Source organism: Deltaproteobacteria bacterium (assembly GCA_016875395.1).
In the GTDB taxonomy this organism is placed as follows: domain Bacteria; phylum Myxococcota_A; class UBA9160; order UBA9160; family UBA6930; genus VGRF01.
Genome location: VGRF01000034.1, coordinates 1 through 42,406, shown reverse-complemented (window position 1 = coordinate 42,406; position 42,406 = coordinate 1). Strand labels below are relative to the sequence as shown.

The window sequence follows — 42,406 nt, the reverse complement described above, 5'->3', positions numbered from 1 at the left end:
AAGCCGCCCGCGGTCGGAGTCGTCTGACAGCCTGCCGGATTGCCAGCCGGTGCCGCCCCGCCAATCGTGGTGTAGGCCGCCACGATCTGCCCGGCGCTCTCGGTCTGGAACGGGTCCTTGAAGTTGAAGCGCCAGTAGTCGATCGACGCGTACAGACCCTCCCACTCGAACACCGCGCCGACGTTCGAGGTGAGCGCGGACTCGGGCTTGAGGTTCGGGTTGCCCACCACGTCCACCGCCTTGAACGCATTGGTCGGCGGGATGAACTGCAGCGTCGTGGTGCGGTTCGCGAGGAAGCTCTGCGGCGGGCCGCGGAACGTCGTCGAGACGGAGCCGCGCAGCGTGATCCACTCGAACGGCTGGAAGCGCAGCGACAGCTTCGGATCGACCGTCGAGCCCACCTCCCCGCCGTAGTCCTCGTAGCGCAGCGCGAACTGTGCATCGAACATCTCGTGGACGGGCAGGCTGATCTCGGTGAACAAGCCCCACACCACGCGCTTGAAGGCCTGCTCGCGCGTGCCCGAGAGGAACGAGAACGGTCCCGTGACGTTGGCTTGCCCGGTCTGGCACAGGTTGAAGTTCGCCGCGCTGATGTTCCCGAGGCGTGTGACCGAGGCCGCGAAGTTCGAGAACGGGCAGGGCTCGACGTCGAGGTTCACGCTGTCGGCGAGCTGCAGGTCGAAGACCTCGCGGCGCACCTGAGTGCCGACCGCCCAGCCGATCTCGCCACCCGGCAGCTCGAACCACGGGAGCTGACCGGACATTACGCCGTCGAACACGAACACCTTGTTCGTGACCACAGACGCGGTGTCCGTGATCAGCCACTTGAACAACTCGGGGCTGTTCGCAACCGCGGGATCGTATTGCGGGTTGATCACGCCGTTGATCGCCGAGCGACGGATCGCGTTCGAGAACGGGTTGAAGTATCGGCAGGGTCCGACGCCCGGTGTGCCCGTGACCGGATCGCAGCCCTCGCCGCCGAGGCCGTCGAGGGCGAACGCCATGCGCTCGGTGCGCGTGTCCTCACCGTCCAGCAGACGCTCGCGCTCCGCGTAAGTGAACGCCGTCTCCCACGAGATGCCGTCGAAGACTTCGCCGGTGAGCTGCGCGACGAAGCGGAACTGCTCCGTGCGGCGCTTTGCGGCCAACGGCGTCCCGTCGGGCAGGCGACCCTGAACACCAATCGCGCGCGCGAGGGCGTAGGCGCCCAGGTTTGCGGGAGGGACGCCGGCCGTCGTGGTGAAGAAGGTCGGGTTCTGCGCCTTGAAGTTGATGAGGCCTGGATGGCTCGCGGCGATGAAGCGATCAGGGCCGAAGAGCGACTGCGGCGGATAGGACGGCGACGACTTCCAGTTCGGCATGTCCATCAGCCCGTAGAGCCCTTCGACATGCAGCTTCATCGTGTCGGAGAGGTCGAAGTTGGCTTCGACGTACGCCTTGTACGTGTCTTGCTCCTCGGTGAGGTTGTCGAAGGCCGTGTACTGGAAGCGGCAGGCCGTCCCTGACACGGCGCCGCCCAGAAACGCGCATTGCGGGTCGGCGGCGCCTGCGCCCAGCACCGTGCCGTCGGAGAGCCCGTTCGCGGTGAAGTCGAAGGCCGGCAGAATGCGCGCCGGATTCGCGATGCTCGACCACCCACCCTGCGGATTCTCGGTCTCCGGGATGAGGCCCCAGTCGCGATCTCTGAAGCGCAGCTCACTGCGATGCGACCACTCGAATGCGGCCATGAGGTGAAGGCGGTCATTGCCCCAGCCTGCGATCACCGCGACCTCGTGGTCGCCGTCCGACTTGCGAATGAACTGCTCGGACGCGCTGATCTCGAAGCCCTCGAAGTTCTCGCGCGTGATGAAGTTCGCGACGCCGCCGACCGCATCCGAGCCGTAAAGCGCGGCCGCGCCATCCTTCAACACTTCGAGGCGACCGATCGTGCTCTTCGGAAGGATCGAGAGATCGCTGCCGACAACCTCGTTCGGGGCGAGCCGGCGGCCGTTGATGAGCACGAGCGTGCGCGCGGAACCGAGGCCGCGCAGGTTCATCGTGAGCACGCCCTCCTGCGCCTGGCCGCCGCCGCCGGCACCGAACTGATTCGTTTCGGCGAGGTTGCCCGAGGTGTACGCGAGGTTGCGGACGAGCTCGGCGATGCTCGGCGCGCCTTGCTCCTGGAGATCCTCGAAGCTCGTGACGTCGACCGGCAGCGCCGCATCTTCGGGCGTGCCTTTGATGAACGAGCCCGTGACGACGATTTCCTCGGTGTCACTCGGCGGGCTCGCGGGCGTGGGATCCGCCGCCGGCGCGGCGTCTTGCGCGAACGCGGGCGTGGAGAGCGCGGCCGCAAGCGCGAGTGCACGGATGCGATGGAACGCGCGCGAAGTCATCGACGTCACTCCTCGAATAGGGTTTGAACGACCAACCCGACCACTCTGAACCAGCTCGAGGGCATTCTGCACCTAAAAACGCCTGCTGGATCAAAAATCTCCCGCTGTTGCAGGGCTCGCCTCGCGACGGCCGAAGCCGTCGGCAATACTGCGCGGCATTTCTTCGCAGCGGCCTCGTCCCCATCGTCTAGAGGCCTAGGACTCGGCCCTTTCAAGGCCGTAACACGGGTTCGAATCCCGTTGGGGACGCCACCTCCGCGATTCCTCCGCGACGCAGAAACGTGTTGACTCGCAAGCACGATCGCGGGAAGAATGCGAGTTCTGGGGGGGGGGTTCGGCATACGGGTTGCGCCTCCCCCACCCCGAAGGAGGCCCGCATGTCTCATTCGTTCGTGAGGTCGAGCCTCGCCTTCGGTGCGGCGTTCGCTCTCTCGCTGCCCGCGTTCGCGCAAGACGCGGCGCCCGCAGCGGATCCCGCACAACGCGATGTCGAAGAGATCATCGTCACTGCGACCAAGCGCGAGGCGAACATTCAGGACGTGCCGATCGCGGTCAGCGCGTTCCAAGGCGCGGAGCTCGCAGCGCGGCGCATCGACGAAATCGAGGACCTCGCGCAGATCTCGCCGAGCATCAACGTCAACACCAGCAACACCTCGTCGGCCGGCGGCACGCTGCGCATCCGCGGCGTCGGCACGACGGGCAACAACATCGGCCTGGAAGCCGCCGTCGGAACCTTCATCGACGGCATCTATCGCTCGCGCTCCGGGCAGGGCTTCAGCGATCTGCTCGACATCGAGCGCATCGAGGTTCTCCGCGGCCCGCAAGGAACGCTGTTCGGCAAGAACACCTCGGCGGGCGCAGTGAGCGTGATCACGAAGAGGCCCGTGCTGAGCGAGAGCGAGGGCTTCGCGCTCGTCGAGATCGGCGACTTCAACAGCAAGCGCGTCGCCCTGAGCTACTCGGCGCCGATCGTCGAAGAGCTGCTCGGCTTCCGGGTCTCCGGCCAGTGGACGGACCGCGACGGCTACTACGAGGACTTCCACAGCAACGGGTCGTGGGGCCATCGCGACCGATACATCCTGCGCGGCCAGCTGCTCTGGGCGCCGAGCGAGGATCTCGACTTCCGCCTGATCGGCGATTACGGCCAGCGCGACGAGTCGTGCTGCCCCGCGGTGTGGGTGCGCGGCGGCGCTTCGGCCGCACGCGTGCTGACCGCGGCCAAGGCGCGCGGACTCGGCCAGGATGTGCCCACGGTGCGCGGATTGGACGTATCGGGCAGGGAGAGCAACAAGTGGCGCGTGGGTCTCAACTACGAGCCGTTCGAGAAGGTCAGCGACTGGGGCGTGTCGCTCGAAGCGAACTGGGATCTCGACGCGGTCAAGCTCACGTCGATCACCGCCTACCGAAAGTTCCGCGCGCGCTACGCGGAGGATGTCGACTTCACCAGCGCGGACGTTCTGCGCCCGCAGAACCCGAGCGGCGGCGGCGCGAGCGACGCGTTCGAGAACTTCAGCCAGGAGATTCGCGCGGCCGGCACGCTGTTCGATCAGTTCGACTACCTGGTTGGCTTCTACGGCTACACCGAAGACGTCGATACCAGCACGCGCATCGAGTGGGGCGCGGATGCCCCGTTCGTGGTTCTCGGCGCCGCAGTTCCGACGCTGTTGCCCCAGGGCGAGGGTTACTCGCGCAGCGCGTTCATCGACACCACGGGCTGGGCGATCTTCACCAACAACACGTGGAGCCCGTGGCAGGATCGTCTCGATCTGACCGTCGGGGCGCGCTTCGGGCGCGAGACGAAGGAAGCCGCGAGCTCCGTGAACGGCGCTCCGGTCGGCACGTTCGTCAACGATCCGCACTGCACGAGTGGCTTCTTCCTCAACGGCTTCTGCAACAACCTCTCGTGGGAGGACTCCGGCGCGACGGAGAAGGAATGGACGTACACGTTCAGCGGCACGTTCCACGTGACCGAGGACATCAACGTCTACTACTCGTACTCGCGCGGCTACAAGGCCGGCGGTTTCAACACCGATCAAGACTCGTTCGACTGCGCGATCCTCGATGGGCCCGACGCTGACGCGGTCGCGACGGCACGGACACCCCGCCCGCGCAGCGGCGCTTGCGTGGGCCTGGGCGCTGGGCCGGACCCGCTGAATCCGGATCGCACGGTGCCGATCAACAACACGCGCTTCGATCCGGAGTTCGCGAAGTCGCACGAGCTCGGCATCAAGGGCACCTACATGGACGGGCGCGCGCGCATCAACCTCGTGCTGTTCACGACAGACTTCACAGACTTCCAGCTCAACACGTTCACGGGCCTCGGCTTCATCGTGTCGAACGTGGAGTCGGTGCGATCGCGCGGGGTGGAGCTCGAGTCCTTCTTCGAGATCGCGGAAGGCCTCGATGCAACGCTCGGCATCACGTACGCGGACGCGCGCTACGGGAGGGACGTGAGCACCACGTTCAACCTCAACAACCCGTTCGCCGCGCCCCGGGACGGCTTGCCGAATCCGGCGTTCGCCATCGCGCACCACCGCATCACGAACGCGCCGGCCTGGACGGGCAGCGCGAGCGTGAACTACGAGCGGAAACTCCCGCTGACGGAGTGGGTCGGCTTCGTGTCGGCGAACACCGCGTACCGCGGCCGGCGCAACACGGGCTCGAACCTGCATCCCTACAAGTTCGAGAACGCGAAGTGGTATCTGAACCTGACGGTCGGGACGAAGTCGCCCGATGGTCACTGGGAGGCGAGCCTCTGGTCGACCAACCTGACCAACACGTATGACCGTTCGATCATCTTCGACACGCCGACCCAGGGCGGTACGTATCACGCGTACGTGAACCCGCCGCGCATGTGGGGCGGCACGCTGAAGTACAACTTCTAGCGCGCAGATCGCAGGAAACGGCGCGTCTCGGGGCAACCCGGGGCGCGCCGTCGCCTTTTCGAGCGCACAGGGCACCCACACGAAAGCCGCGAAGGCTCGCACCCGGCCGGCCGATACTGCGCACGCACTGCATGGAAACGAACCCCTACGCCATCTCCGTGGTCGTGCCGGTCTACAACGAGTCGGCCGGCATCCGCGCGTTCCACGAGCGCGCGACGAAGGTGCTGGAGTCGCTGCCCGGCGCACGCTGGGAGCTGATCTACGTCGACGACGGCAGCGCGGACGACTCCTTCGCCCACCTCGCGCGCTTCGCCGAGGCGGACGCGCGCGTTCGCGTGGTGAAGCTGTCGCGCAACTTCGGCCACCAGATCGCGATCACCGCGGGCCTCGGCCGCGCGCGGGGCGACTGCGTCGCGGTGATCGACTCGGACCTGCAGGACCCGCCTGAGGTGATCGCGCGCATGGTGGAGAAGTGGCGCGCGGGCTTCGACGTCGTATACGGCGTGCGCAGCAAGCGCCGCGGCGAGAGCGCGCTGAAGCTGTTCACCGCGTCGGCGTTCTATCGCCTGCTCGACAAGATCACCGGCATCGAGATTCCGGTGGACGTGGGCGACTTCCGCCTGATGAGCCGCCGCGCGCTCGATCAGCTGAACCAGCTGCGCGAGAAGGACCGCTTCGTGCGCGGGCTCGTGAGCTGGATCGGCTTCCGCCAGACGGGCGTCGAGTACGAGCGCGACGAGCGCGTCGCCGGCGAGACGAAGTACCCGTACCGCAAGATGCTGAAGTTCGCGTTCGACGGGATCACGTCGTTCTCGACCGTGCCGCTGAAGCTCGCCACCTGGCTCGGCTACGCGACCTCGTTCCTCGCGTTCCTCTACCTCGCGTCGGTGTTCGTGCAGCGCTGGAACGGCACCACGGTGCAGGGCTGGGCGACGATCATGGTCGCGCTGCTCTTCCTCGGCGGCGTGCAGTTGATCTGCCTCGGCATCATGGGCGAGTACCTCGCGCACTCGGCGCGCAGCACCGCGTCCGAGTCTGCGGGGGGCGCCGGCACGGCGAGCGCTTCGGGCGAGAGGATCGAGCGCGTCGATGGATGCGCTGCGGCGAAGGCGTTCGGCGCGGGTACGCCGTCGTTCGCGAACGTCGCGAGCTGCCCGGCCGTCAAGGGGAGCACGGGGCGCAGCGCAGGCTCGAGCGCCGCGAGCACGGCGCGGATCGGCGCGAGCGGGAGATGCAGCAGCTTCACCTCGCCCTTGCCGCGCGCGCGGCGGATGCCGGTGAGCAGCGCGTCGAGCGTGAGCGTCTCGGGCCCGCCCAGCTCGACGGCCTCGCGCTGCGGCTCGCCCGCTGCGAGCGCGACGAGCTGCTCCGCGAGATCGTGCACGTGGATCGGTGCGACGCGCTTCTGCCCGTCGCCGAACACGGGGGTGACCGGCGCGAGCGCGAGCGTCGCGAGGCCGCCGATGACGGGCGAGCCGGGGCCGGCCACGATCGCGGGGCGCGCGATCGTCGCGCCGAGGCCGCTCGCGCGAACGAGCGCCTCCGCAGCAGCTTTCTTGTTCGCGTACGGGTAGTACGTCTGGTCGGTGAAGCGCACCGCGATCGAGCTCGCGTAGACGAAGTGGCGCACGCCGGCGCGGCGCGCGGCGGCGAGAATCTTCGCGGTCGCCTCGACGACGCCGCGCTCGTACTCGCGTGGCGCGGCTTTGCCCGTGGTCGCGGCGAGGTGGAGCACCGCGTCGCAGCCCGCGAGCGCGCTCTCCCAGCTCGCGTCGCCCAACAAGTCGCCGCGCACGCACTCGACGCCCGCCGGCGCGTCCACGAGCTCGCCGCGCGAGAGCGCGACGACGCGCGAGAACTCGCGTGCCGCGACGGCGAGCACGCGCCGCCCGACGAAGCCGCTCGCCCCCGTGACGAACAGCGCGCCGCGCATCTACTCGACGTAGCCGAGCGCGCGCAGCTGCTCGCGCTCGGCGTCGCTCAGCGTGCGCGTTTCACCCGTGCGCCAGCCGCTCGGGACGAGGCGCTGGAACTTCGTCACGAGCTCGGGGTAGTCGGCGCTGCGGTCGACGAGCTCCTTTGGATCGCGCAGCACGTGGAAGAGATCGAGCTCGCTCTTCGCAGCGTCCGCGAACGACTCCTGCGCGATCAGCTTCCACCCGTTCAGCCGGATCGCGACGCCGCGGCCTGCAGCCTCATCCTCGCCCGGCTCGAGGATTCCGAGCGCGAGGCGCGGTGGCTGGGCGTCGCGCGAGGCCATGAGCGGCACGAGGCTCGCGCCGTCGCTGCGCGGGAGCGCGGGGAGCTTCAGGATGTCGAGCAGCGTCGGCGCGAGGTCGACGAGGCGCACGTCCGCCTCGACGACGGGGTTCAGCGCCTCTTTGCCCGGCGGCACGAAGACGAGGGGCACGCGGAGCGTCTCGTCGTGGAGATCGCGCACCCAATAATTGCCGTGCTCGCCCATCGGCTCGCCGTGATCGCTCGTGACCACGATCAGCACGCCGCCGCGCGGCGAGTGCGCGCGCGCCGCCTCGACGAGGCGCCCGAGCTCGCGGTCGGCGTAGGCGATCTCGGCGTCGTAGAGCCCGAGCATCGCGTTCATGCGCGCGGGGTCGCGGATGATCTCGCGCTGCTTCGCGGCGGAGAGGTCATACCACTCGCCGCTCACGAGCTTCGCGTCGTCGCGGCGCAGCTCCGCGGGCGGCCGATACGGGACGTGCGGGTCGAAGTAGTGCACCCACGTGAAAGTCGGCGCGCCTGCGTGTGCCTCGAGGAACTGCCGCGCGCGGTCCGTCGTCGGGGCCGCCGGCCGGTAGTAGGACCACGTCGCGGGTCCCTTCAGCCACTTCGCGATCACGCGAATCGCGACGCAGCGGTAGGCGGACTCGGGGTAGTAGGAGAACTCGCGCGTGTCCTCGTCGACGAACTGGAAGCGCCCCGGAAGCGCCGTTGCGGACTCGAGCGTGGTGAACGCGCTCGGGAACGCGGCGGTGACGTAGCCCGCGCGCGCGAAGCTCTCGGCGAGCGTGGGAACGCCTGGAGCGAGGGGCTGCATGTTCACGACGCTGCCGCTCGTGGTGGGCAAGAGGCCCGTGAGGATGGAGATGTGCGAGGGCCCCGTGAAGCGCGAGTGCGCGAAGGCGTGCTTGAAGAGCACGCCCTCCTTCGCGAGCGCATCGAACACGGGGGTGCGCGCGGGGGCGTAGCCGTAGGCGCCGATGCGGTCGGCGCGCAGCGTGTCGATCGTGACGAGCAGGACGCTCGGCGCGTCTGCGTTCGGCCGCGCGCTGGGCGCGAGGCGCTGTACGTGGTTCGCGCCTTGCCACACCAGCGCGAGCGCGCCGGCCCCTAACAACAACGCCGATCCGCGCACGCGCGGCGTCCACACCAGCACCGCCGCACCGCTCGCCGCGACCGCCGCGCCGAGCGCCCAGCGCGGCCCGTAGGCGGGCAGGGCGCGCGCTGCGAGCGCGCATACGCCCGCGATGCCGAGCAGCGCCGCGCTCGAGGCGAGGCGCGCGCGCGGCAGCGTGGGGAAGCGCTCCAGCACGAGCGCGCCGAGGCGTAACGACACGAGCGCCAGCGCGATGGCGGCGACGCGCACGATCGGGCGGCCGTCCGCGCCAGCGGCGGCGACCGCAGCGATCACCGCGATCGCCGCGGCCGGGGCGTAGCGAATGCGGCGGAGAACCCAGCACGCGAGACCCGCGGCGCTGCCGATGGCGCCGTACACCGCGCACACGAGCAAGAGGCCGCGCTGCAAGTCGAGGGGCGTTGCGTTCGCGGTGAGCCCCGCGCGCGCCCACTCCGCGAGGCCGATCGCGACTGCGACGCCGGCGCCCGCGAACACCGCCGAGATGCCGGGCACGTCAGACTCGCGCAGATCGACGCGCATCATGCGGAGGATTCCCCTGGAAAGAAAAGGACTTCTAGAGAGAGCCCGTATCGGTCGGCAGACCCATGAACATGCGGCCAGCGAGCTCGAGGGTCGGGGGGGCGACCATCAGGTGCTGCGTCGCGACGTGAGCGTCGCGGAAGATGCGCTGGAGCGGCGAGCGTTTGTAGATCGAGCTGGCGCCGCCGAGCTCGTACATGCGCAGCGCGACGCGCGCGGAGGTGCGCGCGGCGTGCGTCGTCGCGAGCCGCAGGTCGCGGCGCAGCTCGGTGGGCACGGGCTCGCCCGCGCTCGCGCGCGACCAGGCGGCCTCTACCGCATCGCGCAGGAACGAGCGCGCGCCGCGCAGCTCCGCCTCGCTCTCGGCGACGCTGCTCTGCGCTGACGGCCGCTCCGCGACCGTGCGCGTGCTGCCCGCGGGCTTCTTCGCGCCCGCGAGCGCGATCAGCTCGTCGATCGCGGCGCGACCGAGCCCGAGGCCGACCATGCCGATGCCGAGCGCGAGCAGCGTGAAGTTGGGGAAGCGGAAGAGCGGGCGATTCGGGCCGCGCTCGCGCACGTAGCCCACGACGCGCTCGGCGGGCACGCGCACGTCGCGCAGCGCGAAGTCGGTGCTGCCCGTGCCGCACAAGCCCGAGACGTGCCAGGTGTCGAGGAACTCCACCTCGCGCGCGGGCACCAGCACCATGTGCGTGCGCGGCGCGCCGGAAGGAGCCGTGATGGGCTCGCCGTTCCGTAACAACCTGCAGCCCGCGAGCACCCAGTCCGCGTTCTGCGTGCCGGAGCCGAACGCCCAGCGCCCGTTGACGCGGAACGAGTCGCCCTCGATCTCCGCGCTGCCCGAGGGCGCGAACACGCCCGAGATCAGCGTCGTCTCCAGCGGCGCGAACACCGCGCGCGAAGTCTCCTCGGGGAGGGTCGCGAGCGCGGTCGCGGAGGTGCATGCGATGAACACGCACCACGCCACCGAGCCGTCCGCGCGCGCGAGCGCTTCGAAGGTCTCGGCCACGGGCCATACCGGCAGCTCGAGCCCGCCGCACTCGCGCGGCGCCCAGCAGCGGTAGAAGCCCGCACTCGCCAGCTCGCGGTGCAGATCCGCGGGCAGCCTGCGCGCGGCCTCGATCTCGTCCGCGCGCGCGTGGATGCGCGGGGCGAGCTCGCGCGCACGCGCCAGCGGGTCGGTCTCGGGCGCCTCGAACGCGCTCATTCCGGCAGGCCCCAGCGGCGCGCGAGGTTGTTCTTCTGCATGTGCGAGGAGCCCCCGACGATCGGCATCCCTAACAGATCGCGAACGTGGCGCTCCATGTCATGGCCCTCGGAGAGGCCGTATGCGCCCATCACGCGCTGGCAGGCGAGGGCGATCGCGACGCTCGTGTCCGCGACGAACAGCTTCGCCATCGAAGTCTCGACGCTGCACGGCCGCCCCTGCTGCGCGAGCCAAGCCGCGTGGTAGAGCATGTGCCGGCACGCCTCGAGCTGCGTGCGCGCCTCGACCAGCGCGTGCTTGATCACCTGATGCGCGGCGATCGGCTTGCCGAACTGGACGCGCTGCTGCGCATACGCCCACGCCTCTTCGACCGCGGCCTGCGCGATGCCGAAGGTGACGCCCGTGATCTCGAGCTTCTCCACGTCGAGCGCGCGCCCGACCAGCATCTTCCAGCCGCGCCCGAGCGCAGCGGCGCCGCCCACCACGTTCTCGATCGGCACGCGCGCGCCGTCGAAGCTCACGTCCGACGAGAGCGTGTAGCGCAGGTTTGCGTGCTCGATCGGCGAGATCGCGACGCCGGGGGTCTTCGGGTCGACGAGCACGAACGAGAGGTTCTGGTAGCGCGCGTCCTCGGGGCCCGTGCGCACGAGGCAGTAGATGTAGTCCGCGAGCTCGGCGCCCGTGCACCAGCGCTTCGAGCCGTGCAGCACGAGCTGCGTGCCGTCGTCCGAGATGCGCGCGCTGGTGCGCACGCTCGCGAGATCGCCGCCGACGTCCGGCTCGCTGAGCCCATACGCGAACAGCAGCTCGCCCCTCGCGAGGCGCGGCAGCAGCGCGCGCTTCTGCTCCTCGCTGCCGTTCTCGCTGATGTTCATCCCGCCGTAGAACGCGCAGTGGATGAACGGTCCCGCCGCGAAGGCGCCGCCGCGGCACAGCTCCTCGATCACCGCGACCGCGGCGACCAGATCCGCGCCCGCGCCGCCGTACTCCTCCGCGATCGTGAGGCCGCACACGCCGAGCGCGGCGAGCTTCGCGAACAGCTCGCGCGGGAAGCGGTGCTCGCGGTCCCACTGCTGGCGCTTCTCGGGCGGCATCTCGGCCGCGACGAAGCGCCGCATCTGCTCGCGCAAGAGCGCGATGTGCTCCGGCTCGTCGGCGAAGTGAACGGGCACCGCGAGACCCTAATCACTCGCCCGGAACGCCGTGCCCCAGCGATCCGTGAAGGCGAGCTTCTCGACGGGTCGGCGCGAGATCGGGCCGTGACCGACGCCGACCGGGTAGCCGACCGGAATCGCGCACGCCGTCGCCCAGGGCTGCGGGATCGCGAGCAGCTCGCGCACCTCGGGCTCGACCTCGCACAGCAGCGTCGTCAGCACGCAGCCGAGGCCCTCGGCGCGGCAGGCGAGCAGGAAGTTCTCGACCGCGGTGTAGACCGACGCGCCGCCCACGACCGAGACGCGCGGCTGCTTCGCGTCGGTGATCGCCATGTTCTCGGGGTTGAAGCAGAAGATCGCGACCAGCGGCGTCTCGCCGAAATGCGCGCCGAGGTAGTCGCCGGCGGCGAGCATGCGCGCCGTCTTCTCGCGCGCCTCGGCCGGCGCGTTCGCGACGAGCTTCTGGTGCCCCGCCGAGTAAGCCTTCCAGCGCGCGTCGTAGAGCGCGCCGAGCTTCTGCTTCAGCGCCGGCTCACGCACCACCACGACCCGCCACGGCTGCACGTTCCCGCCCGTCGGCGCCCACGCGGCGGCTTGCAGAACGCGCTGCTGCACATCCGCGGGAATCGCGTCCGGGCGCAGCCGGCGCACCGCGCGCAGCGTCGACATCGCGTCGTAAAGGTCCATCTCGCTCCTCTCGCGCTGCGGCCGGCCCCAGCTGTCCCGTGCGGTCGCTCAGCGCCCGCGGAAGTGCGGCGCGCGCTTCTCCCGGATCGCCGCGAGCGCCTCGCGGTGGTCTTCGCTGCGGAACGTGAGCATTTCGAGCGCCATCGAGGTGTCGAAAGCGGTGTTGAGCGCGTCCTTCACGAGCTTGTTCACCGACTGCTTCGTGAACTGCACCGCGAGCGGCGCGCCGGCGGCGAGGCGCTGCGCGAACTTCATCGCCTCGGCCTCGAGCTCGGCTGCGGGCACGACGCGGTTCACGAGGCCGATGCGCTCCGCCTCGGGCGCCTTCACCGCGTCGCCCGTCATCAGGTACTGCTTCGCGCGCGCGGGGCCGAGCAGCAGCGGCCAGATCGCGGCGCCGCCGTCGCCCGCGACCACGCCCACGCGCACGTGCGGGTCCGCGATCTGTGCGCTGTCGGCCATGAAGATCACGTCACACAAGAGCGCGATCGAGGCGCCGAGGCCGACGGCCGCGCCGTTCACGGCGGCGACGATCGGCAGCTCGACGTCGAGCAGATCCCACACGAGCTGCTTCCCGTCGCGGCGCGTGAGCTCGAGGTTCGCGGGATCCTGCAGGGTGGGGAACCAGTTGAAGTCGCCTCCTGCGCTGAAGAACTTGCCGCGCCCGGTGATCAGCACCGCGCGCGCCGTGCGTTCGCGCTTCAGCTCGCGAAAGAGGCGCGCGAGATCGTCGTGCATCTCGCCGTCGACGACGTTCATCGGGTTCGTCGGGTGCGCGATCTCGACGCGCAGCACGTCGCCCACGCGCGCGAAGGCGAGGTTCGTCCACTTCGAGTCTTCGATGCGCAGCTCGCTCACGCGCGTGGTGCCTCCAATCGAGAAGGAGCGCAGCGTACCCCGAGCCTCTCGCCGTAACTGTGCGTTTCGTGAAGAAAATCGCGGCTCGCCGCGAGGCGTCCGGGCTAGCGTGGTCGTGCACGGAGGCCGCATGCCGCATCCGCCCGAGGAGATACGGGAGGCGTATCGCCGCTACGTCGCGACGCGCGATCGCATCGAGGCCGGCGAGCTCGCCTGGGACGCTCTGGCCGAGTTCTTCACCGCGGACGCGGTCTTCATCGATCCCGCCTGGGGCCGCGTCGACGGCTTGCCCGCGATCACGATACTCCTCAGCGAGTCGATGGCAGGCCTCGAGGATTGGACCTTCCCCGAGGCGTGGACGATGGTCGAAGACGACCGCCTGGTCTCGTTCTGGTGGAACCGCCTCGGCGGAGCGCGCGCCGACGGCACGCCGTATCAGGCCCCCGGCATCTCGATCCTCGAGTACGCGAGCGGCGGCAAGTTCAAGAGCGAGCAAGACATCTTGAACATGGCGCACGTGGGAGAGCTGATTCGCGAGAGCGGCTGGCGTCCGCCCGCGCGCTTCAACATGCCCCCGAAGAATCCGCGGCGGGAATGACGAGGTGACCGCACCCGCAGCGCCCGCGACCGAACGCTTCACGAGCTACCACTACCTGCTGCTCGTCCTGCTCGGCATCGCGACGCTGTACGAGGGCTTCGACGCGTCGATGCTCACGCTCGCGTCGCCGGACGTGCGCGCGACGCTCGGAATCGAGACGAGCGAGTGGGGAACGCTATACGGCTGGACACGGGTCGGGCTGATCGCGTCGTTCTTCTTGCTGATGTGTGCAGATCGCTTCGGGCGGCGCGCGATGCTGCTGTTCACGGTGGCGGGCTTCGCGATCACGAGCGGCGCCACGGCGTTCGCGCAGACGAAGTACGACTTCATCGCTTGGCAGACCCTCGCCCGGCTGTTCCTCACCGCGCAGTACGGCCTCGCGATCATCATCGCGGGGGAGGAGCTGCCCGCGCGGCTGCGCGCCCGCGGGATCACGGCGCTCACGAGCCTCGCCGCCGTCGGAACCGTGCTGACCGCGCAGGTGCTGCCGTACTTCCTGCAAGAGGCGAAGGGCGGCGAGCCCGCGCTTCTCGACAACTGGGCGCACGATGGGGCGCTGGCGCTCGTCGCGAGCATCTGCGCTTGGCTCGATCTCCCGTTCGACGGCGCGCACTGGCGCGGGCTCTACCTCGTGGGCGCAACGCCGCTGCTGCTGCTGCCGTTTCTCGCCGCCAGCGTGCGCGAGACCGAGCGCTACCGGCAGGTGGCGGCGCAGCGCAGCGAGGGCTCACTCGCGAGCGTCTTCCGCGACCAGTTCCGCGGGGCGGCTCAGCTGTTCGCGCCGCGCTATCGGCGCCGCTTCCTGATCGTCGCGCTGCTGTGGAACTGCGTGTACCTCGTGATCGCGCCGTCCGTCGCCTACTGGTCGATCTACGCCCGCGAGGAAGTGGGAATGAGCGTTCAGCAGGTCGGCAACGTCATCACCGTCGCGTACATCTTCGGCGCGCTCGGACACCTCGTGTCGGGTCAGCTCGTCGATCGTGTGGGCCGCAAGATCACATGCGCCGGGTTCTTCGCGCTCGGCGCGGTGGCGATCGTGATGCTCTTCCACACGCGCACGATCGTCGGCCAGTACGGTTGGCACATCTCGACCGTGTTCCTGCTGAACGCCGCGATCGGCGCCACGCACGTCTACGCATCGGAGCTCTTCCCCACGGAGCTGCGGGCGACGGGTTACGGCTGGTCGACGAACTTCTTCGGCCGCGCGACTGAATTCATTCCCGTGCTGATCGGTTTCTTGATCGGGCAGGGCCTCTCGATCACCTCGGCGATCACGATCGTGGGAATCGGCCCCATTCTCGGCGCGCTGCTGATCGCGAAGTACGCGCTCGAGACGCGCGGCCTCACGCTCGAGCAAATCCAAGAGAAGCTCGACCACGAAAGTGCAGCGGGGGCCGCAAGGGCCCCCGCTTAGCTCCGAGCTGTTCCGGGACGAGGCTCAATCGCCGACGCCGGTGTACGCGGCCTCGCTGTGCTCCGCGAGATCGAGCCCGTTGAACTCGGCCTCGTCGTCGACGCGCAGGCCGCCCGTCACGAGGCCGGTGATCTTCAGCAGCACGTACGTCAGGACCGGCGCAGCCACGGCCACGATCACGGCACCCTCGACCTGCACGAGCAGCTGCTTCATCGCGTCGCCCGCCGGGTAGCTCGTGGTGAAGAGACCCACTCCGATCGCGCCGACCGTTCCGCCGACGCCGTGCACGCCGAACGCGTCGAGCGAGTCGTCGTAGCCGATCCGCGGCTTCAGGAAAGTGACCGCGCCATAACAAATCACCGCGACGAGGAATCCCATCGCGATCGCGCCGCCGGGCGAGACGTTGCCGCACGCGGGCGTGATCGCGACCAGGCCCGCGACGGCGGCAGTCGCCGCGCCGAGCGCGGTGGGCTTGCCGCGGTGCAGCCACTCGATGCCGGCCCAGGTGAGCGTCGCCATCGAGGCGGCGGTGCTGGTGTTGAGGAACGCGAGCGCCGCGAGCGGGCTCGCGGACAGCGCGCTGCCGGCGTTGAAGCCGAACCAGCCCACCCACAACAACGCGGCGCCCATCAGACAGAGCGGCAGGCTGTGGGGAGCGATCGGCTGCTTGCCGAAGCCGCTGCGCTTGCCGACCACGATCGCGGCGACGAGCGCGGAGAAGCCGCTGGTCATGTGCACGACGAGCCCGCCCGCGAAGTCGATCGCGCCCTTGCCGAACAGGTAGCCGCCGCCCGACCACACCATGTGCGCCGCGGGGCAGTACACGAACAGCACCCACAGCGTCATGAACACCACGAAGGCGGAGAACTTCATGCGTTCGACCACGGCCCCGATGATCAGCGCGGGCGTGATGATCGCGAACATGCCCTGGAACATGACGAAGCTCATCTCGGGGATGTTGCGCGGCGGCGTGGCGAAGTTCGCGAGGACGGAGTCGACCGAGATGCCGCTCAGCATCACGCGCGAGAAGTCGCCGATGAAGGCGTTGCCTGCGCCGAACGCGAGGCTGTAGCCGACCACGATCCACAGCACGCCGATCACCGCCGCGGCGGCAAAGCACTGCATGAGCACGTTCAGGATGTTCTTCGCGCGCACGAGGCCGCCGTAGAAGAGCGCGAGGCCCGGCAGCGTCATCAAGAGCACGAGCGCGGTGGCGGCGAGCACCCACGCGGTGTCGCCCGTGTCGATCGCGGGCGGCGCGTCCTCTGCGAGCGCAGGCGCGGCGAGCGCGAGCGAGGTGAGCGCGGCGCCGACGTGGCGTGCGCGGGGGTGAGCGAACAGGGACATGGGAGCCTCCATCGGGGGGAGTCGGAGGCGCACATCGCAATCGCCGTGCCAGACGTGCTGCGCAGCGAGCGCGCGATTTGGGCCAGCTCGCGCACACTTCGCGAGCACGAGCTGCCTGCGACGTGAGCACGGCTGCGCGCCCGCATATGCTGCGCGGCTTCGCGCCCCGTCGATGTGCGCAGCCTCCGGCACATGCGGCGCGCGACTGGAGACCCCGTGTGAGCTGGCAAGCCGACGACTTCGCGCGCCGCTACCCCGGCGCGCGCATCCTGCCGTATCAGGGCCGCTGGCCGCGCATCGACGTGAGCGCGTGGATCGCGCCGGGCGCGATCGTGGTCGGCGACGTCGAGATCGGGCGCGACTCGAGCGTCTGGTACGGCTGCGTGCTGCGCGGCGACGTGCACGCGATCCGCGTCGGCGCGCGCACGAACATTCAGGACAACTCGGTGCTGCACGTGACGAAGGACCGCTTCCCGTGCGAGGTCGGCGACGAGGTCACGGTCGGGCACCGCGCGGTGGTGCACGGCTGCCGCGTCGGCCACGGCGCGCTCGTCGGCATCGGCGCGACCGCGCTCGACGGCGCGCAGCTCGGCGAGCTCGCCTGGCTCGGCGCCGGCGGAGTGCTCGCCCCGGGCGCGAGCGTCGCGCCGCGCATGCTCGCCCTCGGCACGCCCGCGAAGCCCGCGCGCGAGCTGCGCCCCGAAGAGCTCGCCGAGCAGCGCGAGCGCACGCTCGAGTACGTGCGCACCGCGGGCAGGCATCGCGCGAGCCAGAGCGGCGCGTAGATGCGACCACCGCGCAGGCGGTAGGGCGCGCGGCTGCGGTATCCCCCGCCTCCATCAAAGGAGGCCTCCATGGCGAGCGTCAAGGTTTCGGATCGCATCAACGCGCCGATCGAAAAGGTTTGGGAACTGATCGGCGATTTCGGCGGGATCCAGCGCTACTCGAGCGGCTTCAAGAGCGTCACGTGCGTCGGCTCGGGCGTCGGCGCAGTCCGCACGATCACGCTGCCGAACGACGCGCAGATCCAAGAGCGCTGCGAGCTGCTCGATGCCGCGCGCCGCACGCTCGACTACTCGATCATCGCGGGCGCGCTCCCGCTCACCGGCTACCTCGCGCGCATCCAGCTCGCCGAGGACGGCGCCGCGACGCGCATCGAGTGGAGCAGCTCGTTCGAGCCGAAGGGCATCAGCGACGCACAGGGCATCACGATGGTCGAGGGCATCTACGCGGGCGGCATCAAGGGGATCAAGAAGGCGCTGGGCGTGTAGGCGGGGCTCCGCGCGAAATCGCCAACTTCGCGTCAGACGCGAGCTCCGCGATTTCGCCTTCGGGCGCGGCTGAACTTTCTCGGCGCGCTTCGCGTCTCCGCTGCGCCGAGCTCGCGGCACTCACCGGAGCACTCGCATGTCACCAGACCTGCTCGCACACCTCGGTCTCGCGGCCGGCGCCGCTGCGGGCTCCGGCCTGCGCGTGTACGGCACCGTCGCCGCGCTCGGCTCGCTGCAGTACGCCGGCGTGCTCGATCTGCCGGGGCAGCTCGAAGTGCTCGGCGCGCTGCCGGTCGCGCTGCTGGCGAGCGCGCTCTACGTCGCCGAGTTCGTCGCCGACAAGGTGCCCGCCTTCGACTCGATCTGGGACGCGGTGCACACGTTCGTGAAGGTTCCCGCCGCTTCGCTGCTCGCCTACGCCGCGCTCGGTGACGCGCCCGACACCTGGCGCGCTGCGGCCTCGCTGCTCGCGGGCGGCGTCGCGCTCTCGGTGCACGGCATGAAGTCCGGCGTGCGCCTCTCCGCGAACACGAGCCCGGAGCCGTTCTCGAACTGGGGCCTCTCGCTCGCGGAAGAGCTCAGCTTCGCGGGCCTCGTCTACCTCTTGATCGAGCACCCCTACGTCGCGCTCGGTGTCGCGGGCGTCCTGCTCGTCCTCGTGGCGCTGCTGATGTTCTGGATCGCGCGGGCAATCCGGCGGCTCTTCCGCGGCGAGCCGAAGCCGGCAGCCGCTGGCTGAGAGCTAGCGGCGCGCGCGAATGCGCAGAGCCGAGATCGCGAGCGCGACGAAGCCCAGCGCCCACACGATCGCGACGTCGCGCTCGCGGACGCGCGTGACCACCGCTTCGGCGACGCGGCTGCGATAGGGCGTTCCGAGATCGAGCGCGCCGCGCTCCGCCCGCTGAGCCTCGCTCCAGGCGAGCCCGCCCGCCGCGAGCGTGCGCGGCGCGAAGCGCTCGAGGAACACGTTCTCGCGCGCGGCGACGGTCATGTCGCGCGCGCGCCACGCGGGGTCGTCGCGATGCGCGTCCGCGGTCTCGACGTAGCGGTCGCGGCGAAACAGGTGCACGCGCAGCTCGTGCAGGAACGGATCCCTCACGGCGGTGTGCTCCGCGAGGAACGTGGCGTAGGGCGACGGATCGGCGTCGCGCGGCGCGAGTGCGTTCGCGCGAGCATTCGTCGCGAGCGCGGCGCCCGCGGCCGCCCAGTCCGCGGCGTCGAGGCGCGACGGGAACGCGCCGGCCCCTGACAGCTCGTGCAGCACGCCGTAGTCGACCATGCCTGTTTCCTGCGCGCCAAGCGCGGGGACCACGTGCGCGAGCCGGGCGACCCGCGCAGACGTGTTCAGCAGCGAGGCGCCGAGCAGCGTCCACGCGAGCGCGAGCAGCGCGGGTCCCCCCGCCGCGGCGAGCGCGTTGATGCCGATTTCGCGCAGATCCCACACGCGCTTCGGGGCGAGCCACTGCAGACCCTCGTCCACGAGCCCGACGCACCCTGCGAGCAGCGCGGCGCTCGGCGCGAGCAGGGCGTCGCGCGGGCCGAACGCGAGCGCGCGGAGCGCGAGCAGCCCGAGCGCGCCGTACTCGATGATGTGCAACGCCTCGACGGCGTTGCCGCGTAGCCGCCACGCCACGGCGGCGTACAGCGCGACGCCGAGCACGAGGGCGAACCGAGCGCGCGCGCCGAGCTGCGCGAACGCGCGCCACGCGAACGCGCCGCCGAGCGCGAGCGCGGCGAGCACCGCCGCGAGAAACGCCTGCGCACCGAGGCGCTCCACGACGTAGCGCTCGAGCACGCGCGCGAACGGCACGGTCGCGAAGATCAGCAGCGCCCACGCCGCGCACGCGGCCCAAGCGAGCGTGCGCCCGCGAGCGGTGCGCTCCGTCGCCACGGCCGCGGCTCGCTATCCGCCGAGCTTCTTGGCTGCGATCGCGCGGGCGAGGTTGCCGTCGATGTCGCCCTTGTGCGCCTTCATCAGCGCGCCCATCACTTTGCCGAGCTCCTTCGCGGAGGTGGCGCCGCTCGCAGCGATCGCCTCGTCCACCCAGCGCGAAGTCGTCGCCTCGTCCGCGAGGCTCGGCAGGAACGCCTGAATCACCGCGAGCTCGGCGCGCTCGGCGGCGGCCATCTCTTCGCGCCCGCCCTTGCTGAACGCTTCGATCGATTCCTGGCGCTGCTTCTCGAGCTTGCGCAGCGCAGCGATCGCCGCCTCGTCGGCGAGCGTCGACGCGCCGTCCTTCTTCATCTCGTAGAGGAACGCTGCGCGAATGTTGCGCAGCGCGACGAGGCGCTCGGCCTGCTTCGACTTCAGCGCCCCCTTCATTTCGTCGTTCACGCGCTCGACCAGACCCATCGCAGTCTCCCTTTCGCAACCAGCCGAAGTCCTAACAACCACGCGCCCGCGCCGCTGCTCCCGCCGCGCTCCTTCACGCGTCCGGATCGTCCTCGCTCAGCGACGCCGCGCGGATTGGATGCGGCGCGTACTCGGGGCCGGTCGCCCAGCCCGGAATCGCGGACGCGGCGGTGAGCCACGACGCCGCGAGGTCGTCGTCCACCACGATCGAGCCTGCATCGCGGTCGCCGGTGATGCCTTCCCAGAGCTCGGCCCCGCCCGCTTCCCACCAGGTGCGGTCCGTGTTCTCGAAGTCGATGCCGAGCTTCGTCATCGCGCGTCCGCAGCCGTGAGTGGCGCCACGACCTCCGCCGCGAACTTCTCGAGCAGCGCGAAATCGCGGCCTTGGATCACGATGTACGAGAAGCCGAGCTCTTCGCGGCGGCGCAGCAGCGTGTCCCGGATCTCGCGCGCGGAGCCCACGAGGTAGAGCGGGCAGGCGGCGACGTCCTCGGGGCTCATGCCCGACTGCTTGCCGAGGAACTCGCGCACGGGCTTGGCGTCGTCCGTGATCACCGTGCCGAACACGAGCGCGTTCAGCTCGAGCTGCGCGAAGTCGCGGCCTGCGGCCGCCGCGGCCGCCTGCACCCAGCGGATCTTCTCGCGCGTGCGCTCCAGCATGCCGTCGCGCGCGGCGTTCGCGGTGATCTTGCCCTCGGCCACCTTGGGGTTGATGCCGACGATGTCCGCGTGACGGCCCGCGACCCCCAACACCTTCTTGCCGCCGCCGCCGATCAGGATGCGCGGCGTCGTGGCGAGCTCGACCGCGCGCTGCGCGCCCGTCACCTGATAACTCGACCCCGCGTAAGTCGTACGCTCCTGCGACCAGATGCCCTTGATCACGTGCAGCGCCTCTTCGAGCCGCTCGACGCGCACGCCTGCCGCGTCGTAGCGCATGCCCGCCTCGGCGTAGTCGGCCTCGGTCCAGCCCGCGCCGATGCCGAACTCGACGCGCCCACCGGAGAGCGCGTGCGCGGTGGCCGCGGAGCGCGCGAGCACGACGGGATGCCGGTAGTCGACGCCGTAGACGAGCGTGCCGGTCTTGATGCGCGAGGTCGCGGCGGCGACCGCCGAGAGCGCCACCACGGGATCCCACTCGGGGAAGAAGAAGTGGTCGGGCCACAAGATCGAGTCGTAGCCCCAGCGCTCGATCTGCTGGACGCGCGCCTTCCAGTCGGCGGCCGGCAGCGACGAGAGCTGCACGCCGAAGCGGAACTTGTGGGGCGCGGCCATCGCCTTCTCCTTCGCGGGCGGCGGAAGCTACGGGAACAACAGCGCCGCCGCGCGGTCGAGGCACCAGAACACACCGAGCGCGCCGATCGCGCTGGCGGGCAGCTCGCGCGCGAAGCGCGGCAGCCCGGGGGAAGTGGCGCGCGCGGAAACTGCGCGGCGCAGTAGCCACAGCGCGCCGAGCAGCAGGGCGACGATCCCCAGCTGGCCGAGCTCGATGCCGACGTTGAAGGCGAGCAGCGCGAGCGGAATCGCGTGCTGCGGGAGACCGAGCTCCGCGAGCGCGCCCGCGAAGCCGAGGCCGTGCAGCAGGCCGAACGCGAACGGGAGGAGCGCGGGGTGGCGGGCGATGCCGCGAGGGCCGACTGCGCGCTGCTCATCCGCCGGCGCCCGCGCCAGCGCCAGAGCGAGCGCCACGATCGTCGCCGCGATCGCGACCTCGACGAGCGACTGCGGCGGCGCGACGACGCCGAGCGCGGCGAGCGCGAGCGTGGCGCTGTGGCCGAGCGTGAAGGCGGTGATCGCGACGACGAGCCGCCGCGTCGCGCCGAGCAGCAGCGCGAGCCCCGCGACGAACAGCACGTGATCGAGGCCGCTCGCGAGATGCTCCGCACCGAGGCGCAGGTAGCTCGCGAAGACGCGCGCGCTGCTCTCGCGCGCGGGCACGGCCAGCGCCGGCGCCGCCTCGCTGAGGATTGCGCGCACCTCGCGTCCATCCGCGAGCGCGACGCGCACCACGGTGTCCACGCCGCTGCCGGCGAGCCCGTCGACCGAGAGCGAGCGGCCGACCAGCTCACCGCCGCACGCGATGCGCCACTCGAGCACGACCGCCTCCGCGTCGAGCCGCGCGGCGGGCTCGCTCGCGTCGGGGCACGGCAGCCGCGGCTCGAGCCGTACACCGCGCGGGATCACCGCGGACTGCTTCCAAAGCACCGCGACCTCGCCGCCCGCGAGCTCGCGCAGCTCGAGGTAGGCGGGCGCGAGGTTGTGAGCGGAGGTGGCGGAAGGCGCGAGCGCGAGGAGCGGGACGGCAGCGCACGCAAGGACAACCCGCCGCCGAAGGAGCGACGAGCTGCGTTTCGGCCAGAACGTCCCCGTCATTCGTACCCCGCGTCGGGCGCGAGCCGCCAGCGCACGCGCAGCTGGGCGAGCGCGCTGCGTACCGCGGCGTCGCCGCGCTCCGCGAGCAGTGCTTCGCGCACCTCGCTGCGCACGGTTGCGAGGGGCGTCTCGCGCGCGGGCGTGCGCTCGTGCACGAACACGCGATGCCAGCCGTACGCGGACTCGATCGGCGCGCTCCACGCGCCGGGCGCGAGCGCGAACGCCGCATCCGGGAAGGCGGCGCCGAGCTGGCGCGCGAGCTCGGCGTGCGAGAGCGAAGGGAGCTGCGCGGCGAAGGGCAGGGGCTCGCCGAGCCCGAGCGCGGCGGACGCGTCGCGTGGGAGCTGCGCGCCGACCGCCTCTGCGCGCGCCCGCGTCGTGAAGTAGAGCTGCGTCGCGCGCACGCGCGGCGCCTCGGTCCAGCGCGCGCGGTGCGCTGCGAGAAACGCGGCGAGCTCCGCCTCGCTCGGCTCCTGCGCGCGTCCAGACTGCGCGAACGCGAGGCGCATCTTCTGCACGAGGCGGCGCTGCACGACGACGTCGCTCTCGTGCATGCCCAGCGCGAGCGCGTCTCGCACGAGTGCGTCCTCGTCGCGCCCGCGCTCGCCCTCGGCGAAGGCGAGGTTCATCGCGAGTCGGCGGCGCACCACCGCGTCGCTCTCGTGCCAGCCGCGGAGCGTCGCCTCGCGATAGAGCAGCTCGTCGTCGCTCACGAGGCTACCCGGCGCGAACGGCGGCGGCTCGCTCGCGAGCTGCGCGCCGAGCGTGCGGTCGAGCGCGAACAGCGCCGCGCCTAACAACACGAAGCGTACGAGCGGACGCTTCACTCGGGCGATACCCAGATCGGGCTCGTCCAGGCGCGCTCTTGGATCACGCGGGGGTGCTCCGGCGCGCAGCACGCTTCGAGACCGTCACCGATCGTCGCGGGCTTCGCGCAGTCGACGCGCTTCGCCACGCACACGCGCTGGCTCCAGCGGCAGGTCGGGTTCTCGAGCACGCGCGCGTAGTAGAAGGCGCGCTCGCGCGGGTCGAAGTCGTCGTCGCGCCACACGGCGCACAGGCGCGCGTGGCCCGCGCCGCGCGGCTCGCACGTCGCGCTGTCGACGCTCGCGCCGTTCTCGCCGCCCGCGACGTCGACCACGCGCTCGTGCGTCGCTCCGTTCGCGTCGAGCCAGCCCTTCACGATCTGGATGCGCTGCAGGTCGCTGCCGGGCTCCGCGCGCGTTCCGGGATCCTTGGTCGCGAGCACTGCTAAGCGCGGAGCGTCGCTCGACGCGCTCGCGCGCAGCTCGCCGCCCATCGGGACGCCGTGCGCGTACCCCTGCGCCACGAGCTCGGAGTCGCTGCACAAGCTCTCGGGCAGATCGGCGCCGCCGAAGAAGCGCACCACGGGCCGCGTGCCGCTCGTTCCGTACACCTCGCGCCGGCGCATCGCGGCGAACAGCGCGTCGCGCGTGTTCTCCTCCGCCCACACGACCGCGAGGCCGCCGGGGCCGAACTCGACCGCGTCGGGTAAGCCGGGCGGCAGCGTCGTCGCGTCCGCGGCGCCCGCCCCGCCGTGGCCGGGGAACGCCGCCTCGCTCGCGAGGCCCGGCGTGCCGAGGTGCGTGTCGGTGCTCGCGATGAGGCCGAAGCGGAACGGATTTGCGCCGAGCGCGGCGTCGTGGGCGAGGCCGCGCTTCAGCGCCTCGCGCGCGTACTGGCCGCGCTGCGGAGGGTTGCCGCGGAAGCCCATGTAGCGCCCGCCGAAGTTGTCGTACGGGAGCTTCTCGAACCCGCACGCCTCGTCGGTCGTGTCGCCGCCTAACAAGCACTCCGAGTCGCCCTTGTGCTGCATCACCTCGACGAGCGGCTCCCAGAACGCGCGCATGCGCGCCTCCTGCGCGTCGACGGCGCCGCCGAGCGAGCGCGCCGAGGCGAACATCAGCCCGCCGTCGAGGTTCGAGTTGTGCGGGATCGTGAGCACCTCGCAGCCGGGCGTTCCCGCCGTGCACTCGCGCGCGAGCGCGTCCCACAGCGCCATCGCGTTCGGCCCCGTCTCCATCGTGCTGAGCGGGAGCTTCGGCACGAGCGCGTTCCGGAAGATCACGTTGCGGTGCAGGTTCTTCCCGGCGTCGACGCCCGCGGTCCACTCGTAGCCGACGAAGCTCGTGAAGCGGCATCCGGCGCTGCGGTCGTACGCCTCCTCCGCGGCGGCCTGCGTGTCGCGCCAGACGTGCTGCGCCGCTTCGAGGCACGCGGCGCCGTTCTCGCCGCAGAAGCCGAAGCGCTCGCCGCCCGCGGAGTAGGCGGCGTTCATCACGAAGAACGCGGCGCGCGGCCAGCTGCGGTAGAGGCGGCACACGAGCGAGTCGTGCCCGGGTGTGCCGGGCGTCTTGCAGATGTGCACCTCGCCGATCTGCTCGGCGTGGTCCGTAACAACCGTGAAGTCGAGCGGACGGTCGATCCGCACGCTGCGCATCGAGCTGCCATCGCTGCGCCACGGCTGAATCGCGAGCGCGTCGCCGCGCGCGAAGCGGTAGGCGTCGCGCGGCGTCGTGCGCGTGCTCTGCGTGCTCGCGTCCTGCGAGTAGGCGGTGTGCACGTGCGTGTCGCCGAAGAACGGCGCGCGCAGCGGCTCGTAGGCCGCGCAGGGCTCGCGCTGCTCGGTGAGCGCGTACGGGCGAGCGGGCGCCGCCTGCGCGTGCGCGCCCGCGACACCGAGCAGTGTCACGAGGCCGAGCGGCATGAGCGATCTCGCGAGCAAGCGCGGCCTCCGAGTCCTGCTGCGCAGGGCGCGCGATGATAGGCTGCTCTTTCTCTCGAAAGGGCCGCTCGTGACAACGAAGCTCAACAAGATCAGCGCGCGCATCACCGAAGAGAAATCGCAGGGCGCGTCGCAGGCGATGCTGCACGCGACCGGCATGAGCGAGGCGGATCTGCACAAGCCGCAGGTCGGCATCGCCGCCATGTGGTACGACGGCAACCCCTGCAACATGCACCTCGGCGCGCTCGCCGACGCGGTGCGCGAGGGCGTGCAGAGCGCGGGCATGATCGGCATGCGCTTCTTCACCGTGGGCGTGTCCGACGGCATCTCGATGGGCACGCACGGCATGAGCTTCTCGCTCCAGTCGCGCGACCTGATCGCGGACTCGATCGAGACGACGATGAGCGCGCAGTGGTACGACGCGAACGTCTCGATCCCGGGCTGCGACAAGAACATGCCCGGCTGCCTGATCGCGATGGGCCGCCTGAATCGCCCCTCGCTGATGGTGTACGGCGGCACGATCAAGCCGGGCGTGTCGCAGAAGGGCGCGCCGCTCGACGTGGTGAGCGCATTCCAGTGTTACGGCGAGTGGCTCGCGCAGCGCATCACGGAGGACGAGCGCGTCGACGTGGTGCGCCACGCCTGCCCCGGCGCGGGCGCGTGCGGCGGCATGTACACCGCGAACACGATGGCGAGCGCAATCGAGGCGCTCGGGATGTCGCTGCCGTACTCGTCGAGCATTCCCGCAGTCGATCCGGCGAAGCTCGACGAGTGCCGGCGCGCCGGCGCCGCAGTGCGCCGCCTGCTCGAGCTCGATCTCAAGCCGCGCGACATCATGACGCGCGCCGCCTTCGAGAACGCGATGGTCACTGCGATCGCGCTCGGCGGCAGCACCAACCTCGTGCTGCACCTGATCGCGATGGCGCGCAGCGTGGGCGTGCCGCTCACGCTCGACGACTTCCAGCGCGCCAGCGACAAGACGCCGCTGCTGTGCGACTTCAAGCCGAGCGGCAAGTACGTGATGGAGGATCTGCACAAGGCGGGCGGCACGCCCGCGGTGATGAAGTTCCTGCTCGGCGCAGGGATGCTCGACGGCTCCTGCATGACCGTGACGGGCAAGACGCTCGCGGAGAATCTGCGCGAGTTGCCGGCCCTAACACCTGGCCAGCCGATCGTGCGCGCGCTGAACGACCCGATCAAAGAGACGGGCCACATCCAGATCCTGCGCGGCTCGCTCGCGCCCGACGGCAGCGTCGCGAAGATCACGGGCAAAGAGGGCCTCACGTTCTCCGGCCCCGCGCAGGTGTTCGACAGCGAGGAGGACATGGTCGCCGCGGCGGAGCAGGGGAAGATCCGCGCGGGCTCGGTGATCGTGATCCGCTACGAGGGCCCGAAGGGCGGGCCGGGCATGCCCGAGATGCTCTCGCCCACGTCGCTGCTGATGGGCGCCGGGCTCGGCGACAAGGTCGCGCTCATCACCGACGGCCGCTTCAGCGGCGGCTCGCACGGCTTCATCATCGGCCACGTCTGCCCCGAAGCGCAGGAGGGTGGACCGATCGCACTCGTGAAGGACGGTGACCGCATCGAGATCGACGCGAAAAAGAACCTGATCGAGCTGCACGTCCCGCACGAGGAGATTGCGAAGCGCCGCGCCGCTTGGACCGCGCCGCCGCTCAAAGCGACGCGCGGCACGCTCGCGAAATACATCCGCACCGTGAAGAGCGCGAGCGAGGGGTGCGTCACGGATGAGTGAGGGGCGTAGGTGACGGGAGGGCGCAGGAAGCTGCTCGAGGACTGGATCGACTCCTATCTCCGCGCACGATCACCGCTGGACGTCGATCCGATTCTCGCTGCGCTCTCGGCGTACGGGCGAGTCGAGACGAACGTCGATGCGTCGACACACGACCTCCAAGAGATCGTTGCGATTTCCACCAGCCGTCGGAAAGCGCGCCTCAGTGTCGGTTGCGACATGCTTCGCGACCTCACGCGAACGCATCAAGCCGCTCGCGAAGCAGTGATCGCGATGTCTGAGAGCTCGCATGCGGGTGTGAGGTTCAATGCGCTTGTCGCGCTGGGCCCCGAGACGCCGACTGATCTGGTCGACGCCCTCGTGATTCGCGGGTTGTGCGATCGCAGCGTTCGGGTTCGCGCGAAGGCCGCGGACCGATCGTTGTGGCTGAGGGCGAGATGGCTGGCCCCCAAACTCGCCGAGGCAGTGCACTGCGAAGGCCACGCCGCCACGCGGGTGAATCTGGAACTCTGCCGAGCGCTCCTGGCGGACGGATTCGTCGTCTCGCGGGAGTCGTCGGGGCGCGCATGGGTGACAGCGCTCGACTCCACGGGGTTGGTGAGCGCGTGGTTCGAGGCAGGGAGATCGCAGGCAGGCGCCATCGAGGCGTTCGTTGCCGACGCACGCGAGTTGGCAAGGCGCGAGTGCGACCTCACCGCGTCCCCCAGCTCCAGTTGATCTGACAGATCTCCGCGCTCCTGCCGTCGAAGTCCCACACGCGGCCGTACGCGCGCACGCGGCCCTTCGTCGCGGTGGCGACCGTGACGTCGGGGCCCATCCAGTAGTTGCTGTTCGTCACGACGATGTCTTCGCCGGGGCGCGCGCCGGGGACGGGCTCGACGGCGCCTTGGATTCTCTTGCCCACGGTGAGGCGGCGCGTCTTGCCCTCGGTCTCGTAGACGACGGGCGCCTTCTCCGCGCCCAAGAACTCGCTCACGAGCACGGAGAAGAGGCCGGTGCTGCCGCCGGCGCGGCCGGAGAAGATCTCGACCAGGCCTTGGTGCGCGGCATCGCTCGCGCGTTCGTCGATGTAGGCCGCGGCTTTCCAGTTGCCGCGCGCCATCTGGCCCGGGATTTCGAGCAGCAGCGCGACGTTCAGGCCCGCGAGGCGCTCGGCGCCGTAGTGGCCGTCGTCGATGCGCACGCCGGCCCAGGCTTGGCAGATGCCCTCGGTCGGCGGGTGCTTGCCGAGCGAGATCACGCACGGGCAGAACACGGTGCAGTTGCAGTTCAGGATCAGCTCGCCGCGAATTGACCACGAAGGCATGGGTTCTCCTCAGAGCCAAACTGCTAGGGACGCGGCGCACAGCGCGGCGCCGAGCACGCGAGTCCCGCGCGCGCCGAGCGCGCCGGTTTTCTCCGCGATCATCACGAGCATCGCGAGGCCCATGAACGCGAGGTTCATCACGCCGAGCGCGAAGCCGAGCGCCATCAGCGCCCAGCAGCAGCCGAGGCACAGCGCGCCTTCGACCGCGCCCTTGCGAAACGCGTACGCGAGGGTGCCGCGCCAGTCGCCGAGGAAGCGCGTGATCGGCGCGCGGCAGGCGCGCAGGCAGGCGTGCTTCAGCGGCGTGAATTGGTACGCGCCCGCGAGCGCGAGCAGCGCCGACGTGAGCGCGCGCGAGCTGCTGCTGCCGTCGGGCGCGACGAGGCCGGCGCGCTGGAGCGCGAGTTGTGCGCCCGCCGCGGCGAGCGAGAACGCGAGCCACACCGCGAGGAAGCCCGCGAGCAGCGCCCAGAAGCCGCGCGCGTTTGCGGCGCGCGCGTGCACGAGATCGTCGTACGTGCGCAGCAGCGGCACCGCGGCGGGGGCCATCATCCCGACGCTCATCAGCGACCACATCGCGAGCATCGCCGGGAAGCTCGGCGCGCTCGCGCACAGCGCGCGCCAGAACGCGTCGCCCGCGAGGCTGCTGCCGATGCGCAGGCGCGTGAAGTCGAGGTGCAGCGCGGCGAGCGCAAGCCACGCGCCTGCGATCCCCGCGTAGAAGAGCGCCCAACGAAGCGCGCGCTGCGCGCCAAGGTCAGGCGCAGTCCCCGCGATCAAGTCTCTTGCAGCCCGCGCGCCATCAGGATCTTGCCGCTGCGCACGAGCTCGGCGAGGCCGAGCGGTTTGAGCAGGGCGAGGAACGCGTCGAGCTTCTCGCTCGAGCCGTAGACGCGCAGCATCAACGAGTCGGCGCCGAAGTCGACCACCTTCGCGCCGTAGTGCTCGGCGATCTGCAGCACCTCGGTCCGCTCGTTCGGCGCGCTGCGCACCTTCACGAGCGCGATCTCGGTCTCGTAGGACGAGTCGCCCGTGTGGTCGATCGCGTGCACCACGTCCACCAGCTTCGCGAGCTGCTTGATGATCTGCTCGAGCGTCTCGGGATCGCCCGAGCACGTGATCGTCATGCGCGAGAAGTCGCCGTGCACCGCGGGCGAGACCACGAGGCTCTCGATGTTGAAGCCGCGGCGCGCGAACACGAGCGCGACGCGCACCAGCACGCCGGGCTTGTTGTTGACGTACAGCGAGATCGTGTGGAGATCGCGCCGGCTCGCGCGCGCGACGCGGCCGTCTTGGGCCTCGATGCTGGAAAGGATCGGATCAGCGCTCATGGGCGATCTCCTGGGAGCGAGAAGTTCGAGTGGACGCGCGGTCTCAGGTGCTCCCGACCGGCTTCTCCATTCGCGTCTTCGGCGCCTCGATGATCATGTTCGCGATCGGCGCACCGGCGGGAATCATGGGGAACACGTTGTCCTCCTTGACCACCTCCGCCACGAGCACCACCGGCCCCTTGTGTGTGCGCGCCTGCTTGATCTTGCGGTCGACGTCGCCCGGCCGCGTGATGCGCAACCCCTTCACGCCGTACGCCTCGGCCAGCTTCACGAAGTCGGGGTTGCCCTCGAGATCGACGCCGCTGTAGCGGTTCTCGAAGAACAGCTCCTGCCACTGGCGGACCATGCCGAGGTAGTTGTTATTGATGATCAGCACCTTCACCGGCAGCTTGTGGATCGCCGCAGTGGCGAGCTCGCAGAGGGTCATCTGGAAGCCGCCGTCGCCCACGACGGTCCAGACCTCTTCGCCGGGCCGGCCGAACTGTGCGCCGATGGCCGAGGGGAAGCCGAAGCCCATCGTGCCGGCGCCGCCGCTCGAGATCCAGCGCCGGCCCTCGCGCGTCCGGCAGAACTGCGCGGCCCACATCTGGTGTTGGCCCACGTCGGTCGTGACGATCGCGCGGCCCTCGGTGAGCGCGTCGAGGCGATCGAGCACGTGCTGCGCGCGCAGGCCGCCTTTCTTCGCGTACTTGAGCGGGTACTTCCTGCGCCAGCCCTCGCACTCGGCGAGCCACGCGCTCGTGTCGAGCGGGCCCACGCGCGGGATCAGGTCTTCGAGCACGGCCTTCGCGTCGCCGAGGATGCACACGTCCGGCCGTAACACCTTGTTGAACTCGGACGGATCGACGTCGATGTGGATCTTCGTCGCGCCGACGCAGAACTCGTCGACCTTGCCGGTGATGCGGTCGTCCCAGCGCGCGCCGATCGCGAGGATCAGGTCGCAGTGCGTGACGGCCTTGTTCGCGTAGGCGGTGCCGTGCATGCCGAGCATGCCGAGATGCAGCGGGTGCGTTTCGTCGGCGGCGCCCTTGCCGAGCAGCGTGTTCACGAGCGGCGCGCGCAGCTTCTCGGCGAGCGCCATCACCTCTTTGCCCGCGCCGCTGATCACGGCGCCGTGCCCGACGTAGAGCACGGGGCGGCGCGAGCGCATCAGCAGCTGCGCGGCGCGCTCGATGTCTGCGCTGCTTCCGCGCTGCGGCACGCGGTAGCCGGGCAGGTCGACCTCCGTAACAACTCGATCCTCGCCCGGGCCCTGGCTCACGTCCTTGGGCACGTCGATCAGCACGGGACCGGGCCGGCCCGTGGTCGCGAGATGGAACGCCTCGCGAATGATGCGCGGGATGTCGTTCGCCTCGCGCGCCATGTAGCTGTGCTTCACGACAGGGTAGGTGATGCCCGTGACGTCGGCTTCCTGGAACGCGTCCTTGCCGAGGTTCGCGCGAATCGTCTGGCCCGAGATCACGATGATCGGCGCCGAATCCATCTGCGCCGTGAGCAGGCCCGTCACCGTGTTCGTCGCGCCGGGGCCCGAGGTCACGAGCACGACGCCCGGCTTGCCGGTCGCGCGCGCGTAGCCGTCGGCCATGTGGGTGGCGCCTTGCTCGTGCCGGACGAGAATGAGGTTGATCTTCGAGTCGACGAGCGCGTCGAAGATCGGCATCGCGGCTCCGCCGGAGAGCCCGAAGATGTACTCGACCCCCTCGCGCTCGAGGCAGCGGATCAGCACTTCGGCGCCGGTGAGGGGTCGCTGGGTCGGATTCGGCATGTGCGCTCCCGAAGTCTCGAGTCGAGAAGAAGAGTCGGACAAGAAAAGCGCTTTCATCGCACCAAATCAACCGGATCGGTGACCTCTGACTCATCAAATCGACGATCTCGGATAGAAAGTTGACTGCCCCCAGGGGCTATGGAGTTGAAATGTCCCAGATCGAGGCCGTTCTCGGCGAGCTCGTTGCTCACGACTCTGTGAGCGTCCGGGGCAACATCGCCCTGATGGAGGCAATGGCGTCGCGGTGTGCGGACTCGGGCGCGCGCGTCGCCCTGCAGAGATGGGGCGACGGGGCCCTGGCCAAGGCGAACCTCGTGGCGGTGCTGGGCCCGGACGAACCGGGCGGGCTGATCCTCTCCGGCCACGCCGACGTGGTGCCCTTCGCGGATCAACCCGGCTGGACTCGCGATCCGCTGCGGCTCAGCAATAACGGCGACCGCTTGGTCGCGCGCGGTAGCACGGACATGAAGGGCTTCCTGGCGCAGTGCCTCGAGGCACTGAAGCACCTCGACCCCTCGAAGCTCGAGCGCCCGGTCGTGTTGTTGTTCACTGCGGACGAGGAGATCGGTTGCCTCGGCGCGCAGCGCCTCGTGCCCGAGCTGCCGCAGTTGTTAGGCGCGACGCCGCTGCCGCGACTCGCGTGGATCGGGGAGCCGACCTCGGGGCGCGTGTTCCACGCGCACAAGGGCATCGTCGAGTTTCACGTGCGAGTGAGCGGTCGCGGCGGTCACTCGAGCGTGCCCGAAGCGGGCGCGAACGCGATCGCGGGAGCCGCGGAGGTGGCGCGCAGGCTCGGGCAGCTGCAGGCGGAGCGGCGTGCGAGGCCGAGCGCGCGCTTCGCCGCGCTCTTCCCCGAGGCGCCCTACACCACGTTCAACCTCGGCACGATCCAAGGCGGCAGCGCCACGAACATGATCGCCGACGCGTGCTCGCTCGCGGTGAGCTACCGCCCGCTGCCTGACGAGGACGCGCTCGCGCTGTGGCGCGAGGCGCGCGAGCGGTTGTTAGGCACGCCGCTGCGCGACCCGGGCAGCGAGCTCGCACTCGAAGTGGAGGTGCTGCCGGCGCTCGCGGCTCCCGGGCTGCTCACCGCGCGCGGCACCGCGCTCGAGCACGCGCTCTGCGCCGCCTTCGCGCAGGGCGAAGTCGGCGGCGCGCCCTACTGCACCGACGCGGGGCGCTTCGCTGTGGCCGGCATCGACTCGCTGATCTGCGGCCCCGGCGACCTCGCCGAGGCGCATCAGCCGAACGAGAGCATCTCGCGCCAGGCGCTCGCCGAGGGCGTCGAGCCGATCGTGGCGATCGTGTCGAAGCTGTGCGGCCGCGGGGGCGACGCGCCGCGCGCGTGACGAACCCGTCAATCGGTGTCTGGCACGGATCGTCGATTTCCGACCAATTGGGGCCAGACCCCAATTGGTCATCCGGCGAAGAACTCACGCGCTGCCTTGGCCGGGTCGGCCGCGAGATCTTCGGGCTCGCCGCCGCGCAGCCACGCTTCGGGGAGCAGCGCGCGGTAGGGCTCGCGCAAGAAGCGCGCGCCGTAGAGCGCGACGACGCCGCGGTCGTCGTCTTGGCGGAGCAGGCGCCCCACCGATTGGATCACGCGAGTCATGCCCGGCAGTGCGTAGGCGAGCGCGAAGCCGTCGCCGAGCGTTTCCTCGTAGTGCTCGCGCGCAAGCTCACCGCGCACGTCGAGTGCGGGCAGGCACGGCCCGAGCACCGCGATCGCGCGCAGGCCGAGGCCGCTCGTGTCGAAGCCCTCGGTGAACGCGCCGCCCGCGATCGCGAGCGCGAGCACGCCGTGCTCGCCGCGCAGCGCCGCGAGCCAGCGCTCACGCTCGCGCGCATCGGCGCCGGGCTGCTCGCACGCGACGCGGCGTCCCGCGTCCTCGAGCGCGCGCGCGAGGTGCCCGAGCCACGCGAAGCTCGGCCCCACGACGAGCGTGTTCCCGGGTGTAGCGTCCGCGAGCGCGCACAAGCGCTTCGTCAGCTTCGGCAGCTCGCGCGCGCGCGCTTCGAAGGTGCACTGCACGCGCGCGTCGATCACGACGCGCAGCCGCGCGCTGCGGTCCTCGCCGCGAACGCGCACGGCCGCGAGGCGCTTCTCGTCGAGGCCGAGCAAGCGCGCGTGCCACTCCGGCGGCGAGAGCGTGGCGGACATCGCGACGACCGAGTGCGCGCCGCCGAGCGTCCGCGCGAGATGCGGCGCCGCATCGACGCAGGCGCGCTCGACGAACGCCTCGCCGCCCGCGCGGCCGGCAAGCTCGCGGTGCGAGCCGCTCACAGGCGCGGCGAAGTAGGCGAGCGCGCCGAACGCGGCGTCGAGAAACGCTGCGTGCGGGCCGAGCACCGGATCGCCGGCGAGGTCGGCGAGCACTTCGTCGATCGCGAGGTCGAGGAGCTCGCGCAGCGCCTCGGCGTCGCGCGCTGCGAAGCCGCCTGATACGCACGCCTCGGGCACGTCGCCCACCACGTCGTGTACGCAGCTCTCCAGCGCGCTCGCGAGCGTCCCTAACACCTCGCGCATGCGCGCGTGAACCGGCGCGCTGCCGAGCGCGACTCGATCGTGCGCCTCTTGCAGCATCGACGCGGTGAGGCGCGCAGTGAGCGCATCGCGCGTGCGGGCGGGCAGGGCGTGCGCCTCGTCGATCACGAGCAGAGAGCGCGCGAGCACCGCGGGATCGCGCAGCTCCGGCAGCGCGACGACGGGGTCGAACGCGTAGTTCGTGTCGGCGACGGTGACGCAGGCCACTCGCGCGGCGTCAGCCATCAGCTCGAACGGACACGCGCCCCGCGCGCGGCCGAGCGCGAACACGTCGACCGGCAGCGCGAAGCCGCTGGCGAACGAAATGCGCAGGAGGTCGTGTTCCGCGACCGCTGCGTGATGCGTGCGCGCGAACCCGCACACTGCCTCGTGACAGTTCACTTCGCCGTTCGCGCACATCGAGGTGCGATTGCGCAGATGCGCCGCGACGCGCACGCCCGGCGGCGCGATGCGGCGGAGCGTTTCGATCGCGAGGCGCTGCTGCAGCGTGCGGCTCGTCAGCGCGAACAGGCGCAGGTCGTTCCCGAGCGCGAAACGCAGCGCGCTGGTGAGGACTGCCGCGGTCTTGCCGAGCCCGGTCGGCGCTTCGAGCAAGAGATGCTCGCGCGCGGCGAGCGAGCGCTCGGTCGCCTCGACGACTTCGCGCTGTCCCTCGCGCAGCGCCGCGAACGGAAACGCGACCGAGGTGGCCGCCGCGCGCCGCTGCGCGAGCTCGGCTTCGCGCGCTTCGGCGCTGCGGATCGCCTCGGTCGCCCAGGCATCGAGCGCGGCGAGCGTCTCCTCGCGCGTGAGCGCCGCCGGCTCGCGCGCGCGCACCGCCCCATCGCGCGCGAGCCACACGAGCTCCGCGTGCACGCGCGAGCCGCGCGCAGGCTCGAGCAGCCACGCGTAGAGCTGCGCCTGCACGCTCGCAGCCTCGCGCAGCCACGCGCGTGCGCCGCCGTGCGCGACGTGCTTCAGCTCCTCGACGACGAGCGCGCCGTCGCCGCGTGTGCGCACACCATCGCAGCGCCCGCCGAGCACGATCCGCCACTCGCCGAGCGCTCGCTCGCCGCGTACGACGACTTCGGCTTCGAAGCTCGCGACCCCGCGCGCTGCATCGCGCTGATAGGCGACGTGCGCTTCCACTCCGCGCTCGAGCGCGAGCCAGTCGCGGCCGGCCGAGCCGACCCGGCGCGGGATTCGCGCGAGCGCGACATCCGTGACGCTCGCGAAGAGCGTCTTCGCTGCGAGGTCAGCGCGCGTGGCGCGGACGCGCGGCGACGCTCCAGATCGGCGTCGCGCGGACGAGGTGGCGAGCGCAGAACAAGGAAGCCCGGGTCGGCGAACCTAACACGAAAGCTCTCCGCATTAGAAAACCCGCCGAAGCGGGTTCCGTGGATCAATCGAGCGCCCAGATCTTAGCCCGAGTGATTAGGGTTCGAAAGGATGTTTCGCAGGTTTTTTTCAACGGGCGGTCCGGGAAACAAAAACACCGCTCGCTCAGCCCAAGTCTTGCCGATCTCGCCGAAAAATCTCGCCCCGAGCGCGCGCGTTTTCAGCGGGCGGGCCCCTCGAGGAGCATCCGCGTCGAGGGGTGCCCCTGCTCCCACGCGAAACTCTGGCGATGCGCGCACGGCGTGGGGCAGGATCCGCGCCCGCTCGGAGGCTCGCGTGCCGCTGTCGCTCGATCTCGCTGGCAGGCGCGTGCTCGTGGTCGGGGCGTCCTCGGGGATCGGCCGCGCGCTCGCGGAGATCGCCGCCGCCGCAGGCGCGAGGGTCACGCTCGCCGCGCGGCGCATCGACCGCCTCGAGTCCCTCGCCGCCGAGATCCGCGCGCGCGGTGCGAGCGCCCACGCCTTCGCCTGCGACGTCGCCCTCGATGCCGACTGCCGCCGCGCAGTCGACGGCGCCGCCGCTGCGCTCGGCGGCCTCGACGCCTTCGTATACGCACCCGGTCTCTCGCCGCTGATCACCCTCGACGAGGCGACGCGCGAAGACTGGCGCCGCGTGCTCGACACCAACCTGATCGGCGCCTCGCAGATCACCGCCGCCGCCGTCCCGCACCTGCGCGCGAGCCGCGGCCGCGCGGTCTACGTCGGCTCCTACTCCGCGCGCCAGACGCTGCCGGGCATCTCGCTCTACAGCGTCTCGAAGCTCGCGCTCAGCGGCCTCGTCGCCTCGTGGCGCATGGAGTGCCCGGAGCTCGACTTCGTTCACGTCACGCTCGGCAACACCAGCGACACCGAGTTCGCCGCCAGCTGGGAGCCCGCCAAGGCGGCGCGCATCATCCAAGGCTGGGTCGCGCGCGGCCTCTTCCCGGCGCCGAAGATGATGCCGCTGCGCGCGGCCGCCGAAGCGATCGCGGCGACGCTCGCTACCGACGCGTTCCTCGACGAAGTGGGCGTGATGCCGCGCATGCGCGACGGCCGCGTCGAGGACGTCGAGATCGCGCTCACGAAGCAACAGGGCTAGGTCCGAAGACCTAGCCCTGCGCGGTTCGTGGTGGAGCTGATCGGGATCGAACCGACGACCTCGTGAATGCCATTCACGCGCTCTCCCAGCTGAGCTACAGCCCCGAGAGGCGCGGCAAGCTATCGGCATCGCGCAGGTGCGTAAAGGCTGCATCACGCGGAGCTTGGCCGGACCGCCGAGCAAACCTCGCGGCCGCGAACGATCGCGGCTCGAGAAGCGCTAGCGAGCAAGCGCGCGAAGCGCGTAGCTCGCGCGCAGCGAGCCGAAGGCGAGCGGACAGTCGCAAAGGGCTGCTATCTCGTTGCTCCGACCGAACGCGGCTCGGGAAGCGCAAGCACGCAAGCGACGACGAAGTCGGAGCAGCGTGCGCGCAGCGAGGCGAAGCCGAGCGGAGTTCGTCACAGTGTGCCCTGCGCCGGAGTGGCGGAACGGCAGACGCAGGGGACTCAAAATCCCCCGGGCCGCGAGGTCCGTGTGGGTTCGAATCCCACCTCCGGCACCAGCGTCCATGCACCGAAGATGGTGGCGATCATGCGCAACGGACTCCGCACGACACTTCTCGGTGTAGCCCTCGCACTCGTTGCGATTCCCGCGCTCGCGGGTTGCCCCGACGGCATGCGCGAGTTCCGCGGCGCGATCAGCGAGGTCGGGCCGCAGAAGTTGTTCGTCGACTCGCGCCTCGACGACAACATCGGCTTCGCGCGCGCGCCCGACACGCAGGTGATTGGGCGCGCGAGCTGGGACGCGCTGAAGGCCGGCGACGAGGTCGCGATCTGCTGGCGCTTCGAAGATCGCCCGCGCAAGGCGGTGAGCGTCACCGTCCAGTAGGCCCCGCGTTGGCGAGGCTCCGCGCGGGTCGTACCGTGCGCTGCATGTCGTCCCCGGTGCTCACGCCCGCGCAGTACGAGCGCTATCGGCGCCACCTGAACCTCCCCGACTTCGGCGTCGAGGGGCAGCGCAAGCTGCTCGACGCGCGCGTCCTGCTGATCGGCGCCGGCGGGCTCGGCTGTCCGCTCGCGCAGTACCTGACGGCCGCCGGCGTCGGTCACATCGGTCTGATCGACGACGACGTGGTCGACACCTCGAACCTGCAGCGTCAGGTGCTCTACGGCACGGACGACGTGGGGAAGCCGAAGGTGGATGTCGCGTTAGCAAAGCTGCGCGCGATGAACCCCGATGTCGACGCGGTCGGCTTCAAGACGCGCATCACCTCCGAGAACGCGCTCGAGCTGATGCGCCCATACGACGTGATCATCGACGGCACCGACAACTTCCCCACTCGCTACCTCTCGAACGACGCCTGCGTGTTGTTAGGCAAGCCCACCGTGTACGGCGCGATCCTGCGCTTCGAGGGGCAGGCCTCCACCTTCGATGCGAAGCGCGGCCCCTGCTACCGCTGCCTCTTTCCCGAGCCGCCGCCGCCCGGCGCGGTGCCGTCGTGCGCGGAGGGCGGCGTGCTCGGCATCCTGCCCGGCGTGATCGCGATGATTCAGGCGACCGAGGCGGTGAAGCTCATCACCGGCATCGGCGAGCCGCTGATCGGCCGCTTCCTCCACTACGACGCGCTCTCGATGCGCTTCAGCGAGTTCCGCTTCGCGAAGGATCCCGAGTGCCCGGTGTGCGGGAAGAATCCGAGCGTGACGAAGCTGATCGACTACGAAGGCTTCTGCGGCGTCACGCGCGAGGCGAACGCGGTCGCGGAGATCTCCGCCGCCGAGCTGGCGCGCGCGCTCGCGGCGAAGAGCGAGTTGTTGCTGGTGGACGTGCGCGAGCCGCACGAGTTCGAGAAGGCGCGCATCGAGGGCGCGAAGCTGATCCCGCTCGGGCAGCTCGGCGCGCGGCTCGGCGAGCTCGCGGACTGGAAGCAGCGTCGCGTCGTGATGCACTGCCACAAGGGCGGGCGCAGCGCGAAGGCGTGTGCGCAGCTGCGCGACGCGGGCTTCGCGAACGTCGCGAATCTCACGGGCGGGATCGACGCGTGGTCGATCACGGTGGACGCGAAGGTGCCGAGGTACTGATGGCAAAGAAGGGTGCGCTGCCGGATCCGCTCGCGCGGCGTCACGAGCTCGAGAAGCCGCTCGACGCCGCGCACGCGCGTGCGATCGGCGAAGCGTACCTCGCGCAGAAGCGCGAGCTCGAGGCGATCGCGTTTCTGAAGAAGGCGAACGCGCACGAGGCGCTCGAGAAGCTGTGCGCCGTCGCCATCGAGCGCGGCGACGCGTTCCTGCTGCGCGAGGCCAACACCGCGCTCGACCGCGAGCCCGATCTCGCGAGCTGGCAGCGCCTGGGTAGCGCCGCAGAGCTGCAGGGGCGCGAGAAGTACGCGGCGGAAGCAAAGCGTCAGGTCGAGCGGCTGAGCGGACGATCGAAGTAGCCACGCCTGAACGGGGGGTGCGTACAGTGTCGATGAAGTGTCTCGTCGTTCGCGGACTCGCGAAGGAAATCGAGGAAGACCTCAACAAGTTCTTCGCGAGCCACGACGTGCACGTGCTGCACATGACGCAGAGCTCCACGGGCGAGTACATCTCGGTGACGCTCGTGTACGAAGAGCCCTCGATGGTTGGTTGAGGCGCGCACGCAGGCAAGCGAAGCGCGCAGCGAGCCGAAGGCGAGCGAAGCCAACGCGGTAGCGAAGCGCGCAGCGAGCCGAAGGCGAGCGGAGGTCGAACAGTGGCCTCGTTGCTTGCCGACCACCGGGGCCGCGAGTCCGCTGGGATCGCGGCTGCGTAGGGGAGCCGTCATCCTGCGCGCGCCGTGGCGACCGCCGAGATCCGCATCGAAGGAGCGCGCGCTCACAACCTGAAGGGCGTGAGCTGCAGCATTCCCGTGGGCGCGCTCACGGTGATCTCGGGGCCGTCGGGCTCCGGCAAGTCGAGCCTCGCGTTCGACACCCTCTACGCCGAGGGCCAACGCCGCTACGTCGCGTCGCTCTCGACCTACGCGCGCCAGTTCCTCGAGAAGCTGCCGCGCCCCGCGGTCGACCTCATCACGAACTTGCCGCCCGCGATCGCGATCGAGCAGCGCAACCGCGTCACGAACGCGCGCTCCACGATCGGCACCGCCACCGAGATCCTCGATCACCTGCGGCTGCTCTTCGCGAAGGCCGGTGAGACGCGCTGCTGCGGGCGCGCGGTGGAGCCCGGCACGGTCGACGCGATCGCGGGGCGCGTGCTGCGCGAGCTCGCGGGCGAGCGCGTCGTGCTCGCAGTGGCGCTCCCCGCGAAGGCGAAGCCGAAGGAGCTGCGCGAGCAGTTGTTACGGGAGGGGCTGCGCCGCCTGTTGCTCGCGGACGGCGCGTTCGCGGACGTGGAGGAGATCTCCGCCACCAAGCTCGGCGCGCTGCGCGGCGAGGCGCTGCTCGTGATCGATCGCCTCGAAGTCGCGGCGGAGCAGCGCACGCGCCTCGCCGAGGCGATCGCGACGGGGTTCCTGCGCGGCGCGGGCGAGCTCGTCGTCGCGCCCGCGAGCGGCGCGCGCCGCGTCTATCGCGAGGGCTTCTGCTGCGACACGTGCGGGCGCCGGCACCCCGCGCCCGAGCCCGCGCTGTTCTCGTTCAACAGTCCCCTCGGCGCGTGTCCCGCGTGCCACGGCTTCGGCCGCACGCAGGCGCTCGACCTCGAGCGCGTGATCCCCGACCCCGCGCGCACGCTCGCGAAGAACGCGATCGCGCCGTTCGCGACGCCGTCCGCGCGCAGCTGCCAGCGCGACCTGATGAGCGCCTGCCGCGACCGCGGGCTCGCGACCGACGTCGCGTGGCGCGATCTCAGCGAGGCCGACCGCGCGTGGGTGATCCGCGGCGACGATGCGTGGTACGGCGTGAAGGGCTACTTCGAGTGGCTCGAATCGCGGCGCTACAAGGTGCAGGCGCGCGTCGCGATCGCGCGTTACCGGCGCTTCGATCCTTGCGAGAGCTGCGGCGGCGCGCGGCTGCGCTCCGAGGCGCTCGCGGTCGAGCTCGCGGGCCGCACCATCGGCGACGCCGCGCGGCTCACGATCGGCGAGCTCGGCGCGTGGCTCGCGGCGCTCGAGTTATCAGGCGAACGCGAGGCGCGCGGCAAGCGCGTGCTCGACGCGCTGCGCGCGCGCGTCGAGACTGCGCTGCGCGTCGGCCTCGACTACCTCGCGCTCGATCGCCAAGTGCGCACGCTCTCGGGCGGCGAAGCGCAGCGCATCCAGCTCGCGACCGCGCTCGGCGGCGCGCTCACCGCGGCGCTCTACGTGCTCGACGAGCCGAGCGTGGGCCTGCACCCGCGCGACGTGAACCGCTTGCTCGACGTGCTGCGCGGCATCCGCGACGCGGGCAACACCGTCGTCGTGGTCGAGCACGCGCTCGAGATCGCGGGCGCGGCGGACTTGCTGATCGACATGGGCCCGGGCTCGGGGCGCCGCGGCGGCGAGATCGTCGCGCAGGGCAGCGTCACCGACGTCGCGGCAAGTCCCGCCTCGCTCACCGGCCGCGCGCTGTCGGGCGCGTTCAGCGTGAAGCGCGAGCGGCGCACGCGCGCGAGCGGCAGCCTGCGCATCCGCGGCGCGCGCGCACACAACCTGCACGGCGTCGACGTCACGATTCCGCTCGGCCAGCTCGCCGTCGTGACGGGCGTCTCGGGCGCGGGCAAGACGAGCCTCGTGCGCTCCGTGCTCGTGGGCAACGTGCAGCGCACACCCGAACGCGGCCATTGCGATGCGATCGAGGGCGCCGAGCGTATTCGCGAAGTCGCGATCGTCGAGCCGACGGCGCCGGGCCGCTCGCTGCGCTCGAACCTCGCGACGGTCTCGAAGGCCTACGACGGCATCCGCGCGCGCTTCGCGTCGATGCACGAAGCGCGCAGGCGCGGCCTCACGCCCGGCTACTTCTCGTTCAACGTCGCGGGCGGGCGCTGCGAGGCGTGCGAAGGCACCGGCGAAGTCGTGGTCGACATGCAGTTCCTCGAAGAAGTGCGCACGCCCTGCGAAGCCTGCGACGGCACGCGCTTCCGCAAGGAGGCGCGCGAGATCACGGTGGGCGGGCGCAGCATCGTCGACGTGCTCGCGCTCACCGTGGACGAAGCGCGCGAGCTGTTCGCGGGCGACGCGAGCGTCGCGACGCGCCTCGAGCCATTCGCGCGCGTGGGCCTCGGCTACGTCACGCTCGAGCAGCCGCTCAGCACGCTGTCGGGCGGTGAGCTGCAGCGCATCCGCGTCGCGCAGGCCCTCACGGCGCGCGCGAGCGGCTGCCTGTTCGTGCTCGACGAGCCCACCACGGGCCTGCACGCCGCCGAGGTGCAGGTGTTATTGGACTGCCTCGATCAGCTACTCGACCAGGGCGCGAGCCTGCTCGTGGTCGAGCACAACCTCGACGTGATCCGCCTCGCCGATCACGTCATCGACCTCGGCCCCGAAGGCGGTCCCGGCGGCGGGCGCCTCGTGGCCGCGGGCACGCCGGAAGAAGTGGCGCGCGTCGCCGAGTCCTTCACGGGCGCCGCGCTGCGCGCCGCCGGGCTCTGATGTCGCGCGCCGTTCCGCCCGCGGACATCGCGCCCGAGGAGTTCTTCACACGCTGGCTGCCGGGCGTCGTCGCAGCCGACGCCGACCGCCGTACGAAGCTCGGCGACACCGAGGCCACGATCGCGTTCGAGCTGACGGGCGACGGCGGCGGCGCCTACGGCGTCCGCGTCGCCAGCGGAGTTGTTACGGGCTTCGCGGGCGAGGCGCCGAGCGCCGACCTCCACGTGCGCGTCGACCTCGACACGTGGCGCGCGCTCAACGCCGGCACGCTCTCCGCGCCGATGGCCTTTCTTCGCCGCCGAGTCCATCTCGCGGGAAACCTGAAGCTCGCAGTGAAGCTGCACCTGATCATCGGCTGAAGCGGACACACCCGCACACGAGCGAACGCAGCTGGTGCAGATCGAGGGTTCAGCGTCAGACGCGAATTCCTCGATTTCGGCCTGCGGGAGAACCAGAAGGCGGCGCCGCGAAGGTCCGGGCGCTAAGAGCCTATCCGAAAACCCCAGCCAGTTTCATCGTGATCCAGGCACAGGCGAGATGGAGCATTGCCTCGTAGTTCTGCTCGCGCTTCTCCCAGCGGACGAGGAGCCGGCGGAATCGGTTCATCCACG

The 42,406-nt window shown here is 70.7% G+C and carries 38 protein-coding genes and 3 tRNA genes; 20 read left to right on the top strand and 21 right to left on the bottom strand.

Annotated features, from left to right (window positions below):
• The coding region (locus FJ091_19575; protein ID MBM4385556.1) for a TonB-dependent receptor at positions 1–2,375 on the bottom strand (2,375 nt) is incomplete at its 3' end.
• Between the two features lie 176 nt (positions 2,376–2,551).
• On the opposite strand from FJ091_19575, the gene FJ091_19570 reads away from it, so the two are divergent.
• The 4 genes from FJ091_19570 (at position 2,552) to FJ091_19555 (ending at position 7,206) form a co-directional block, all read left to right on the top strand.
• A tRNA-Glu gene (locus FJ091_19570) sits at positions 2,552–2,627 on the top strand.
• A gap of 125 nt (positions 2,628–2,752) precedes the next feature.
• Positions 2,753–5,260, top strand: a complete 2,508-nt coding sequence (locus tag FJ091_19565; GenBank protein ID MBM4385555.1) for a TonB-dependent receptor — start codon at positions 2,753–2,755, stop codon at positions 5,258–5,260.
• Between the two features lie 131 nt (positions 5,261–5,391).
• Positions 5,392–6,834 (top strand): glycosyltransferase family 2 protein, encoded by a 1,443-nt coding sequence (locus FJ091_19560; protein ID MBM4385554.1) that lies wholly within the window; start codon positions 5,392–5,394, stop codon positions 6,832–6,834.
• 138 nt (positions 6,835–6,972) lie between these two features.
• The gene (locus FJ091_19555) at positions 6,973–7,206 is read left to right on the top strand and encodes a hypothetical protein (GenBank protein MBM4385553.1); all 234 of its coding nucleotides are present in this window, start codon (positions 6,973–6,975) and stop codon (positions 7,204–7,206) included.
• On the opposite strand, the gene FJ091_19550 is transcribed toward FJ091_19555, so the two are convergent.
• The 5 genes from FJ091_19550 to FJ091_19530 all read right to left on the bottom strand — a co-directional run bounded on the left by FJ091_19550 (position 7,194) and on the right by FJ091_19530 (position 13,193).
• Entirely contained in the window at positions 7,194–9,158 is a 1,965-nt protein-coding gene (locus tag FJ091_19550) for a sulfatase (GenBank protein ID MBM4385552.1), read from the bottom strand. The genes FJ091_19555 and FJ091_19550 overlap by 13 nt on opposite strands.
• A 31-nt stretch (positions 9,159–9,189) precedes the next feature.
• Positions 9,190–10,362 carry an acyl-CoA dehydrogenase family protein gene (locus tag FJ091_19545; GenBank protein MBM4385551.1) on the bottom strand — a complete coding sequence of 391 codons (1,173 nt, stop codon included), beginning with the start codon at positions 10,360–10,362 and terminating at the stop codon, positions 9,190–9,192.
• The gene (locus FJ091_19540; GenBank protein MBM4385550.1) at positions 10,359–11,480 is read right to left on the bottom strand and encodes an acyl-CoA/acyl-ACP dehydrogenase; all 1,122 of its coding nucleotides are present in this window, start codon (positions 11,478–11,480) and stop codon (positions 10,359–10,361) included. Before FJ091_19540 ends, FJ091_19545 begins: the two co-directional genes overlap by 4 nt.
• A 63-nt stretch (positions 11,481–11,543) precedes the next feature.
• A complete protein-coding gene (locus FJ091_19535; protein MBM4385549.1) occupies positions 11,544–12,203 on the bottom strand; it encodes a nitroreductase family protein in 660 nt (219 codons plus the stop codon).
• A 48-nt stretch (positions 12,204–12,251) separates the two neighbouring features.
• A complete protein-coding gene (locus FJ091_19530) occupies positions 12,252–13,193 on the bottom strand; it encodes an enoyl-CoA hydratase/isomerase family protein (protein ID MBM4385548.1) in 942 nt (313 codons plus the stop codon).
• On the opposite strand from FJ091_19530, the gene FJ091_19525 reads away from it, so the two are divergent.
• Both FJ091_19525 and FJ091_19520 read left to right on the top strand, forming a co-directional pair.
• Positions 13,192–13,659, top strand: a complete 468-nt coding sequence (locus tag FJ091_19525; GenBank protein ID MBM4385547.1) for a nuclear transport factor 2 family protein — start codon at positions 13,192–13,194, stop codon at positions 13,657–13,659. The two genes, FJ091_19530 and FJ091_19525, sit on opposite strands and share 2 nt — an antisense overlap.
• A 4-nt stretch (positions 13,660–13,663) precedes the next feature.
• On the top strand, positions 13,664–15,073 hold the full coding sequence (locus FJ091_19520) for an MFS transporter (protein MBM4385546.1): 1,410 nt from the start codon (positions 13,664–13,666) through the stop codon (positions 15,071–15,073).
• Between the two features lie 24 nt (positions 15,074–15,097).
• On the opposite strand, the gene FJ091_19515 is transcribed toward FJ091_19520, so the two are convergent.
• Positions 15,098–16,420 carry an ammonium transporter gene (locus FJ091_19515; protein MBM4385545.1) on the bottom strand — a complete coding sequence of 441 codons (1,323 nt, stop codon included), beginning with the start codon at positions 16,418–16,420 and terminating at the stop codon, positions 15,098–15,100.
• 146 nt (positions 16,421–16,566) lie between these two features.
• Here FJ091_19515 and FJ091_19510 point away from each other — a divergent pair, with 146 nt between their 5' ends.
• The 3 genes from FJ091_19510 to FJ091_19500 all read left to right on the top strand — a co-directional run bounded on the left by FJ091_19510 (position 16,567) and on the right by FJ091_19500 (position 18,430).
• Positions 16,567–17,205 carry a gamma carbonic anhydrase family protein gene (locus FJ091_19510; protein ID MBM4385544.1) on the top strand — a complete coding sequence of 213 codons (639 nt, stop codon included), beginning with the start codon at positions 16,567–16,569 and terminating at the stop codon, positions 17,203–17,205.
• A 69-nt stretch (positions 17,206–17,274) separates the two neighbouring features.
• Positions 17,275–17,691, top strand: a complete 417-nt coding sequence (locus FJ091_19505; protein MBM4385543.1) for an SRPBCC family protein — start codon at positions 17,275–17,277, stop codon at positions 17,689–17,691.
• Between the two features lie 136 nt (positions 17,692–17,827).
• On the top strand, positions 17,828–18,430 hold the full coding sequence (locus FJ091_19500) for a DUF4126 domain-containing protein (protein MBM4385542.1): 603 nt from the start codon (positions 17,828–17,830) through the stop codon (positions 18,428–18,430).
• Positions 18,431–18,433: 3 nt separating this feature from the next.
• Here FJ091_19500 and FJ091_19495 read toward each other — a convergent pair whose 3' ends face one another.
• From FJ091_19495 to FJ091_19465, 7 genes are all read right to left on the bottom strand, one after another.
• Positions 18,434–19,582 carry a hypothetical protein gene (locus tag FJ091_19495; protein MBM4385541.1) on the bottom strand — a complete coding sequence of 383 codons (1,149 nt, stop codon included), beginning with the start codon at positions 19,580–19,582 and terminating at the stop codon, positions 18,434–18,436.
• Between the two features lie 12 nt (positions 19,583–19,594).
• Positions 19,595–20,044, bottom strand: coding sequence for a GatB/YqeY domain-containing protein (locus FJ091_19490; protein MBM4385540.1), 450 nt, complete (start codon positions 20,042–20,044; stop codon positions 19,595–19,597).
• A 73-nt stretch (positions 20,045–20,117) separates the two neighbouring features.
• The gene (locus FJ091_19485) at positions 20,118–20,357 is read right to left on the bottom strand and encodes a hypothetical protein (protein ID MBM4385539.1); all 240 of its coding nucleotides are present in this window, start codon (positions 20,355–20,357) and stop codon (positions 20,118–20,120) included.
• Positions 20,354–21,316, bottom strand: coding sequence for a TIGR03621 family F420-dependent LLM class oxidoreductase (locus FJ091_19480; protein MBM4385538.1), 963 nt, complete (start codon positions 21,314–21,316; stop codon positions 20,354–20,356). The genes FJ091_19485 and FJ091_19480 overlap by 4 nt, the downstream gene beginning before the upstream one ends.
• A gap of 27 nt (positions 21,317–21,343) precedes the next feature.
• Positions 21,344–22,414, bottom strand: a complete 1,071-nt coding sequence (locus FJ091_19475; protein MBM4385537.1) for a HupE/UreJ family protein — start codon at positions 22,412–22,414, stop codon at positions 21,344–21,346.
• Positions 22,411–23,241: a peptidyl-prolyl cis-trans isomerase gene (locus FJ091_19470; protein ID MBM4385536.1), complete on the bottom strand. Its 831-nt coding sequence runs from the start codon at positions 23,239–23,241 to the stop codon at positions 22,411–22,413. The genes FJ091_19475 and FJ091_19470 overlap by 4 nt, the downstream gene beginning before the upstream one ends.
• On the bottom strand, positions 23,238–25,142 hold the full coding sequence (locus FJ091_19465; protein MBM4385535.1) for a DUF3604 domain-containing protein: 1,905 nt from the start codon (positions 25,140–25,142) through the stop codon (positions 23,238–23,240). Before FJ091_19465 ends, FJ091_19470 begins: the two co-directional genes overlap by 4 nt.
• Here FJ091_19465 and ilvD point away from each other — a divergent pair.
• Together ilvD and FJ091_19455 are read left to right on the top strand one after the other, a co-directional pair.
• On the top strand, positions 25,141–26,913 hold the full coding sequence (ilvD, locus tag FJ091_19460; protein ID MBM4385534.1) for a dihydroxy-acid dehydratase: 1,773 nt from the start codon (positions 25,141–25,143) through the stop codon (positions 26,911–26,913). The two genes, FJ091_19465 and ilvD, sit on opposite strands and share 2 nt — an antisense overlap.
• Before the next feature lie 9 nt (positions 26,914–26,922).
• Complete coding sequence (locus FJ091_19455) at positions 26,923–27,627, top strand: hypothetical protein (protein ID MBM4385533.1); 705 nt, start codon at positions 26,923–26,925, stop codon at positions 27,625–27,627.
• Here the strand turns inward: FJ091_19455 and FJ091_19450 are convergent.
• The 4 genes from FJ091_19450 to ilvB are packed head-to-tail and all read right to left on the bottom strand — an operon-like array spanning position 27,602 to position 31,312.
• On the bottom strand, positions 27,602–28,216 hold the full coding sequence (locus tag FJ091_19450; GenBank protein ID MBM4385532.1) for a DUF1326 domain-containing protein: 615 nt from the start codon (positions 28,214–28,216) through the stop codon (positions 27,602–27,604). The two genes, FJ091_19455 and FJ091_19450, sit on opposite strands and share 26 nt — an antisense overlap.
• A 9-nt stretch (positions 28,217–28,225) precedes the next feature.
• Positions 28,226–28,993 (bottom strand): DUF2182 domain-containing protein, encoded by a 768-nt coding sequence (locus FJ091_19445; GenBank protein MBM4385531.1) that lies wholly within the window; start codon positions 28,991–28,993, stop codon positions 28,226–28,228.
• Positions 28,993–29,547 (bottom strand): acetolactate synthase small subunit, encoded by a 555-nt coding sequence (ilvN, locus tag FJ091_19440; GenBank protein ID MBM4385530.1) that lies wholly within the window; start codon positions 29,545–29,547, stop codon positions 28,993–28,995. The genes FJ091_19445 and ilvN overlap by 1 nt, the downstream gene beginning before the upstream one ends.
• A gap of 43 nt (positions 29,548–29,590) precedes the next feature.
• Positions 29,591–31,312 carry a biosynthetic-type acetolactate synthase large subunit gene (ilvB, locus tag FJ091_19435; protein MBM4385529.1) on the bottom strand — a complete coding sequence of 574 codons (1,722 nt, stop codon included), beginning with the start codon at positions 31,310–31,312 and terminating at the stop codon, positions 29,591–29,593.
• Between the two features lie 149 nt (positions 31,313–31,461).
• On the opposite strand from ilvB, the gene argE reads away from it, so the two are divergent.
• The gene (gene argE / locus FJ091_19430; protein MBM4385528.1) at positions 31,462–32,661 is read left to right on the top strand and encodes an acetylornithine deacetylase; all 1,200 of its coding nucleotides are present in this window, start codon (positions 31,462–31,464) and stop codon (positions 32,659–32,661) included.
• A 68-nt stretch (positions 32,662–32,729) separates the two neighbouring features.
• Here argE and FJ091_19425 read toward each other — a convergent pair whose 3' ends face one another.
• Positions 32,730–34,985 (bottom strand): hypothetical protein, encoded by a 2,256-nt coding sequence (locus FJ091_19425; protein ID MBM4385527.1) that lies wholly within the window; start codon positions 34,983–34,985, stop codon positions 32,730–32,732.
• Positions 34,986–35,510: 525 nt separating this feature from the next.
• Here FJ091_19425 and FJ091_19420 point away from each other — a divergent pair.
• The gene (locus FJ091_19420) at positions 35,511–36,311 is read left to right on the top strand and encodes an SDR family oxidoreductase (protein MBM4385526.1); all 801 of its coding nucleotides are present in this window, start codon (positions 35,511–35,513) and stop codon (positions 36,309–36,311) included.
• Between the two features lie 28 nt (positions 36,312–36,339).
• On the opposite strand, the gene FJ091_19415 is transcribed toward FJ091_19420, so the two are convergent.
• Positions 36,340–36,415: transfer RNA gene (locus FJ091_19415), tRNA-Ala, on the bottom strand.
• A 310-nt stretch (positions 36,416–36,725) separates the two neighbouring features.
• On the opposite strand from FJ091_19415, the gene FJ091_19410 reads away from it, so the two are divergent.
• The 7 genes from FJ091_19410 (at position 36,726) to FJ091_19380 (ending at position 42,154) form a co-directional block, all read left to right on the top strand.
• A tRNA-Leu gene (locus tag FJ091_19410) sits at positions 36,726–36,813 on the top strand.
• Between the two features lie 29 nt (positions 36,814–36,842).
• Positions 36,843–37,139, top strand: coding sequence for a hypothetical protein (locus FJ091_19405; GenBank protein ID MBM4385525.1), 297 nt, complete (start codon positions 36,843–36,845; stop codon positions 37,137–37,139).
• A gap of 44 nt (positions 37,140–37,183) precedes the next feature.
• Positions 37,184–38,329, top strand: coding sequence for a molybdopterin-synthase adenylyltransferase MoeB (gene moeB, locus FJ091_19400; protein ID MBM4385524.1), 1,146 nt, complete (start codon positions 37,184–37,186; stop codon positions 38,327–38,329).
• Entirely contained in the window at positions 38,329–38,685 is a 357-nt protein-coding gene (locus FJ091_19395) for a hypothetical protein (protein MBM4385523.1), read from the top strand. The genes moeB and FJ091_19395 overlap by 1 nt, the downstream gene beginning before the upstream one ends.
• A gap of 32 nt (positions 38,686–38,717) precedes the next feature.
• Positions 38,718–38,879 carry a hypothetical protein gene (locus FJ091_19390; GenBank protein ID MBM4385522.1) on the top strand — a complete coding sequence of 54 codons (162 nt, stop codon included), beginning with the start codon at positions 38,718–38,720 and terminating at the stop codon, positions 38,877–38,879.
• Positions 38,880–39,065: 186 nt separating this feature from the next.
• Complete coding sequence (uvrA, locus tag FJ091_19385; protein ID MBM4385521.1) at positions 39,066–41,795, top strand: excinuclease ABC subunit UvrA; 2,730 nt, start codon at positions 39,066–39,068, stop codon at positions 41,793–41,795.
• Positions 41,795–42,154, top strand: coding sequence for an SCP2 sterol-binding domain-containing protein (locus FJ091_19380; protein ID MBM4385520.1), 360 nt, complete (start codon positions 41,795–41,797; stop codon positions 42,152–42,154). The genes uvrA and FJ091_19380 overlap by 1 nt, the downstream gene beginning before the upstream one ends.
• Before the next feature lie 130 nt (positions 42,155–42,284).
• Here FJ091_19380 and FJ091_19375 read toward each other — a convergent pair.
• Positions 42,285–42,406: IS5/IS1182 family transposase (locus FJ091_19375; GenBank protein ID MBM4385519.1), on the bottom strand; the 122-nt coding region annotated here is incomplete at its 5' end.

Bases quoted from the DNA above. Each gene is read 5' to 3' on its own strand.
- FJ091_19540 (MBM4385550.1), bottom strand. From the start codon at position 11,480: ATGCGGCGCTTCGTCGCGGCCGAGATGCCGCCCGAGAAGCGCCAGCAG.
- FJ091_19465 (MBM4385535.1), bottom strand. From the start codon at position 25,142: ATGCCGCTCGGCCTCGTGACACTGCTCGGTGTCGCGGGCGCGCACGCG.
- FJ091_19450 (MBM4385532.1), bottom strand. From the start codon at position 28,216: ATGCCTTCGTGGTCAATTCGCGGCGAGCTGATCCTGAACTGCAACTGC.
- FJ091_19550 (MBM4385552.1), bottom strand. From the start codon at position 9,158: ATGATGCGCGTCGATCTGCGCGAGTCTGACGTGCCCGGCATCTCGGCG.
- FJ091_19395 (MBM4385523.1), top strand. From the start codon at position 38,329: ATGGCAAAGAAGGGTGCGCTGCCGGATCCGCTCGCGCGGCGTCACGAG.
- argE (MBM4385528.1), top strand. From the start codon at position 31,462: ATGTCCCAGATCGAGGCCGTTCTCGGCGAGCTCGTTGCTCACGACTCT.
- FJ091_19475 (MBM4385537.1), bottom strand. From the start codon at position 22,414: ATGACGGGGACGTTCTGGCCGAAACGCAGCTCGTCGCTCCTTCGGCGG.
- FJ091_19485 (MBM4385539.1), bottom strand. From the start codon at position 20,357: ATGACGAAGCTCGGCATCGACTTCGAGAACACGGACCGCACCTGGTGG.
- FJ091_19505 (MBM4385543.1), top strand. From the start codon at position 17,275: ATGGCGAGCGTCAAGGTTTCGGATCGCATCAACGCGCCGATCGAAAAG.
- FJ091_19530 (MBM4385548.1), bottom strand. From the start codon at position 13,193: ATGCGGCCTCCGTGCACGACCACGCTAGCCCGGACGCCTCGCGGCGAG.
- FJ091_19545 (MBM4385551.1), bottom strand. From the start codon at position 10,362: ATGAGCGCGTTCGAGGCGCCCGAGACCGACCCGCTGGCGCGTGCGCGC.
- FJ091_19390 (MBM4385522.1), top strand. From the start codon at position 38,718: ATGAAGTGTCTCGTCGTTCGCGGACTCGCGAAGGAAATCGAGGAAGAC.
- FJ091_19510 (MBM4385544.1), top strand. From the start codon at position 16,567: ATGCTGCGCGGCTTCGCGCCCCGTCGATGTGCGCAGCCTCCGGCACAT.
- FJ091_19525 (MBM4385547.1), top strand. From the start codon at position 13,192: ATGCCGCATCCGCCCGAGGAGATACGGGAGGCGTATCGCCGCTACGTC.
- FJ091_19405 (MBM4385525.1), top strand. From the start codon at position 36,843: ATGCGCAACGGACTCCGCACGACACTTCTCGGTGTAGCCCTCGCACTC.
- ilvB (MBM4385529.1), bottom strand. From the start codon at position 31,312: ATGCCGAATCCGACCCAGCGACCCCTCACCGGCGCCGAAGTGCTGATC.
- FJ091_19515 (MBM4385545.1), bottom strand. From the start codon at position 16,420: ATGTCCCTGTTCGCTCACCCCCGCGCACGCCACGTCGGCGCCGCGCTC.
- moeB (MBM4385524.1), top strand. From the start codon at position 37,184: ATGTCGTCCCCGGTGCTCACGCCCGCGCAGTACGAGCGCTATCGGCGC.
- FJ091_19560 (MBM4385554.1), top strand. From the start codon at position 5,392: ATGGAAACGAACCCCTACGCCATCTCCGTGGTCGTGCCGGTCTACAAC.
- FJ091_19480 (MBM4385538.1), bottom strand. From the start codon at position 21,316: ATGGCCGCGCCCCACAAGTTCCGCTTCGGCGTGCAGCTCTCGTCGCTG.
- FJ091_19380 (MBM4385520.1), top strand. From the start codon at position 41,795: ATGTCGCGCGCCGTTCCGCCCGCGGACATCGCGCCCGAGGAGTTCTTC.
- FJ091_19490 (MBM4385540.1), bottom strand. From the start codon at position 20,044: ATGGGTCTGGTCGAGCGCGTGAACGACGAAATGAAGGGGGCGCTGAAG.
- FJ091_19500 (MBM4385542.1), top strand. From the start codon at position 17,828: ATGTCACCAGACCTGCTCGCACACCTCGGTCTCGCGGCCGGCGCCGCT.
- ilvN (MBM4385530.1), bottom strand. From the start codon at position 29,547: ATGAGCGCTGATCCGATCCTTTCCAGCATCGAGGCCCAAGACGGCCGC.
- ilvD (MBM4385534.1), top strand. From the start codon at position 25,141: ATGAGCGATCTCGCGAGCAAGCGCGGCCTCCGAGTCCTGCTGCGCAGG.
- FJ091_19565 (MBM4385555.1), top strand. From the start codon at position 2,753: ATGTCTCATTCGTTCGTGAGGTCGAGCCTCGCCTTCGGTGCGGCGTTC.
- FJ091_19535 (MBM4385549.1), bottom strand. From the start codon at position 12,203: ATGGACCTTTACGACGCGATGTCGACGCTGCGCGCGGTGCGCCGGCTG.